This window comes from Vibrio sp. 3-2(1), assembly GCF_963887575.1.
GTDB lineage: Bacteria > Pseudomonadota > Gammaproteobacteria > Enterobacterales > Vibrionaceae > Vibrio > Vibrio anguillarum.
Map to the genome: position 1 here is coordinate 1 of NZ_CAWPGB010000004.1, position 57,671 is coordinate 57,671.

55 protein-coding genes (1 of these 55 running past the window's edge) are annotated in these 57,671 nt (G+C 47.2%); 24 read left to right on the plus strand and 31 right to left on the minus strand.

The annotated features are described in order from the left end of the window. Nucleotides 1-236 precede the first annotated feature (236 nt). The 6 genes from fre to trxA all read right to left on the minus strand — a co-directional run bounded on the left by fre (nucleotide 237) and on the right by trxA (nucleotide 6,048). Nucleotides 237-944: an NAD(P)H-flavin reductase gene (gene fre, locus AACQ79_RS01215; RefSeq protein WP_017049370.1), complete on the minus strand. Its 708-nt coding sequence runs from the start codon at nucleotides 942-944 to the stop codon at nucleotides 237-239. A gap of 14 nt (nucleotides 945-958) precedes the next feature. After that, complete coding sequence (locus tag AACQ79_RS01220) at nucleotides 959-1,228, minus strand: 2Fe-2S iron-sulfur cluster-binding protein (RefSeq protein WP_013855397.1); 270 nt, start codon at nucleotides 1,226-1,228, stop codon at nucleotides 959-961. Then, nucleotides 1,225-3,081, minus strand: a complete 1,857-nt coding sequence (gene ubiD / locus AACQ79_RS01225; protein ID WP_047687997.1) for a 4-hydroxy-3-polyprenylbenzoate decarboxylase — start codon at nucleotides 3,079-3,081, stop codon at nucleotides 1,225-1,227. The genes AACQ79_RS01220 and ubiD overlap by 4 nt, the downstream gene beginning before the upstream one ends. A gap of 77 nt (nucleotides 3,082-3,158) precedes the next feature. After that, nucleotides 3,159-4,154: a hypothetical protein gene (locus tag AACQ79_RS01230; protein WP_170899610.1), complete on the minus strand. Its 996-nt coding sequence runs from the start codon at nucleotides 4,152-4,154 to the stop codon at nucleotides 3,159-3,161. Nucleotides 4,155-4,262: 108 nt separating this feature from the next. Further along, nucleotides 4,263-5,522, minus strand: a complete 1,260-nt coding sequence (rho, locus tag AACQ79_RS01235) for a transcription termination factor Rho (RefSeq protein WP_010319292.1) — start codon at nucleotides 5,520-5,522, stop codon at nucleotides 4,263-4,265. A gap of 199 nt (nucleotides 5,523-5,721) precedes the next feature. Further along, the gene (gene trxA / locus AACQ79_RS01240; protein ID WP_010319293.1) at nucleotides 5,722-6,048 is read right to left on the minus strand and encodes a thioredoxin TrxA; all 327 of its coding nucleotides are present in this window, start codon (nucleotides 6,046-6,048) and stop codon (nucleotides 5,722-5,724) included. A gap of 111 nt (nucleotides 6,049-6,159) precedes the next feature. On the opposite strand from trxA, the gene rhlB reads away from it, so the two are divergent. Together rhlB and gppA are read left to right on the plus strand one after the other, a co-directional pair. Then, nucleotides 6,160-7,470, plus strand: coding sequence for an ATP-dependent RNA helicase RhlB (rhlB, locus tag AACQ79_RS01245; protein ID WP_026027733.1), 1,311 nt, complete (start codon nucleotides 6,160-6,162; stop codon nucleotides 7,468-7,470). 7 nt (nucleotides 7,471-7,477) lie between these two features. After that, nucleotides 7,478-8,971 (plus strand): guanosine-5'-triphosphate,3'-diphosphate diphosphatase, encoded by a 1,494-nt coding sequence (gene gppA, locus AACQ79_RS01250; protein ID WP_017045714.1) that lies wholly within the window; start codon nucleotides 7,478-7,480, stop codon nucleotides 8,969-8,971. A gap of 105 nt (nucleotides 8,972-9,076) precedes the next feature. On the opposite strand, the gene AACQ79_RS01255 is transcribed toward gppA, so the two are convergent. Next, on the minus strand, nucleotides 9,077-9,751 hold the full coding sequence (locus tag AACQ79_RS01255) for a 7-cyano-7-deazaguanine/7-aminomethyl-7-deazaguanine transporter (protein ID WP_170899611.1): 675 nt from the start codon (nucleotides 9,749-9,751) through the stop codon (nucleotides 9,077-9,079). A gap of 391 nt (nucleotides 9,752-10,142) precedes the next feature. Between AACQ79_RS01255 and gmk the strand changes: the two genes are divergently transcribed. From gmk to AACQ79_RS01280, 5 genes are all read left to right on the plus strand, one after another. Continuing rightward, nucleotides 10,143-10,766 (plus strand): guanylate kinase, encoded by a 624-nt coding sequence (gmk, locus tag AACQ79_RS01260; RefSeq protein WP_017044367.1) that lies wholly within the window; start codon nucleotides 10,143-10,145, stop codon nucleotides 10,764-10,766. A 103-nt stretch (nucleotides 10,767-10,869) separates the two neighbouring features. Then, nucleotides 10,870-11,142, plus strand: coding sequence for a DNA-directed RNA polymerase subunit omega (gene rpoZ / locus AACQ79_RS01265; protein WP_013855406.1), 273 nt, complete (start codon nucleotides 10,870-10,872; stop codon nucleotides 11,140-11,142). Nucleotides 11,143-11,181: 39 nt separating this feature from the next. Further along, on the plus strand, nucleotides 11,182-13,302 hold the full coding sequence (gene spoT, locus AACQ79_RS01270) for a bifunctional GTP diphosphokinase/guanosine-3',5'-bis pyrophosphate 3'-pyrophosphohydrolase (protein WP_017045712.1): 2,121 nt from the start codon (nucleotides 11,182-11,184) through the stop codon (nucleotides 13,300-13,302). 207 nt (nucleotides 13,303-13,509) lie between these two features. Then, nucleotides 13,510-15,588 (plus strand): ATP-dependent DNA helicase RecG, encoded by a 2,079-nt coding sequence (gene recG / locus AACQ79_RS01275; protein ID WP_170899612.1) that lies wholly within the window; start codon nucleotides 13,510-13,512, stop codon nucleotides 15,586-15,588. A gap of 219 nt (nucleotides 15,589-15,807) precedes the next feature. Further along, a complete protein-coding gene (locus tag AACQ79_RS01280; RefSeq protein ID WP_047688004.1) occupies nucleotides 15,808-17,202 on the plus strand; it encodes a uracil-xanthine permease family protein in 1,395 nt (464 codons plus the stop codon). 103 nt (nucleotides 17,203-17,305) lie between these two features. On the opposite strand, the gene envZ is transcribed toward AACQ79_RS01280, so the two are convergent. The 3 genes from envZ to AACQ79_RS01295 all read right to left on the minus strand — a co-directional run bounded on the left by envZ (nucleotide 17,306) and on the right by AACQ79_RS01295 (nucleotide 20,548). Next, entirely contained in the window at nucleotides 17,306-18,610 is a 1,305-nt protein-coding gene (gene envZ / locus AACQ79_RS01285) for a two-component system sensor histidine kinase EnvZ (protein WP_013855410.1), read from the minus strand. A gap of 80 nt (nucleotides 18,611-18,690) precedes the next feature. After that, on the minus strand, nucleotides 18,691-19,410 hold the full coding sequence (gene ompR / locus AACQ79_RS01290; protein WP_170899613.1) for an osmolarity response regulator transcription factor OmpR: 720 nt from the start codon (nucleotides 19,408-19,410) through the stop codon (nucleotides 18,691-18,693). 151 nt (nucleotides 19,411-19,561) lie between these two features. Beyond that, nucleotides 19,562-20,548 (minus strand): DUF3187 family protein, encoded by a 987-nt coding sequence (locus AACQ79_RS01295; RefSeq protein ID WP_170899614.1) that lies wholly within the window; start codon nucleotides 20,546-20,548, stop codon nucleotides 19,562-19,564. Nucleotides 20,549-20,830: 282 nt separating this feature from the next. Between AACQ79_RS01295 and AACQ79_RS01300 the strand changes: the two genes are divergently transcribed. Then, complete coding sequence (locus AACQ79_RS01300; protein WP_017049380.1) at nucleotides 20,831-21,484, plus strand: oxygen-insensitive NAD(P)H-dependent nitroreductase NfsB; 654 nt, start codon at nucleotides 20,831-20,833, stop codon at nucleotides 21,482-21,484. A gap of 3 nt (nucleotides 21,485-21,487) precedes the next feature. Beyond that, nucleotides 21,488-21,778 carry a putative quinol monooxygenase gene (locus AACQ79_RS01305; protein ID WP_013855414.1) on the plus strand — a complete coding sequence of 97 codons (291 nt, stop codon included), beginning with the start codon at nucleotides 21,488-21,490 and terminating at the stop codon, nucleotides 21,776-21,778. Nucleotides 21,779-21,785: 7 nt separating this feature from the next. On the opposite strand, the gene AACQ79_RS01310 is transcribed toward AACQ79_RS01305, so the two are convergent. Next, nucleotides 21,786-22,718, minus strand: coding sequence for a LysR family transcriptional regulator (locus AACQ79_RS01310; protein WP_013855415.1), 933 nt, complete (start codon nucleotides 22,716-22,718; stop codon nucleotides 21,786-21,788). Further along, entirely contained in the window at nucleotides 22,702-23,466 is a 765-nt protein-coding gene (locus AACQ79_RS01315) for a tRNA (adenine(22)-N(1))-methyltransferase (RefSeq protein WP_249339222.1), read from the minus strand. The genes AACQ79_RS01310 and AACQ79_RS01315 overlap by 17 nt, the downstream gene beginning before the upstream one ends. A gap of 181 nt (nucleotides 23,467-23,647) precedes the next feature. Between AACQ79_RS01315 and AACQ79_RS01320 the strand changes: the two genes are divergently transcribed. The 3 genes from AACQ79_RS01320 to AACQ79_RS01325 are packed head-to-tail and all read left to right on the plus strand — an operon-like array spanning nucleotide 23,648 to nucleotide 25,155. Continuing rightward, nucleotides 23,648-23,998 (plus strand): GlpM family protein, encoded by a 351-nt coding sequence (locus tag AACQ79_RS01320; protein ID WP_017048724.1) that lies wholly within the window; start codon nucleotides 23,648-23,650, stop codon nucleotides 23,996-23,998. A gap of 6 nt (nucleotides 23,999-24,004) precedes the next feature. Beyond that, complete coding sequence (locus AACQ79_RS18345; RefSeq protein WP_256375990.1) at nucleotides 24,005-24,103, plus strand: NUDIX domain-containing protein; 99 nt, start codon at nucleotides 24,005-24,007, stop codon at nucleotides 24,101-24,103. An 11-nt stretch (nucleotides 24,104-24,114) separates the two neighbouring features. Continuing rightward, a complete protein-coding gene (locus tag AACQ79_RS01325; RefSeq protein ID WP_170899615.1) occupies nucleotides 24,115-25,155 on the plus strand; it encodes an AbrB family transcriptional regulator in 1,041 nt (346 codons plus the stop codon). Between the two features lie 48 nt (nucleotides 25,156-25,203). Here the strand turns inward: AACQ79_RS01325 and greB are convergent, their stop codons facing one another. Beyond that, on the minus strand, nucleotides 25,204-25,686 hold the full coding sequence (gene greB, locus AACQ79_RS01330) for a transcription elongation factor GreB (RefSeq protein WP_010319306.1): 483 nt from the start codon (nucleotides 25,684-25,686) through the stop codon (nucleotides 25,204-25,206). A 346-nt stretch (nucleotides 25,687-26,032) separates the two neighbouring features. Between greB and AACQ79_RS01335 the strand changes: the two genes are divergently transcribed. Next, nucleotides 26,033-28,363 (plus strand): Tex family protein, encoded by a 2,331-nt coding sequence (locus AACQ79_RS01335; protein WP_170899616.1) that lies wholly within the window; start codon nucleotides 26,033-26,035, stop codon nucleotides 28,361-28,363. 149 nt (nucleotides 28,364-28,512) lie between these two features. Here AACQ79_RS01335 and AACQ79_RS01340 read toward each other — a convergent pair whose 3' ends face one another. Both AACQ79_RS01340 and bioH read right to left on the minus strand, forming a co-directional pair. Continuing rightward, entirely contained in the window at nucleotides 28,513-28,983 is a 471-nt protein-coding gene (locus AACQ79_RS01340) for a hypothetical protein (RefSeq protein WP_026027513.1), read from the minus strand. A 265-nt stretch (nucleotides 28,984-29,248) separates the two neighbouring features. Next, nucleotides 29,249-30,013: a pimeloyl-ACP methyl ester esterase BioH gene (bioH, locus tag AACQ79_RS01345; RefSeq protein ID WP_038148688.1), complete on the minus strand. Its 765-nt coding sequence runs from the start codon at nucleotides 30,011-30,013 to the stop codon at nucleotides 29,249-29,251. Nucleotides 30,014-30,159: 146 nt separating this feature from the next. On the opposite strand from bioH, the gene AACQ79_RS01350 reads away from it, so the two are divergent. The 4 genes from AACQ79_RS01350 (at nucleotide 30,160) to cysQ (ending at nucleotide 33,101) form a co-directional block, all read left to right on the plus strand. Beyond that, on the plus strand, nucleotides 30,160-30,861 hold the full coding sequence (locus tag AACQ79_RS01350; protein WP_170899617.1) for a phosphoribosyltransferase family protein: 702 nt from the start codon (nucleotides 30,160-30,162) through the stop codon (nucleotides 30,859-30,861). A gap of 99 nt (nucleotides 30,862-30,960) precedes the next feature. Continuing rightward, nucleotides 30,961-31,548, plus strand: a complete 588-nt coding sequence (gene nfuA, locus AACQ79_RS01355) for a Fe-S biogenesis protein NfuA (protein ID WP_013855425.1) — start codon at nucleotides 30,961-30,963, stop codon at nucleotides 31,546-31,548. Between the two features lie 155 nt (nucleotides 31,549-31,703). Continuing rightward, nucleotides 31,704-32,249, plus strand: coding sequence for an ADP compounds hydrolase NudE (nudE, locus tag AACQ79_RS01360; protein ID WP_010319312.1), 546 nt, complete (start codon nucleotides 31,704-31,706; stop codon nucleotides 32,247-32,249). Nucleotides 32,250-32,273: 24 nt separating this feature from the next. Then, complete coding sequence (gene cysQ / locus AACQ79_RS01365) at nucleotides 32,274-33,101, plus strand: 3'(2'),5'-bisphosphate nucleotidase CysQ (RefSeq protein ID WP_010319313.1); 828 nt, start codon at nucleotides 32,274-32,276, stop codon at nucleotides 33,099-33,101. Between the two features lie 82 nt (nucleotides 33,102-33,183). On the opposite strand, the gene AACQ79_RS01370 is transcribed toward cysQ, so the two are convergent. From AACQ79_RS01370 to gspC, 12 genes are read right to left on the minus strand one after another with little or no spacing between them, the layout of a single operon-like run. Further along, nucleotides 33,184-33,942: a type II secretion system protein N gene (locus tag AACQ79_RS01370; RefSeq protein ID WP_170895681.1), complete on the minus strand. Its 759-nt coding sequence runs from the start codon at nucleotides 33,940-33,942 to the stop codon at nucleotides 33,184-33,186. Then, entirely contained in the window at nucleotides 33,939-34,436 is a 498-nt protein-coding gene (locus tag AACQ79_RS01375) for a type II secretion system protein M (RefSeq protein ID WP_170895680.1), read from the minus strand. The genes AACQ79_RS01370 and AACQ79_RS01375 overlap by 4 nt, the downstream gene beginning before the upstream one ends. 10 nt (nucleotides 34,437-34,446) lie before the next feature. After that, a complete protein-coding gene (gene gspL / locus AACQ79_RS01380; RefSeq protein ID WP_170899618.1) occupies nucleotides 34,447-35,658 on the minus strand; it encodes a type II secretion system protein GspL in 1,212 nt (403 codons plus the stop codon). After that, nucleotides 35,627-36,646, minus strand: coding sequence for a type II secretion system minor pseudopilin GspK (gene gspK, locus AACQ79_RS01385; RefSeq protein WP_170899619.1), 1,020 nt, complete (start codon nucleotides 36,644-36,646; stop codon nucleotides 35,627-35,629). Before gspK ends, gspL begins: the two co-directional genes overlap by 32 nt. Further along, nucleotides 36,633-37,286 (minus strand): type II secretion system minor pseudopilin GspJ, encoded by a 654-nt coding sequence (gspJ, locus tag AACQ79_RS01390; RefSeq protein WP_019282845.1) that lies wholly within the window; start codon nucleotides 37,284-37,286, stop codon nucleotides 36,633-36,635. Before gspJ ends, gspK begins: the two co-directional genes overlap by 14 nt. Beyond that, nucleotides 37,273-37,635: a type II secretion system minor pseudopilin GspI gene (gene gspI, locus AACQ79_RS01395; protein WP_017045697.1), complete on the minus strand. Its 363-nt coding sequence runs from the start codon at nucleotides 37,633-37,635 to the stop codon at nucleotides 37,273-37,275. The genes gspJ and gspI overlap by 14 nt, the downstream gene beginning before the upstream one ends. Further along, nucleotides 37,619-38,197, minus strand: a complete 579-nt coding sequence (gene gspH / locus AACQ79_RS01400) for a type II secretion system minor pseudopilin GspH (RefSeq protein WP_088728560.1) — start codon at nucleotides 38,195-38,197, stop codon at nucleotides 37,619-37,621. Before gspH ends, gspI begins: the two co-directional genes overlap by 17 nt. A gap of 34 nt (nucleotides 38,198-38,231) precedes the next feature. Then, nucleotides 38,232-38,675: a type II secretion system major pseudopilin GspG gene (gene gspG / locus AACQ79_RS01405; protein ID WP_010319321.1), complete on the minus strand. Its 444-nt coding sequence runs from the start codon at nucleotides 38,673-38,675 to the stop codon at nucleotides 38,232-38,234. A gap of 50 nt (nucleotides 38,676-38,725) precedes the next feature. After that, nucleotides 38,726-39,946: a type II secretion system inner membrane protein GspF gene (gene gspF, locus AACQ79_RS01410; RefSeq protein WP_170899620.1), complete on the minus strand. Its 1,221-nt coding sequence runs from the start codon at nucleotides 39,944-39,946 to the stop codon at nucleotides 38,726-38,728. Beyond that, nucleotides 39,946-41,445, minus strand: coding sequence for a type II secretion system ATPase GspE (gene gspE, locus AACQ79_RS01415; protein ID WP_019282846.1), 1,500 nt, complete (start codon nucleotides 41,443-41,445; stop codon nucleotides 39,946-39,948). The genes gspF and gspE overlap by 1 nt, the downstream gene beginning before the upstream one ends. Then, a complete protein-coding gene (gene gspD / locus AACQ79_RS01420) occupies nucleotides 41,442-43,472 on the minus strand; it encodes a type II secretion system secretin GspD (RefSeq protein WP_088731476.1) in 2,031 nt (676 codons plus the stop codon). The genes gspE and gspD overlap by 4 nt, the downstream gene beginning before the upstream one ends. A gap of 38 nt (nucleotides 43,473-43,510) precedes the next feature. Beyond that, the gene (gene gspC / locus AACQ79_RS01425) at nucleotides 43,511-44,407 is read right to left on the minus strand and encodes a type II secretion system protein GspC (RefSeq protein WP_231140402.1); all 897 of its coding nucleotides are present in this window, start codon (nucleotides 44,405-44,407) and stop codon (nucleotides 43,511-43,513) included. 347 nt (nucleotides 44,408-44,754) lie between these two features. Here gspC and hslR point away from each other — a divergent pair, with 347 nt between their 5' ends. From hslR to AACQ79_RS01445, 4 genes are all read left to right on the plus strand, one after another. After that, nucleotides 44,755-45,141 carry a ribosome-associated heat shock protein Hsp15 gene (hslR, locus tag AACQ79_RS01430; protein ID WP_170899621.1) on the plus strand — a complete coding sequence of 129 codons (387 nt, stop codon included), beginning with the start codon at nucleotides 44,755-44,757 and terminating at the stop codon, nucleotides 45,139-45,141. A gap of 31 nt (nucleotides 45,142-45,172) precedes the next feature. Beyond that, a complete protein-coding gene (gene hslO, locus AACQ79_RS01435; protein WP_013855441.1) occupies nucleotides 45,173-46,048 on the plus strand; it encodes an Hsp33 family molecular chaperone HslO in 876 nt (291 codons plus the stop codon). Between the two features lie 337 nt (nucleotides 46,049-46,385). Continuing rightward, on the plus strand, nucleotides 46,386-48,014 hold the full coding sequence (gene pckA, locus AACQ79_RS01440; protein WP_013855443.1) for a phosphoenolpyruvate carboxykinase (ATP): 1,629 nt from the start codon (nucleotides 46,386-46,388) through the stop codon (nucleotides 48,012-48,014). Between the two features lie 107 nt (nucleotides 48,015-48,121). Beyond that, complete coding sequence (locus tag AACQ79_RS01445; protein WP_170899622.1) at nucleotides 48,122-50,056, plus strand: AsmA family protein; 1,935 nt, start codon at nucleotides 48,122-48,124, stop codon at nucleotides 50,054-50,056. On the opposite strand, the gene AACQ79_RS01450 is transcribed toward AACQ79_RS01445, so the two are convergent. The 4 genes from AACQ79_RS01450 to typA all read right to left on the minus strand — a co-directional run bounded on the left by AACQ79_RS01450 (nucleotide 50,017) and on the right by typA (nucleotide 54,299). Further along, a complete protein-coding gene (locus AACQ79_RS01450; RefSeq protein ID WP_017043511.1) occupies nucleotides 50,017-50,949 on the minus strand; it encodes a bifunctional GNAT family N-acetyltransferase/hotdog fold thioesterase in 933 nt (310 codons plus the stop codon). The two genes, AACQ79_RS01445 and AACQ79_RS01450, sit on opposite strands and share 40 nt — an antisense overlap. A 72-nt stretch (nucleotides 50,950-51,021) precedes the next feature. Further along, the gene (gene dtd, locus AACQ79_RS01455; protein ID WP_013855445.1) at nucleotides 51,022-51,456 is read right to left on the minus strand and encodes a D-aminoacyl-tRNA deacylase; all 435 of its coding nucleotides are present in this window, start codon (nucleotides 51,454-51,456) and stop codon (nucleotides 51,022-51,024) included. Next, nucleotides 51,428-52,342 (minus strand): virulence factor BrkB family protein, encoded by a 915-nt coding sequence (locus AACQ79_RS01460; protein WP_129532155.1) that lies wholly within the window; start codon nucleotides 52,340-52,342, stop codon nucleotides 51,428-51,430. Before AACQ79_RS01460 ends, dtd begins: the two co-directional genes overlap by 29 nt. 133 nt (nucleotides 52,343-52,475) lie before the next feature. Then, entirely contained in the window at nucleotides 52,476-54,299 is a 1,824-nt protein-coding gene (gene typA, locus AACQ79_RS01465; RefSeq protein WP_010319743.1) for a translational GTPase TypA, read from the minus strand. 500 nt (nucleotides 54,300-54,799) lie between these two features. On the opposite strand from typA, the gene glnA reads away from it, so the two are divergent. The 3 genes from glnA to glnL all read left to right on the plus strand — a co-directional run. Further along, nucleotides 54,800-56,209: a glutamate--ammonia ligase gene (gene glnA / locus AACQ79_RS01470; RefSeq protein ID WP_017043509.1), complete on the plus strand. Its 1,410-nt coding sequence runs from the start codon at nucleotides 54,800-54,802 to the stop codon at nucleotides 56,207-56,209. 148 nt (nucleotides 56,210-56,357) lie between these two features. Further along, complete coding sequence (locus AACQ79_RS01475; protein ID WP_094149168.1) at nucleotides 56,358-56,939, plus strand: DUF4124 domain-containing protein; 582 nt, start codon at nucleotides 56,358-56,360, stop codon at nucleotides 56,937-56,939. Between the two features lie 134 nt (nucleotides 56,940-57,073). Further along, nucleotides 57,074-57,671, plus strand: partial view of a nitrogen regulation protein NR(II) gene (gene glnL, locus AACQ79_RS01480; RefSeq protein ID WP_026027507.1) — the 5' portion only. Its footprint extends 449 nt past the window's final position; 598 of the gene's 1,047 nt are visible here — the first part of the coding sequence; it begins with the start codon at nucleotides 57,074-57,076; its stop codon lies off the right edge, out of view.

Here is a 57,671-nt window from a genome sequence, read left to right on the forward strand (position 1 = left end):
CACTTTATTAAATTATTTCGTCTTACCGATTTGACCTACTGATTGGCTGCTGGTTGGGCTTAAACCCTTACTGGCTGTGCCGTGTCAGTGAGGCGGCATTATAGGGAGAACGAAGATGAGTGCAAGCGGTTTTTAATAAAAAATAAGAAAAACATCTATTTTGTTTAAATAGCAGCCACAAAGCGTCAAAAGAGAGCATTTCGCTCTCTTTTGATAGGCTTTAATCTCTCTCGATCTTAAATAAAAGCGTAGGCATCAGCAAACATGTGATCGCTTTTTGCATTTTTGTATTGGGTAAACTGTTCTCTTGCTGCTCCAGCCATATCAAAACGACCTGCAATATAAATGTCGTACGCTTCTAACGACTCGAAATCATCATTGATCGCTTGGAGTACATTGCCAACCTTGCCATTCCAACCTTCATCAGCCGTTTCAACAACAGGTACAAAGTGGATGTTCTCAAATTGCTGAGCAATCTCACTCAGTTCTGTTTTTGCATAGAGTTGGTAAACGTCTTTTGCTCCCCAGTACAAATAGATAGCGTTACTTTTCTTTTGGCTAATACAGTGATCTAAAATCGAGCGTACATAGCTAAAACCTGTTCCTCCAGCAATGAGTAGTAGAGGGCGCTCATTTTCTTTTACCCACGCATCACCATGAGGTGCATCTATATTGACTAAACCCTTGTTGCTTAATGCCGTTCTCATTTTCTCAACCACTTCCTGTGCATAAGCATTGTGCTCGGCGGCACCAATGTGCAACTCTAGTTCACCAGAACGGCAAGGACTGCTTGCGATAGAAAATGGACGTTTATCTTTCTCACCCATTTCTACCATGAGATATTGCCCAGCTTTAAATGCAAGAACACTTTCAGGTTGGAGGATGATTTTATAAGTATTAGAGGCTAATGGCTCAATTAACTTTACTTTACATTGGGTGGTCATGTTTTTCCTCTGACTTACTCTGCAAAAGTAAGTACTAAGTTACTTGTTGCAAAGGCTTGGCAAGGGAATATCCAACCTTGTCGCTGCTCTTCGTCAGTCAACATAGGTTCTAAGTTATATTCCACTACACCTTCTAATTTTCTGCACATACACATAGCGCATGCACCTATTTGACAACGGTGTGGAAAAGAGATGTTCTTGTTGAGCGCAGCTTCCAACACCGTTGTACCGTCTTGCACTTCAAAAGTATCGCCTTTCGGCAGCAAGATCACCGTATAAGTCATAAAATACCTAGCTCATCCCAGAGCGAGTCTATTTTGGTGACGACCTCGTGATCTTTTTGGATTGGCGTCCCCCACTCTCGCTGAACTTCACCAGAGAGTTTGTTGGTTGCATCCAGCAGGAGCTTGGAACATTGCCCTTCATTAGCTTCTATACGATCAGTATCCCGAGACGGATCCATGCGCGTGGTTATCGCCCAAATCACATCATTCCAATCTCGGATATTCACATCATCATCACAGAGCACAACAAACTTCAGGTTTGAAAATGTCTCTAAAAATGCCCATATCTTTTTTAACAGCTCTTGAGATTGACCAGCAAACGCTTTGTTCATGGATACCATCAAGAAACCATCATTAGAAAATGGCACTAAATAGATATCAACAATCTCAGAATGCTGAGCTCTAAGCTGATCCAAATGCTCAGTTTTGATCTGAGGAGTCGTTGATGGTGATGACTGTTGTCTTGTACCGTCACTCTCAACATCCCATTTAATGGTAGCATCTAAGCCCATTTTGGAGCCTAGCCCCACCACTGGAGAGGCAAAATCAAGTGAATCAATCGGTGTATGTTCGATGAATAAAGTGTCTCGGACTGGGTCCATATGTGTTGTCATTGCATTGATAACTGAATTCCAATCACGAGCATCGACTGATTCATCGCACACCACCACATATTTAGTGTACATAAACTGGCGAAGGAACGACCAAACTCCCATCATGACTCGCTTTGCATGACCAGGGTATTGCTTTTTCATCGTCACCACCGCCATTCGATAAGAACAACCTTCCGGCGGTAAATAGAAATCGACGATTTCAGGGAACTGTTTTTGGAGTATAGGTACAAACACTTCATTTAACGCAACACCAAGCACAGCTGGTTCATCAGGTGGGCGTCCGGTATAAGTGCTATGGTAGATAGGATTGCTGCGCATTGTGATATGCGTAACCGTAAAGACACGATGCTTTTCAACTTCATTATAGTAACCCGTGTGATCACCATAAGGCCCTTCGTCAGCATATTCGTTTGGATCTATGTAGCCTTCCAGCACAATTTCCGCACTAGCAGGCACATCTAGATCATTACTGAGCGATTTAACCACTTCTGTTTTACTGCCTCGTAGCAATCCCGCAAAAGCATATTCAGAAAGCGTATCTGGCACTGGTGTCACCGCGCCTAAAATGGTTGCAGGATCAGCACCAAAAGCCACTGAAACTGGGAAATTCTCTCCGGGGTGAGTGTCCATCCAATCTCTTAAATCTAGAGCACCACCACGATGCGCCAACCAACGCATAATGACTTTGTTTTTACTGAGTTTCTGTTGGCGATAAATCCCGAGATTTTGTCGCTTCTTGTTTGGCCCTTTAGTGATGGTCAGCCCCCAAGTCAGAAGAGGAGCAACATCATCGGCCCAACAACTCATCACTGGGATTTTGTCTAAGTCAACATCGTTGCCCTGCCAAACAATCTCCTGGCAAGGAGCCTTGCGTAGTCGTTTGGTTGGCATGTTGAGCACTTGCTTAAATAAAGGCAATTTATCGATAGCATCTTTGAAGCCCTGTGGTGGCTCGGGCTCTTTGAGATAAGCCAGTAATTTGCCGACTTCCCTTAACTCTTGGACCTCTTTACGCCCCATGCCGATCGCGACGCGTTTTGCGGTGCCAAACAAGTTAGTGAGCACGGGAACCGTATAACCGATCGGGTTTTCAAATAGCAAGGCAGGACCTGCGGCACGCAAAGTGCGGTCGCTAATTTCCGTCATTTCATAATGAGGGTCAATCGGGCAAGTAATGCGTTTTAGTTGGCCTGTTTTTTCCAGATGGTCAACAAATTCACGTAAATCCTTAAAGCTCATAGGCCTACTACATCGCTGATTAAACTGCAGGCAGTATAACAAAAACAACCCATTAACGATCCCCAAATTTCATAGGGTTATTGAGAGAGGGCTTGCAAAATACCACGACTTTTCACCTGAGAATTACTCACCAGTAAATCCTTTAGCCAGCGGCTGTGTCCCTGCTCGACCAAAGCACTGGCCACTAAATTGACCTCTTCATTGATTGACATTTTGGCTATCAGAAAGTCGCGGATATCAGAACGCATGGGGCTGATGCGAACTAATGCCTTAATCGCTTGTACTTTTAAACTTGGATTTTCACTGGCGGCCATGATCTGTTTTATCGCAAATTCATCGCTTACGCTGGCTAATCGTGTGAGTTCCTGCTGAATGGAGAAATCGACCCGCATCAGCCACAGGAGTTTATAGATTTTAGGATCTTCACTAACTTGAGCTAATCGAACCATCACTTGTGTGGAAGGCAACCACCCGGTCACTGGCTCTGATGTCAGTTGCTCAGTGAGCGCAGCCAAAGCACTTGGGGATAGTGTATCTAACTCGCGGATCAGTAACGTTTCGCGAATTTTTACTTGATATTGAGTCCCTGACAACCATGTTTGCAGTACTAGCTCTTGGCGCTCCGCCTTCACCAAGAAGTCGAGAATGGTTTGTTCCTGCCGCCAACGCTTTAATAAACGGCTGGCTATCACAGAAGAGTCAAAAGCTGGAGTTGAGAATTCATAGCCTTGTTCTTTTTCAACAACTTGGTAAGTGGGTGCAAGCGCTTGCTGCTCTTCAATGAATATCACCATATTCGGCGTTAGGGCGAGATCCAACTGCTCGATTTTTTGCAGCAACAGAAAACGTGCGGCTTCTTGCGGTAATAGCGCTAAACGTTGTAATGAAAAACGCAAAGAATCAAATTCATCATGTACCGCGTACTGCAATAGCTCTGCACTTTTATGGCGAATTTGTTCTTCCTGAAGCCATTTTTGAGCTGTATCAGACGTTATTTCTATAGAGGCAGCACTTGGCCACGCACAAAATAAAAATAGCGAGAGGAGAAGCGACGACAACATTCCTTGTTGCATTTTAACCTCCTTGTAACATTTGGCCTATTGTGGAAGGTTAATGGGTCAAATGCAAACAAAAACGCCACCGATAAACGGTGGCGTTGGTCATACTAAACTTAGCGTCTATTATTGACGGCGCATCGCATCAAAAAACTCATCATTGGTTTTCGTCATCGCGAGCTTATCAATTAAGAATTCCATTGCGTCACTTTCACTCATTGGGTGAACGATCTTACGCAGAATCCACATTTTTTGTAACTCATCAGGCTTAGTAAGCAACTCTTCACGACGAGTACCACTGCGGTTGAAGTCGATAGCAGGGAAGACACGTTTTTCCGCAATTTTACGGTTAAGGTGCAATTCCATGTTACCTGTACCTTTAAACTCTTCGTAGATAACTTCATCCATTTTAGAGCCGGTATCAACCAATGCCGTCGCAATAATCGTTAAACTACCGCCTTCTTCTACATTACGAGCCGCACCGAAAAAGCGCTTAGGGCGTTGCAATGCGTTGGCATCCACACCACCAGTCAACACTTTGCCAGATGACGGGATCACTGTGTTGTAGGCGCGAGCTAAACGTGTGATGGAATCAAGCAGGATAACGACATCTTTCTTATGCTCAACCAAACGTTTTGCTTTTTCGATCACCATTTCTGCCACTTGTACGTGACGCGAAGCTGGCTCATCGAACGTAGAAGCAACCACTTCACCTTTCACAAGGCGTTGCATTTCCGTTACTTCTTCAGGACGTTCGTCAATCAGTAGCACCATCAACACACAATCAGGATGGTTGTTAGCAATACTTTGCGCGATATTTTGTAGCAACATGGTTTTGCCCGCTTTTGGCGGAGCAACAATCAAACCACGCTGGCCTTTACCAATCGGAGAGGCAAGGTCTAGAACTCGTGCCGTAATGTCTTCTGTCGAGCCATTACCACGCTCCATGATCATACGTTCATTGGCATGCAGTGGAGTTAAGTTCTCAAATAAAATCTTGTTACGTGCATTATCCGGTTTGTCGTGGTTAACGGTGTTAACTTTTAACAATGCGAAATAACGTTCGCCTTCTTTTGGTGGGCGAATTTTGCCAGATACTGAGTCACCGGTGCGTAAGTTGAAACGGCGAATTTGGCTTGGTGATACGTAGATATCATCAGGGCCAGCTAAATATGAACAGTCGGCGCTACGTAAGAAACCAAAACCGTCTTGAAGAATTTCCAAGACCCCATCACCAAATATATCTTCACCACTTTTTGCGTGCGCTTTTAGGATGGAGAAGATGATGTCTTGTTTTCTTAGACGCGCTAGGTTTTCGAGGCCTAGGCTCTCACCAAGTTTCACAAGATCAGACACAGGTCTGTTCTTCAATTCTGTTAGATTCATTGTGGTGGATACTTGTTTAGTCAAAATAGGATCTATTTTCTAGTTAAGATGGATTTTGGTCTCAGGATCGACCAAGAAGTGAACACTTGTCTAATTAACGTGCGATAAACTAGCACTAAATAATAGCCTAGTCTAGAGTTTGTTTCTTTTCAAAAAAACAAAGCCGTGCATCAGAAAATGTACGGCTTTGCGATACCTGTTATAGGTTTGCGTCCAAAAACTCTTTCAATTGAGTTTTTGATAACGCACCAACTTTCGTTGCAGCGACGTTGCCATTTTTGAACAGCAGCAAGGTTGGGATGCCACGAATACCAAACTTAGGTGGAGTACCTGCGTTGTGGTCGATATTTAATTTACCGATAGTCAGTTTGCCTTCGTACTCGCTAGCGATTTCATCCAAAATTGGCGCAATCATCTTACAAGGACCACACCATTCTGCCCAAAAATCAACAAGAACAGGGCCTGCAGCTTTGATTACATCGTTCTCAAAACCATCATCTGTAAGCTGCAAAATCTTATCGCTCATCTTCCACTCCAATATGTTTTTCTGCACTGATTATAAGCTAACCAGTAAATAGATGCTCTATTGGAATGTATTTACTTTCGTATTGCAAGCTTAAGCTGATATTCTATGGCGATGAAAAAGACACATATCACAGAGCAAAAGTTCGCCGATTTGGGATTACATCCTCAAGTTGTTGAAGGATTGGAAAAAAAAGGGTTCGATTACTGTACCCCGATCCAAGCCTTGGCGTTGCCGGTACTGCTCACCGGCCAAGACATTGCAGGCCAGGCCCAAACAGGGACTGGTAAAACGCTTGCGTTTCTCGCTGCTACTTTTAACCACTTACTAACAACCCCTGAACATGAAGGGCGAAAACCGACGCAGCCGCGTGCCATTATTATGGCTCCGACTCGTGAGTTAGCGATTCAAATTTATAACGACGCCGAACCTCTGATTGCCAGTACTGGCATCAAAGCCGCGCTGGCTTACGGTGGTGAAAGCTACGATAAGCAATTGTCTAAGCTGCAAGATGGTGTCGACATATTGATCGGTACAACAGGACGTATCATCGATTTCTACAAACAACACGTGTTTAACTTGAATAATATTCAAGCTGTAGTGCTGGATGAAGCCGATCGCATGTTTGACCTTGGTTTTATCAAGGACATTCGTTTTCTGTTTCGCCGTATGCCTGAACCTAAAGAGCGCCTGAACATGCTGTTTTCAGCCACGCTTTCTTATCGCGTTCAAGAGTTGGCGTTCGAGCACATGCATAACCCTGAGCATGTGGTTGTTGAACCAGAACAAAAAACTGGCCATCGCATCCAAGAAGAGCTGTTCTACCCGTCTAACGAACATAAGATGGCGCTATTACAGACACTGATAGAACAAGACTGGCCAGATCGCGCCATCATTTTTGCCAACACAAAACACCGCTGCGACTCTATTTGGGGTCATTTAGCTGCAGATGGGCACCGTGTCGGCCTGCTAACGGGTGATGTACCGCAGAAGAAACGTGAAAAGATCCTTGAGCAATTCACTACCGGTGATGTCGACATTCTTGTTGCAACCGACGTGGCAGCGCGAGGCTTACACATTCCTCAAGTCACACACGTATTCAACTACGACTTACCTGATGACTGTGAAGACTACGTGCACCGTATTGGTCGTACAGGTCGCGCAGGAGAGAGTGGTCACTCGATTAGCTTTGCCTGTGAAGAGTACGCCATTAACCTAACAGCGATTGAAGAGTACACCGGGCACGCGGTTCCTGTTTCTGATTACGATGCATCGGCGTTGATTGAAGACTTACCACCGCCAATTCGTCTGCGTTCTCGTAATCCTCAGCAGCGCCGTACTAATAACAATGGCCCTCGTACTGGCAACCGTAAGCCACAAAGTCGTCGCCCACGTCAACCGCATCAAAGTAATAAGGGTTCGTAATCCATTTATGAGTAAAGCCGTCTCCTCGCCGCTCTACGCTGCCATCGACCTTGGGTCGAACAGTTTTCATATGCTCATCGTGCGTCATATTGATGGCAGTGTACAAACGATGGCCAAAATAAAGCGCAAAGTACGCTTGGCCGCCGGGTTAGATGATAACAACGCTCTTAGCCAAGAAGCGATGCAGCGAGGATGGGACTGCCTCAGTTTATTTGCGGAACGACTACAAGATATACCCGCCAGCAATATCCGTATTGTTGGCACTGCCACACTGCGTACAGCCACCAACGTTGAGCTGTTTTTAACTCAAGCCAACCAAATACTCGGCCACCCCATTCAGGTTATTTCCGGTGAAGAAGAGGCGGCCACTATCTATAAAGGAGTGGCGCACACTTCAGGTGGCTTAGGACGACGCTTGGTTGTCGATATTGGTGGGGCCAGTACTGAACTCATCATTGGTGAAGGGTTCGATGCCAAAGCGTTAACCAGTTTAAAAATGGGCTGCGTCACTTGGCTTGAGCGCCATTTTAAAGACAGACAGCTTAACGCGGCTAACTTTAATCGAGCGATCGATGCGGCAAAACAGACGTTAGCGCCTATCCTTGAGCAGTACACACAGTTAGGTTGGGATGTGTGCGTGGGTGCCAGTGGCACAGTACAAGCGTTGCAAGAAATTATGTTAGCGCAAGGGATGGATGAGGTGATCACTCATACCAAACTAAAACGCTTGCAAAAACAAGCGATGCTCGCCGATCACTTGGAAGAGCTTGATATTGAAGGCTTAACTTTAGAGCGAGCGTTAGTTTTCCCAAGTGGCCTCTCGATTTTAATTGCCATCTTTGAACTGCTCGAGATTGAATCGATGACTTTAGCTGGCGGCGCATTGCGTGAAGGCTTAGTGTATGAAATGGTCGAAGAGCTGCGCCAAGATGACATTCGAACGCGTACCATCAATAGCGTTCAGGTGCGATATCAAATTGATGTTGACTACGCCAAGCAAGTGGCTCAACTTGCCCAATCGCTGCTCAAACAGTGTGGGGGGGAAGATTGGATTGCGGAACCGCAAGCTGAAATGCTACTCACTACCGCTGCACAATTGCATGAAATAGGGTTAGCGATTGATTTAAAAAAAGGCGGTGAACACAGCGCCTACCTGTTACAAAACCTCGACTTACCCGGCTATACCCGTGCACAGAAACACTTTCTAGGCGAAATTGCTCGTCGTTATCGCGAGCAGCTCTCTTCATTGCCAGAGCAGTACGCTCTGTCGGGCAACAGCGCCAAGCGGGTGTTACGTTTACTGCGCCTTGCCGTATTGCTCAGCCATCGTCGTAACGAGGCACTACAGCCTAAATTTACACTGCAAGCTCAAGGTGACCAACTGACTCTTCGGTTATCCGCCAAATGGTTAGCGGCCAACCCTCTCACCACCGCCGAGCTGGATATTGAAGCAAACCGTCAAAGCGACATTGGTTGGCCACTCATTATCGACCCATCATAGTTATAAGATGCAGACACATGAAAAAGCCCGAGCAGCACTTGCTCGGGCTTTGATTTTCTATCTTCCTAGTATAATGGCTTGCTACTCCACTACTGAACATTTCAACTACTGAGCATTGATCCCAACGGTTCGAAAATCAGGGTTGACCGCTGTCAGCTTGCGGATCAAGTAATTGAGCAGCACACCGTACATCGGCACAAACAGGCCTAAACTGATCACCAGTTTAAAACCATAATCAACCAAGGCAATTTCGGTCCAATGTTCAGCCATGAACGGATCGAGGCTTTGATAGAAAGCAATCGCAAAAAAAGCGACCGTGTCTAATGCATTACCAAATAACGTAGAACATGTTGGCGCAACCCACCACTGCTTCATCTGGCGCAGACGATTAAACACATGCACATCCATAATTTGCCCGAGCAAATACGCCATAAAACTGGCAATCGCAATACGCGCAACAAACAGATTAAACTCATGAAGCTGAGCAAGCCCTTGGAATTGACCTTCAAAAAATAGTACCGAGAGTGCATAAGAAACAATCAAAGCCGGTAACATCACTAAGAAAATGATTTTACGAGCCAACGCTGCACCAAAAATGCGTACAGTGAGATCCGTTGCCAGAAAAATGAATGGGAAAGTAAATGCGCCCCAAGTGGTATGTAAACCAAAGACAGTAAAGGGCAACTGAACCAGATAATTGCTTGATGCGATAATGATCAAATGAAATAGCACTAAAAGTGCCAAAGCTTTGCGCTGCTGCGCAAGGGTAAAGTAACTCATTGTGTACCTTTTTAGTTTGTTTTGGGGGCGAGGGAACCCAAATCGAAGAATTAGTCTTACATTAATTTATAGGCTTACCTCGCGATCATATTCAAATCACGAGCTCAGCGGCGGGCGATTATACAGCAATAAACCCCCTCGACAAGCCTTGAAATAAGAGCAAACGTTTACCCATTGAAGAAAATATCACCGTTTTAAAATTCCCCTTTCACAGCTAAAGGCCGACCTTTTTGTTGTAGACATCCATGGGAACGTGCTACTCTTCGCCTCCATTTTTTCTGGCCTTATTTTCATTTTCTAGGATGAAACTCTCTGGGTCAGTGCTATCTTTTAACATGCTGATAGACGCAAATATCAGCATTCAATCCTAACCTAACGTGGAACAGAACAGATGGGCAAAGGTACTCTTTATATCGTCTCTGCACCCAGTGGTGCAGGCAAATCAAGCTTGATCTCTGCGATGTTGGAAACCAACCCAACCTATGCGATGAAAGTCTCTGTTTCACATACCACACGCGGCATGCGCCCGGGCGAACAAGATGGTGTTCACTACCATTTTGTGCAAAAAGAGCTGTTTGAAGAGTTGATTACTAAAGGTGAATTTCTCGAACATGCTGAAGTATTTGGCAACTACTACGGCACCTCTAAGGTATGGATTGAAAATAACCTCAACAAAGGCATTGACGTTTTTCTTGATATTGACTGGCAAGGCGCGCGTCAAATACGCGACAAAATGCCCGATGCAAAAAGTGTGTTTATCCTTCCTCCTTCAAAAGAAGAATTGGAGCGCCGCTTGAATGCTCGTGGTCAAGACAGTGAAGCCGTCATTGCTAAACGTATGAATGAAGCTCAAGCTGAAATCTCGCATTACACCGAATACGACTATGTCATCATAAATGATGATTTCGATGTGGCATTAATGGATTTCAGAGCTATTTTACGTGCTGAACGATTGAAGCAAGACAAGCAAGCTGCTAAATATAACAGCATGCTCAACGCGCTACTGGCGGAATAATCACCCGCTCAAACAAGGCAAAGTCTATCGCTAGTATAAACAAAGATTAGACTGTATACTTTCTCGTCATTTAAAAATTTTTAGTTAACTATTTGGAGTTCTCATGGCACGCGTAACTGTTCAAGACGCTGTTGAAAAAGTGGGCAATCGTTTCGACCTAGTTCTGATTGCGGCTCGCCGCGCTCGTCAAATGCAAACTGGCGGTAAAGATTCATTGGTGCCAGAAGAGAACGATAAGCCAACCGTTATCGCTCTGCGCGAAATCGAAGAAGGTCTTATCACGAAAGATGTGCTTGATGCTCGTGAGCGCCAAGAGCAGAAAGAGCAAGAAGCCGCAGAATTGGCCGCCGTAAGCAGCATCGCTCACAACCGTTAATTCTGCCATTCAAATTCAACAACCTTCCGGGCCTATAATTTGTATCTATTTGATAGCCTTAAAGACGTTGTCCAAGAATACCTAACAGAGCCTCAAATTGAGGCTCTGCGTCAATCTTATGTGGTCGCACGTGAAGCCCATGAAGGGCAAACCCGTTCTAGCGGCGAGCCTTACATCATTCACCCTGTTGCGGTTTCTCGAATTTTGGCTGATATGCGCCTTGATTTGGAAACGCTACAAGCAGCGTTATTACATGATGTCATCGAAGATTGCGATGTCACTAAAGACGATCTTGAAGCGCAATTTGGTCACGCCGTGGCGGAATTGGTAGACGGGGTTTCTAAACTCGACAAGTTGAAATTTCGTGATCGTAAAGAAGCCCAAGCCGAGAACTTTCGTAAGATGGTGCTGGCAATGGTGCAAGACATTCGCGTTATTCTCATCAAACTTGCTGACCGCACACACAATATGCGTACCCTTGGCGCATTGCGCCCGGATAAAAAGCGTCGTATTGCCCGTGAAACGTTAGAGATTTACGCGCCTCTCGCTCACCGCTTAGGGATTCATAACATCAAGACTGAGCTAGAAGAGCTTGGCTTTGAAGCATTGTACCCAAATCGTTATCGCGTATTGAAAGAAGTGGTAAGATCCGCTCGCGGTAACCGCAAAGAGATGATCCAACGCATCCACAGTGAAATTGAAGGCCGCTTGCAAGATTTCGGTTTGAAAGCACGCGTGGTCGGCCGTGAAAAGAACCTGTTCTCCATCTATAACAAGATGAAAACCAAAGAGCAGCGCTTTCACACCATTATGGACATCTACGCTTTTCGAGTCGTGGTCGACACTGCAGACACTTGTTATCGTGCATTAGGCCAAGTTCATAGCTTGTACAAACCTCGCCCGGGGCGCATGAAAGATTACATCGCCGTGCCCAAAGCGAACGGCTACCAATCTTTGCATACCTCGATGGTCGGCCCACACGGCGTCCCAGTTGAAGTGCAGATCCGCACTGAAGACATGGAACAGATGGCCGACAAAGGTGTTGCTGCTCATTGGTCTTACAAAGGTAATGGCGAACGCACTGGCACCACCGCGCAAATTAAAGCACAGCGCTGGATGCAAAGCCTACTTGAGCTACAACAAAGCGCTGGCAACTCGTTTGAGTTTATTGAGAACGTTAAGTCGGATCTTTTCCCTGATGAAATCTACGTCTTCACCCCCAAAGGCCGCATCGTTGAGCTGCCTGTCGGGGCAACTGCGGTTGATTTTGCCTACGCGGTACACACCGATGTCGGTAATACCTGTGTTGGAGCTCGTGTTGATCGAAACCCTTACCCGTTAAGTAAATCACTGAAAAACGGCCAAACGATTGAAATCATCAGCGCACCTGGGGCTCGCCCTAATGCCGCTTGGCTCAACTATGTGGTCACGTCTCGCGCTCGTACTAAGATACGTCAAGTGCTTAAAACCATGCGCCGTGAGGAATCGATCACACTTGGTAGACGTTTGCTCAATCACGCGCTGGGTGATCTTTCACTCAGTGACATCAGTGACGAGAACATTAAGCATGTGATTGGTGAGCTTAAAATGGCCACGGTCGATGATCTGCTGGCCGCGATTGGTTTAGGCGAACTGATGAGTATTGTCATTGCGCGCCGTCTGCTTGGCGATGCTGATGAGCTGACCGAAGTGGAAAGCAATGATGGCAAACCGAAAAAGAAACTGCCGATCCGCGGCGCTGAAGGTATTTTGCTCACGTTTGCTAACTGCTGCCACCCCATCCCAGACGATCACATCATTGCGCATGTCTCTCCGGGTCGTGGTTTAGTGGTGCATCGTGAAACCTGCCCTAATGTTCGTGGCTACCAAAAAGAGCCGGATCGTTACATGGCGGTTGAGTGGTCTAAAGATTACGACCAAGAGTTCATCACCGAACTGAAAGTGGACATGCAAAACCACCAAGGTGCGTTAGCGGAACTGACGAATGTAATCTCGAAAACAGGTTCCAACATTCATGGCCTCTCCACCGAGGAGCGTGATGGACGTTTGTATACTGTCACTGTGCTGCTGACCACCAAAGATCGCATTCACTTAGCAAACATCATGAAAAAAATTCGTGTGATGCCTCATGCACTGAAAGTGCGACGCCGGAAAAATTAAACTATCCAAATAAATAAAACCCCTTGCGGCTAACCACTCATGGGGTTTTTTATTTTCCGATACCCTACCCCCATCTTGCATTTTAGGCGTCACTATTCAAATTAGCCGATGGCCTGCCGCTTATCGACCATTACATGATTTTATGCTGTACAAAAAAACAGTTCGATGGTTGAATAATACATAACGATACTGTTAATGAGCCCTGTTATGTCACAGCTACTGTCCGCGATTCCTCTCACCTCACTCTCTGGCGTGGGCGCTAAAGTGGCTGAAAAACTGGAAAAGGTTGGCTTAATCAGTGTGCAAGATCTGCTGTTCCATCTCCCTTTACGTTATGAGGACCGCACACGGATCTACCCTATCGCTAAATTGCATCCCGGGCTTTGGGCCGCCGTGCAAGGTAAAGTCATGGCGGTGGATACGGTTTTTGGCAAACGCAAAATGCTCACAGTAAAAATAAGCGATGGTAACGGCACCATTACGCTGCGTTTTTTTAACTTTACTGCTGGGATGAAAAACAATTTTACTGAAGGTAAGTTAGTGCACGCTTACGGTGAAATTAAGCGTGGTGGATTCGGCCTTGAAATTGTTCATCCTGATTATAAATTTTATGCTCCTCAGCAACAGCCAGATGTCGAAGCTAACTTAACACCCGTTTACCCAACGACCGATGGTCTGCGCCAACTCACGCTACGCACACTCACTGATCAAGCATTAAGTTTACTCGACAAAGCTGCCGTACAAGAATTGCTACCTGCCGGGTTGTATGATCACCAAATTACGCTCTCTGAAGCGCTGCACATCATTCACCGGCCGCCACCGGGCATTAACCTGCAACTGTTTGATGAGGGGAAACATCCGGCGCAGGTTCGCTTAATTATGGAAGAGCTGTTGGCGCAAAACCTCTCCATGCTGGCTGTACGCCATCAAGGCCAGCAAGATATCGCATTGCCACTGGCTGGGTCTGGCACACTCAAACAACAACTGCTTGCACAACTGCCTTTCTCTCCCACTAAAGCACAAACACGTGTTGTGACAGAGATCGAAGCCGATCTGGCACAAGCTCACCCCATGATGCGTTTAGTACAAGGTGATGTGGGCTCAGGGAAAACCTTGGTCGCTGCATTAGCCGCCGCACGTGCTATCGAACATGGCTATCAAGTAGCATTAATGGCACCGACGGAATTGCTGGCCGAGCAGCACGCAATTAACTTTGCCAACTGGTTTGAAGCAATGGGCATCCAAGTCGGCTGGCTGGCGGGTAAATTAAAAGGCAAAGCGAAAGAAACAGAACTAACTCGCATTGCCAGCGGTGAGGCAAAAATGATAGTGGGTACTCACGCTCTTTTTCAAGAACAAGTTGAATTTCATCACCTTGCGCTCGTCATCATTGATGAACAACACCGCTTTGGCGTCCACCAGCGTTTAGAACTGCGTGAGAAAGGAGCGAAGCAAGGCGCGTATCCGCACCAGTTGATCATGACCGCAACGCCGATCCCACGAACTTTAGCGATGACTGCTTACGCTGATTTAGAAACCTCCGTTATTGATGAACTGCCACCGGGACGAACGCCCATTCAAACTGTCGCAATCCCAGATACAAAGCGTGATGATATCGTCGAGCGCGTACGTCATGCCTGTTTGAGTGAAGGAAAACAGGCTTATTGGGTCTGTACTTTGATTGATGAGTCTGAGGTGCTAGAAGCGCAAGCCGCCGCCGACACAGCGCAAGAACTACAACGCACTCTGCCCGATGTCAAAATCGGTTTGGTGCATGGCCGAATGAAGCCAAGCGAAAAACAAGCGGTGATGCAAGCCTTTAAAAACAATGAACTGCACTTGCTGGTTGCTACAACGGTGATTGAGGTTGGCGTTGACGTGCCGAATGCGAGCTTGATGATCATCGAAAACCCTGAGCGTTTGGGCTTAGCACAGTTGCACCAATTACGCGGCCGCGTAGGGCGAGGCTCTGTCGCCAGCCACTGCGTATTGCTCTACCATGCACCACTATCGAAAACCGCGCAAAAGCGCTTGGGCGTACTACGTGAGAGCAATGACGGTTTCGTAATTGCTCAGCGAGACTTAGAAATTCGCGGTCCGGGTGAGCTGCTTGGTACCAAACAGACCGGCCTCGCGGATTTCAAAATTGCGGATTTAGTCCGTGACCAACGTTTAATTCCTGAAGTACAGCGCATTGCTCGCTACTTACACGACCATTATCCAAGCCACGCGACCGCCATTATCGATCGCTGGTTAGGAGAGAAGGACATCTACGCCAAAGCATAAGATTGTTCGTTCTGTATTCCCCTCTCCCTTACACAGCAAAGCAAACGTTTGCTTTCTTGCGTAAACCATCTATAATTTCGCCAATTTTTTTTAGTGAACTACTCACTTATCCAGTCCGAGCAGATTCTGATTAACAGCAATCACAGATGACGTGTCTGCTCCACTTAGTGCTCCCACTCAGCGAACGCTAAGACAACAACGCACCATTAGGAAAACAGTATGACTATCCACAACGCTTCGCGTAAGTCTGATTTGGTTTATCAACTCAACGATAGGCCACCGCTACCCCAAACCATTTTCGCCGCTTTACAACATTTGCTAGCCATGTTTGTTGCGGTCATCACCCCTTCGCTCATTATTTGCCAAACACTTGGTGTTTCTGCCGAACAGACCAACACCATCATCAGCATGTCGCTGTTTGCATCTGGCTTATCCTCCTTTATCCAGATCCGCACCATTGGCCCGATTGGCTCCGGTTTACTTTCTATCCAAGGCACTAGTTTTAACTTTCTTGGGCCAATTATTGGCGCAGGCTTGTCATTAAAAGCGGGTGGTGCAGATATCAGCACTATGATGGCGGCGATCTTTGGCACCATTTTAGTCGCTTCTTTTGCTGAAATCCTATTATCACGAGTGCTGCAATACGCGCGCCGCGTGATCACGCCGCTAGTGTCAGGCATTGTGGTCACCCTGATAGGCTTAACACTGGTACAAGTTGGTTTAGTTTCTATGGGTGGCGGCTATGCTGCGCTCAGCGATGGCACTTTTGGCAGCTTAGACAAACTGGCGCTGGCGGGAACCGTGCTTGGACTTATCGTGCTGCTCAACCGCTCAAGTAACCCATACATTCGCGTAGCATCGATTGTGATTGCGATGTTCGTCGGTTATATCATGGCCTACTTGATGGGGATGGTGAACACTGATTCACTGAGTGAGACTGCCCTGATTGCCCTACCAATACCTATGCAGTTTGGTTTAGGTTTTGATTGGTCACTCTTTATTCCTCTGGTACTGATTTTCTTGATCACCGCATTGGAAGCGATTGGTGATATCACCGCCACTTCTGAAGTGTCGGGCGAGCCTGTCAAAGGGCCGATTTACATGAAGCGTATTAAAGGTGGTGTGCTAGCTGATGGTTTGAACTCCGCGCTGGCGGCGGTCTTTAACAGTTTTCCCAACTCGACCTTTAGCCAAAACAATGGCGTAATTATGCTCACCGGGGTTGCCAGCCGTTATGTGGGTTACTTTATTTCCGCCATGCTGGTGTTGCTCGGCCTGTTCCCGGGCGTGGCAAGCTTTGTACAATTGATTCCTGAACCGGTACTTGGCGGTGCAACCATCGTCATGTTCGGCACCATTGCAGCCGCGGGTGTGCGTATTATTTCCCGTGTGGATCTCGACCGCCGCGCGATTTTAATCATGGCGCTGTCGTTTTCGATGGGGTTAGGCATTGCGCAAAAGCCAGAGATTCTGCAATTTATGCCCGAGTTCATTAAGAGCATTTTTTCATCCGGCGTAGCGGCTGGCGGTATCACCGCCATTTTGCTCAACTTGCTACTGCCAGAAAAATTGCCACGCGAAGAAGAAGAACTCGAAGAGCTCAAAACCAACTGATTGCATGGATGGGCCCAAAAACTTCGGTCAGCAGCCGAAAAGACATAAACCGCAAACACAATGGGCTCAACTGAGCCCATTGTGTTATTTAGTGAATAAGCCCCTATTTGGTCGGGAAGCTCAGTTGCGCTTTGAGTCCACCTTCACTGCGGTTACTCACCACAACGCTGCCATGATGCTGGCTAACAATCCGTTTCACTATCGCCAAACCAAGTCCTGTGCCTTCACTGCCTCGCGCGGTATCACCACGCGTAAAAGGTTCAAACACTTTACTCACTTGGCTAGGATCAATACCCGGGCCATTATCCTCCACACAAACCCAAGCCATTTTGTTATCTGCGGTACTGCCCGTACTCACCTTAACCCAACCATTACCATAACGAATGGCGTTCACCACTAAGTTGCTCACCGCGCGTTTAATGGCGATCGCATTGCCAAAGGCTGGCTGCATTGGTAAATGCAGCGCGACATCGATTTTGATTTCGTAGCCCCCTTCGGCAGTGGCGACATCATTGGCGATCTCATTGAGATCAACGGCGGTAAAGGTCTGTTTATTGACGGGTTTAAGGTAGTCCATAAACTGACTGATGATCTCGTTACACTCTTCCGTATCACTGATGATTCCTTCGGCGAGATAACTCTCTTCTGGAGACATCATTTCCGTGGCTAAGCGAATACGAGTCAGCGGCGTACGTAAGTCGTGGCTGATCCCCGCCATCAATAATGAGCGATCCTCTTCAAGTGCTTGGATCCCTTTCGACATTTGATTAAACGCCAACGTCACCGCGCGAATTTCAGAAGCGCCTTTGAGCGGCAATGGCGGCGGGTTCTCACCTCGGCCAACGGCTTTGGCGGCTTTTTCTAAGGCAATTAAAGGACGATTTTGCAGACGAATAAACAGCCATCCCCCTAATACGATCAGTAACGCCATCACCAAACTATTGTGAAATAGTGGCGCAAAATCCTCTTTTTGCAACTCAGAGAGAGGGATGCGTATTAATGACCCCGGAAAAGAGTCCACTTTCATCCATAAAATATAACTCTCTTTACCCAAAATCATCCGCACATCGGTCGGCGAGCCGAGCTCATTGCTCATCTCCTCGCTCATCAAATCAATGCTGATGGCATCGTGATACTCTTGGGCCATCTCACTCTCTTCACTATGAATGGTGACGCCCAATTGTTCTAACACTCGGCGGCGCTGTAAGGCGTCCATTCCCAGCTTCGATGTATTGTTCGCCGCATCGTCCAGCATTAGGTTGATCTCATGGCCCAAAATCTTATTGAACTGCTGCAAACTGGGCATCAAAGCATAGTTAAATACGGCGTAATAAGAATACACTTGGCTGGCGATCAGCAATGAAAAGAAGAGCAAAATCGATTGAGTAAAGGAACTGCGAATGCGCATAGGAAAACCCGCTATGAACGTACTATCAAAAAGGCGACAAAAAAGCTCCTGTGGGTTAACCGACAGGAGCTGATTGAAATTTAAGACTCTTTACCATCTGGAACGAAGACGTAACCTAAGCCCCACACCGTTTGTATGTAGCGTGGTTTGCTTGGATCCACTTCAAGCATGCGACGTAAACGCGAGATTTGCACATCAATCGAGCGCTCCATTGCGGAGTATTCACGCCCTCTTGCCATATTCATCAACTTATCGCGCGACATTGGCTCACGCGCATTGGTGACTAAGGTCTTCAATACGGCAAATTCACCGGAAGTGAGCGGCATCGGCTCATCGCCACGGAACATTTCTCGGGTACCTAAATTCAGGCGAAACTCCCCAAACTCAACCACCGATTCTTCAGCACTTGGCGCGCCGGGGGCTTCAATCACTTGGCGGCGTAGCACGGCTTTGATTCGCGCCAGCAGTTCACGCGGGTTAAACGGTTTGGGCAGGTAATCATCCGCACCCACCTCCAAGCCAACAATACGATCCACTTCGTCGCCTTTAGCGGTCAGCATTAAAATCGGCAACATGTTATTGGCGTTACGCAAGCGGCGGCAAATAGACAAACCATCTTCACCCGGTAACATCAAATCAAGCACCATTAAGTGGAAGTTTTCACGAGTGAGCAGGCGATCCATCTGTTCGCTATTGGCGACACTACGCACCAGAAAATCTTGCTCTGACAAGTAACGCTCAAGCAATGCACGTAAACGCGCATCATCATCCACCACTAAAATTTTATAGTTTTCTTGCATCTGAGATCCCACCTAATTCTGAGCTTCAGCCAATATCAAACCGAGCGAGTAAAATGTAACACCGTTGCGGCTAAAATCATGCAAAGAATTGTTAACGTTTATGTCTTTTGTCGCGCTTCGTTGTTAGACACTAAGCGGATGACATCGTTTGTCAGTTCAGCTCTTTATCAAAGCGGCCAAAGCGATAGCGATAGCCTAAACCAAAGGCAATATCGGTGCTGTTATTGGCATTAAACATATTCTCGACCACAGTAACTTCAATCGCTGAATGGCTCATTTGATAACGATACCCCAAAATAAACTCGGTCGATGGTTTAGAAAAGTCATCCTCCCCCGTTGAAAGGCCTTGATAGAATGAGACCTGCCCAATCAGATAATGGCGTTCTAACCACTGATATCGATAACTGGTACCCATCGACCAAGTACTCGAATGATACTGTGTTTGGCCTGGTACATTGGTCGGGTTGCGAAAGGTGATAGCCAACAGCGTATCAAGTGCATGCTTACCTCTTCGGTAGCCATAATTAAGCTGCACCGCTTGTTCAAACTCAGACAGGTTGAATATTCCATGGTGTGGATCGTTGTAATAGAGTGAAACTCCCAATGACAAACCGTGATGAGGCTTATCCACCAGCTGGTACTGTAAATAACTGGTCAACGCACGGCTCAATGTCTCGCCTCGGAACGCTTCCTGATCAATGCCGTACTCTGGCATTTGAATGATGAAGCGATCGTTATCGACATCCTCACGCCCGTTTTGATCAATGCCAAACCAGTCATGAAAAGCAATGGTTAATCCATCTAAATGATTATTGGCAGCAAAGTTCCAACGATAATTAAGCTCAACCTGCCACTTCGAAGTGAGCTGCCATTTACCGCCCATTGCAAGCTGATTCTGGTAATAATCCAAACTATAGTGGGGAGTGATCGCCCAAATGCTGGCGATAGTCGCGCTGGTGTAGAGCTCCACTTCTTCCTCTTGCATCGAAAAGCCGGAGCGAAGTTGTGCAGAAAGGCTATTGGTATGCAGTGGCGATTGCACATAGCTTTGCGCAGGCCCGTAGTCAATGTCCGCCCACGCCGAGGGGATGGGAAGAGAAAAGAGAATAAACCAACAAATGCACTTACACTCCGTCATGCATACTCTCCGGCCAAAGCAACCTTTTGAATATATTAGACAATCATTAACGCTTAGTGAGTGACCATATCCCTTAATGATGATCTACCGTACACATTAAGTGTATGCGCTAATTCAGAAATATCATGAGATAGTGCTAACTTTTTCCGCAAGCTAGGGCGTTTTCAAATTCGGATTATCAAATTTTTTTTGAAAATGAATTAAGCAAGAGGCGGTTTCTTGTTTGGACTCAGTCCGTTATCTTAGCGCCATCTCGAATGTTATCTTCCCTAGGAGGGAAAAATGAATATTGTTCAAGCATCGCAAGCGCGCTATTCCACCAAAGCGTTTGACACCAACCGTAAACTGACTGAACAGCAAGTCGCTGATATTAAAGAACTGGTACGCATGAGCGCCTCTAGCGTCAATTCGCAGCCTTGGCATTTTATTTTGGCGGCTAGCGAGGAAGGCAAAACGCGTATCGCCAAAGCGGCGCAAGGTCAATTTTCCTTTAACGAACGCAAAATTTTGGATGCGTCTCACGTGATGGTGTTTTGCGCCAAAACCGATATTGATGATCACTACTTATTGACGCTGCTGGAAAACGAAGAGAAAGATGGCCGCTTTGCCAATGAAGAAGCCAAAACAGGCATGCACGGTGGACGCAGCTATTTTGTTAACTTGCATCGAGAAACGCTCAATGACGCCGAACACTGGATGCAAAAACAAGTTTATTTAAATGTTGGAACACTGCTGCTCGGAGCGGCTGCGATGGGCATTGATGCTGTCCCCATTGAAGGATTTGATGCCGAGGTGCTCAACCAAGAGTTTGGCCTGACTGAAAAAGGGTTCACCAGCTTAGTGATTGTACCGCTCGGTTACCACAGCGAAGAAGATTTTAACGCCAAGCTGCCGAAATCTCGCTGGCCAGAGCAAACCGTCTTTACTGAGTTATAAGCCATGATCCACTTATTAGCCGAAATCAAAGCCCTTCCCGACTCAATAGAGCGAGTGCAAGCCATGCTTGAAGCGCTGCTTGAACCGAGCCGCAACGAAACAGGCTGCTGCCAATATGAGCTCTATCGTGATAACTCGATTGACGGCTTATTCTTGATGCAGGAGATTTGGTGCTCAGAGGAGAGCTTGCAACAACACCAGCAGAGTGCGCATTTTCAGCACTTTCAACAACAGCTTAGCGAGCAAGAGGCATTGGAATACCTACAAATCCGCCCGCTAACGTTTGTTGGCTAATGCGGGATTAACTCTCACGCTGTTTGATGGCTGTCAGTACCGCTTGTCGTTGCTGGCAGCCTTTTCCACGAATAAATTCCTGAAAAGCGCGAATGGTTGGGGTGATCAAACGTCGATCTGCGCACACGATATAAATTGGCACTGGCCCACTTTCCCATTGCGGTAAAATGCGTACTAAGCGCCCATCAATAATATCCTGACTGATATCCATTAATGACTTATTGGCAATGCCTTTGCCTTTAACAGCCAATCGATGTACCACGTCACCATCGTTGCATGCGGGGTTTCCTTGCACTACCACACTCTGCGTTTCGCCCTCTCGGCTCAAAACCCACTTGTTATGCAGCGTGTCGGCCAGCATATAACAAAGACAATTGTGATGTTGCAGATCGTCAGGATGGAGGATAGGTGGATGCGTTGCCAAATATTCTGGCGAGGCGCACAACACGCGCTCGTTTGATTCACACAGCGGCATCGCAACCAAATTGGAATCAGCAGGATGGCCATAACGAATCGCAATATCCATCGGGTGAGCATACATATCCGCTAAGCGATCGGAGAGATCCAGTTTAACGATGACGTTCGGGTGCAAGGCAATAAATTCATCGATCCAATCCAGCAGTAAATTGCGCCCCAAATCCGAAGGGGCACTGAGGTGCAGCTTCCCCGCCAGTTGACCGCGCGCGCATGCTATCTGATCGAGCCCTTCTTGCAACGTGGCAAGGGCTGTCTGAGTTTTGGCGAGGAAAATCTCCCCCTCTTGGGTTAAGCGCATATGACGTGTCGAGCGGACAAAGAGCGGAAACTGCACCTGCTCTTCTAAACGGCGAATGGCGGCACTGACCGCGGCCGTGGTCAGCGATACGCTGTTGGCCGCCTTAGAAAAACTGCCTTGGCGTGCGGTTTCGACAAACAAGTTCAGATCATTGAGTGCTTTCATATTCTCCGCCTATTGGGCTATTTCCATCGCGAAAATTTCCATGACAAGTGATATTAATCGGCTGATAGGCTTGCCAACACTTTTGCGCGCTAACATCGCCGCCTTGCGCTTTACGCTGATAATGCTGTTGCAATTGCGTCAGATAACGCTGGGCAATCATTTTTTGCTCATCATTGGCCACTTGCCAGATCGATTCGCCGGCCAAACTAAGGAGGGGTAATTTTGGTTCTTTGCCTCGTACTGCAGGCGGATTAATCTGCACGTTCAGCAGCTCGTAGATACGCCGATTCTCTTCCACCAGTTGTTCCTGTTGTAATCTCGCGCCCAGTGTCATCAACTGTTCACGTAAGGTGTAGCCGTGATGCACAGGACAAAGCAGAAAATCGAACGAGCGATGCGGATAACGCTCAACCAGCGCGGCAATGAATTCACTCATTAAATCACCGCCAACCCCAGCGATGATCAGTAGATGCGAGCCAGAATGGCTATCAAGCGGCAAATCGCGCACATCTAGGCAATGTGTACGCCAGCGCGGTAACGCCGCCGTTGCAGGGAAATAGCGCGTTAAATCGAGCGTCACCTTTTCAATCAACGCTGGCACAATATCAACAAAATGCACCACACTATTTGGACAGCGCTTCAGTAATGCCGCGCCAAGCAAACCGTGATCGCAGCAGCAATCCCAAATATGATCGTAGTGACGGTTGATCTGCTGTACTAGTTGCGTGAGCCGTTTTCCTAATTTCATCTTTGCCCAACCAAGCCGCATGATACAACACGCCGCCGAATAAAAAGAGTGGTGGCCATTTTACTTGGATTTGAAGAAATGTTGCATAGAAAATAACAAACCCATCAATGAACATTTCTAGTTAACCTGTCAGTGATTTATAGTGAGCAACACTTAATCTATTCTGACAAAAGGAAATGTCATGGCAGCTCTGTTTTTCAAGTGCCTGCTTGGTGCGCTTGCCGTGTTGATCATCGCCCTGCTCTCCAAAAGCAAAAGCTTTTTTATTGCTGGTCTTGTACCGCTGTTTCCTACCTTCGCTCTGATTGCGCATTACATTGTCGGCACCGAACGCACGATGGAAGACCTGCGCACCACCGCGTTGTTTGGCCTTTACTCGCTTATCCCGTATGCGGCATATCTGTTGGCAGTATACTACTTCAGTTATTGGCTACCTCTCACCAGTACACTGGTATGTGCCACTTTGGTGTGGTTGGCATTCGCTGCATTATTGTTAGTAAGCTGGACACGTTTAAACCCTGCGATGGCCTAAGTCATCATCCCCGACGGTCATATCGATACGGGAGAAAGCCAAACGCAAGCACTACAACGTGAAGTGCTAGAGGAGCGGTGGCATTTACGCTGCACAATTTATTAAGGAAAGACATAATGTTCGAAAGAGCTTCTTTTACTCTGTTTATTCACATTGTGGTGATCGCAGCTGTTGCGGCAAGTGTGGGAAGCCTGCTCGCCATTCCGCTTTCTGAAATGTTTATTGCCGCAGCTTTAGTCATTGTGCTGCATAAAAAACGCCTCTTATCCATCCACGTTCCTAACGGGTTATTGTTGACGGTGCAAATTGTGCTCGGCATCAGCGTTGGGGCGACCATCAGTTTAAGTCAATTGGGCGAAACCTTAACCCTACCGGTGATTATCGGTTTGGTTTGCTGCTTAAGCTTGCAGATCGCCAGCAGCTTTCTTTGGCTCCGCAAAAGAGAAGGTTGGTCACCGTTTGAATCTCTACTCGGTGCGGTACCGGGCGCGATGGCAGCGATTTTGGTGATCAGCGAATCAAGCCTGACTCCTTCAACCAAAGTGGTTTATTCGCACTCGGTGCGCTTGATGATCCTCACGTTACTGGCCCTTTTTATCTCCAATAGCACACCCGACGCTGCCCCCGTTGAGAGCAGTTTGACGATTTACGCATGGTTGATTTTCTTTGCGCTTGCGCTGCTTAGTCTACTGCTGGGCAAAGGCTCGACCTTGCTCGGCATTCCCGCGCCCTATATGTTGGCGGCACTGCTGGTCACGGCCAGTTTCAATAGTTTTTCGACAGGCATTGCGCTACAACTTCCAACATGGATGGTGGTATTCGCCACCGCACTGCTGGGTATTTTGATTGGCGCACGCCTTGCCGATACCACATTGCGCGAAGCCATGGCTTATTCGCGCGCAGGTGTGATGGTTACACTGATTGGTCTGCTGGTCGCCGTCGCCATGTCTGGCTTGTTTGCGTTACTGCTGGATAAATCTTGGGTGGTATTACTTTTAGCTTGGGTCCCCGGCAGCGTAGAAGCGATGACCGCCGTCGCCCTACTGCTGGGCATGGAACCCGCGTTTGTGATGATCAACCACGCCCTACGGCTACTGCTGCTCTACTCGCTACCCGCCGTGTTGAAAAAGCCGTTAGAGGCGTTGCGAAGCAAGTGAGATGAGAAAAATGAGCGACCGAGGAATATTTTGAACCGAATACTCCGTTCACTGCCCTTTTTCATACTCAATCGAGTTAATAAACCACTCTTTGATACCGGTGGGCGTGGGCACTTGCACCTCGTCATCAACCTCTTTTTTCAGCAGAGCACGCGCCATCGGTGAATCGATGGAGATGTAATCTTTCGCGTCACCGTAAATCTCTTCTGGGCCCACAATGCGAAAGCGCTTTACATCACCCGCTTCATTTTCAATTTCCACCCAAGCACCGAAAAACACTTTCCCCTCTTGTTGAGGCGAATAATCAACTATCGTCACTTCCGGTAAAAATTTTCTCAAAAAACGAATTCGGCGATCAATTTGGCGCAGTAAACGCTTATTAAAGGTGTAGTCTGCGTTTTCAGAGCGATCCCCTAGGCCAGCAGCCCAAGTGACTATTTTGGTAATTTCTGGCCGTTTTTCATGCCAAAGATGGTCATGCTCTGCCTTTAATTTATTGTAGCCCTCACGGGTAATCAGTTTGGTCTTCAAGATCTTTTCCCATTACACACCGCCGCACATTCAAGGTAGCCGCAGGTTATACATTCATCACGATGGCTTGTTGCTACTATACTGTCATTTTCGCTCGGCACCAACTGACTGAGCTTATCTTTAGCCACCAAACTCATCTTCGGTTTTAGCGCTGCCAACGCTGAAAAATGACATCAAAATCACACGCGTTACGTGACCTCTTTGGCACAATCGGGTAGAAGGTTATCTCACTAATCTCATAACAGCGCGCCGTTAGACTAGAAATAAGTCTAACGTGCCCCAATAGTTACCCTATTCAAACCACCCTGAGTGGTGGTGCTACTGAACTACAAAAGAGAAACCACGGATGAGCCAAGCTATCTGCAAATTGATCGCACAAGAGCTAAATGTGCGTCTTGAGCAAGTGACAGCGACTGTCACACTTATTGATGACGGAAACACCGTTCCTTTTATCGCCCGTTACCGTAAAGAGGTCACGGGTGGGCTAGACGACACCCAACTGCGTACCTTAGACAGCCGTTTATCCTATCTGCGCGAGCTCGATGATCGCCGCCAAACCATTCTAAAATCGATTCAAGAACAAGGCAAACTCACCGCCGAGCTGGCACAAGAGATCAACCAAGCAGACAGTAAAACTCGCCTTGAAGATCTCTATTTACCCTACAAACCTAAGCGTCGCACTAAAGGACAAATTGCGATTGAAGCAGGGCTTGAACCCCTGGCAGACAAGCTGTGGAATGAAGCGCAAACCGACCCTGAAACCGAGGCCGCACACTATGTGAACACCGAGAAAGGGATCAGTGATATTAAAGCAGCACTGGATGGTGCACGCGCCATTATCATGGAACGCATTGCTGAAGATGCCAACCTGCTGGACAAAGTGCGCCGCCATTTGACGCGCAGTGCCGAATTGGTCTCTCGCGTGGCCGAAGGCAAAGAGCAAGCAGGGGAGAAATTTAAAGATTACTTCGCGCATAACGAAACACTCAGTAAAGTGCCTTCACACCGAGCATTGGCCATGCTTCGCGGCCGCAATGAAGGCTTTTTAAGTTTGAGCATGAATGCCGACCCAGAGCAAGAAGAGGGAGTGCGCCAATCGTATTGCGAAACGCTGATTGCACAACACTATGGCATTCACTTAAGCAGCGCCCCTGCCGATGGGTGGCGCAAACAAGTGATCAGTTGGGCGTGGCGCATTAAAGTGTCAATGCACATGGAAACCGAACTGATGGGCGCAATGAAAGAGCGTGCCGAAATCGAAGCGATTGAAGTGTTTGCCACCAACTTAAAAGATTTGTTGATGGCCGCACCGGCTGGTCCACGCGCCACTCTCGGCTTGGATCCTGGTTTGCGAACGGGTTCGAAAATTGCGGTAGTGGACGCCACGGGTAAAGTACTGGCGACCGAGACGATTTATCCGCATCAACCGCATAACCAACATGACAAATCAGCGAAAATTGTTGAGCAGTTGGTACGCCAATTTAACGTCGATTTGATTGCGATTGGCAACGGTACCGCATCGCGCGAAACCGATACTTTTGTCGCCGATGTCATTAAGCGCGGCAACCTGAAAGTGCAGAAAATCATTGTCAGCGAAGCAGGGGCCTCGGTCTACTCAGCCTCTGAACTGGCGGCCAAAGAGTTCCCCAATATGGATGTGTCGCTACGCGGCGCGGTGTCGATTGCTCGCCGCCTGCAAGACCCACTTGCCGAGCTGGTGAAAATCGATCCAAAATCGATCGGTGTGGGCCAATACCAACACGATGTCAGCCAGTCGATGCTCGCCAAACGCTTAGATGCGATTGTTGAAGACTGCGTCAACGCGGTAGGCGTGGATGTGAATACTGCTTCTGCCGCGCTGTTAACACGCGTGGCTGGCTTGTCTAACGCACTGGCGCAAAACATCGTTGATTATCGTGATGAAAATGGACGCTTCGCCTCACGCGCTACACTGAAAAAAGTCGCGCGCTTAGGGCCAAAAGCATTTGAGCAATGTGCGGGCTTCTTACGCATTATGGATGGAAAAAATCCACTCGATGCCTCTTCGGTTCACCCAGAAGCGTATCCAGTGGTGAAAGCCATCGCCGAAAAAAACAGCAAAGAGATCAAAGCACTGATCGGCAATAGTGAATTTTTGCGCAATTTACACGCCGTCGATTACACCGACGAGCATTTTGGCCTACCGACTGTCACTGACATCATCAAAGAGCTCGATAAACCGGGCCGCGATCCACGCCCTGAGTTTAAGACCGCGACCTTTGCTGATGGCGTGACTGAAATGAAAGATCTGGAAATTGGGATGATTTTGGAAGGCGTGGTATCAAATGTGGCCAACTTTGGTGCTTTTGTTGATATTGGCGTTCACCAAGATGGCTTAGTGCATATCTCTGCGCTGACTGATCGTTTCATTGCCGACCCGCGTGAAGTGGTGAAAGCGGGCGACATAGTCAAAGTCAAAGTGATGGAAGTCGATGTGCAGCGAAAACGCATTGCACTCTCGATGCGCTTAAACGATGAGCCGGGTCAAGATAACCGCAGCCAACGCTCTGGCGCAACAAGTGGCAACACGCGTTCGCATCAAAATAGTAGCCAACCGCAACGCCGTCGTGAAGAGCCACAACAAAACGCTGCGATGGGTGGAGCTTTCGCCGCCGCCTTTGCTAAAGCGAAAAAATAGCGGCGATGCGTAACTTACTGGATAAACGAATCACAGTGAAAAGCACCTAACCACGTCGCTCATATCAGAGCCGCAAAAAACACAAATCCCCACTGCGGCCAATGCCTAAGTGGGGATTTTATTTATCGCGATAAGTCGCATTCATCGACCTACAACACCGCAATCACTTCAGAAGGCGTATTGGGTGCAACCGCGTGACCATAATAGTACTTAATTACAGTTCGCCGGCGCGCCATTTTGCCTTCGGTTATCGCAGCATCAATAATGTGTTTAGGTAACCTAAACCGCATCGTATAGCTTTTACCTTGATCCTTGCTGTAGGTGGCGAGAGCGAGCAAGTCAAACAGCCTTTCGAGCTCGCTTTTCTGCTCCTCTTGATAAGAAGTCGATGTTTCGTATTCGGTGCCAACCTCATAGCTTGGGTGCTCTGAAGGGTCCCATGACGACTGTTTTCGTCTTTTATCATCCGCCTTTACCTTACGCTCAGCGTTGGTTTTAGCCAGTTCGACGGTTGGCATCACAGGGGCGCGGATCCGATTGTCACGCGCGGCCTGTTCCGTTTGCACATTAACCGATGGGGCGATAAGTGGCACACTTACGTTCGTTGGTGACACCATCATAGCCGAAACCTCCTCAGTATCGCCCGCCCCGATAGACCTGCTTTCGCTCAGCACTACTGGGTTAGACTTTATATCGACCAGATTGCTCAAACTTTTAGCAAATTTATTTTTAATTTAACATTTGTACCCAACGGCTTGACGTTTCAGGACGCTACAGATAAAGACAGCAAACGGGTGAATCCCCATGAGAGAGCAACGATGTGATTGAGGTGAGCCAACACAGCTGTAGCTTTAAGTAGAAAGACATTGCATGGGTATCAATGCCTTAACGTGCAAAGGCGATGAGCTGCTGGCAAAAATCGTCCAGTTCAGTGATGAACGGTGCGTGGGAGGAATTGCCAAAAATGTACTGCTCGCTATTGGGCAAGGTTTTTTGCAACTCTTGCGCCACCTTAACCGGCACCAAACCATCAAGCCGACCATATAGACGAAGCATGGGAATCGAGAGTGCTGTCAACGGCTGGCGCAAATCCACCTCCGCCAACATGACCAAACCCGCTAACAATGATTGTGGGTTCGGCGCGGGCCGTGATAACACCGCTTGTTTTAGGTATTTGACATCTTGCTTTGCCTGAGGGCTGCCCATCGCTTGCAGCGCCATAAAGCGCTCAACAGTAGCCTGAAAATCGTCCATTAACTGTTCAGTAAAGGCACTGAGCACTTGAGGGAGAATGCCACGCCACGGTTTCTGTGCCGCAAATTTGGGAGAGCTCGCCACAGTGACCAATTTGCTCACATAACTTGGGTGATGCAGTGCCATATGAGTCGCCACTAACCCACCCAAAGACCAACCGACCCAAATGGCTTGTTTAGGCGCTTGCATGATTAGCGCTTGCGCGATCTCTTCTAGATCAGCGGCGTGGCTAGCAGCGCTGTGCCCATAACCAGGCAAATCAACCACATGTACACGAAAATGTCCTTTAAGCACATCGACCGCCTGCTGCCATACTGCACCATTCATCCCCCAACCGTGCACCAAGACAAGATCATCGCCCTCGCCTGAGGCTTGCCAATATAACGCTGTGGCCATGCTCACAAATTCCCCCACTAAATTCACACTTCTTCGCTGAAAAAATACCGATCATACACTCACTGACTTGAAATCACGGTCAACACAAAGACTGATTCAAGTTGCAAGAGTATAACCATACTTCGTTTCACAGCTTTGGTTGAGTTATGTTATCGCATTGGGTTCAAAAAACCATCACTCGCTTGGTAAGCCGTCAGTGTCTACTGTGTCGTTTACCGATTGAAACTCACCAAACTGGGGCTTGGTGTAAGACCTGCCTAACCTATTTTGCACCGCAACCTCGCTGCCAACAGTGCGGCCTGCCAACGCTTATTACCGTGCCTCAATGTGGGCAATGTTTAGCGAATCCTCCGCCTTGGCAACGCCTATACTGTGTCGGCGACTATATTTTTCCGCTCAGTCACACCATTCATCAACTCAAATATGAAGGTCAATTTTGGCAATCTCGCCATTTGAGTGCCTTACTGACGCCACGTATCGACACTCCCGCCCCGCTCATCACTAGCGTTCCGTTACACTGGCAACGGCGCTTAAAACGCGGCTTCAATCAAAGTGCACTACTTGCCTCTCAATTAAGTCAACAACTGGGGGCTAGCTGCGATAACCAGTTGATCAAACGCAATCGCGCAACGCCCCAGCAGCAAGGGCTTTCTAAATTACAGCGCAAACAAAATCTCAAACATGTATTCACACTACGGCACCTCCCCACGCACAAGCACATTGCACTTGTTGACGATGTAGTGACCACGGGCAGCACCGTGCAGCAAATCTGTCAATTACTGCTTGAAGTCGGTGTCGAAAGGATTGATATTTACTGCATATGCCGCACTCCTGAACCTAAAGATTAACCAACACGGTTTTATTTAGCGCGTAAAAAGGACTGGATCCGCCGTGTTTCAGGAGTAGAATGGCAAGTAATAACCTATAAATTTACTCAGGTATTCGTCGTGTCAAATTCTATTATTATTACCGAAACAGCCCAAACCCATTTCGGCAAGTTGCTTGGGCAACAGCCTGATGGTACTAACATCCGAGTTTTTGTAGTCAATCCAGGCACTCAAAATGCAGAGTGTGGCGTCTCTTATTGTCCACCCGAGGCAGTAGAAGCGACTGATACTGAAATTGCCTTTGAAGGTTTTTCTGCGTATGTCGATGAACTGAGCTTGCCGTTTTTAGAAGACGCAGAGATCGATTTCGTCACTGATAAAATGGGTTCACAACTGACACTTAAAGCTCCGAATGCGAAGATGCGTAAAGTGTCTGATGACGCAAGCCTGATTGAACGTGTGGAATATGCGATTCAAACTCAAGTCAACCCGCAGTTAGCTGGCCATGGTGGCCATGTCAGCTTGGTTGAAATCACCGAAGATGGTATTGCGATTGTCGCCTTTGGCGGCGGCTGTAACGGTTGTTCAATGGTCGATGTCACCCTCAAAGAAGGCATTGAAAAAGAACTGCTTCAACAATTTGAAGGCGAATTAACCGCGGTGCGCGATGCTACTGAACACGATCGTGGTGAGCACTCTTACTACTAGTGACTCACTAGATTCGTGGATTCCAGAAAAACGAAGCCGAGATGAGATTCTCGGCTTTTTTATACTTAAAATCATTTGCCGCGCTCAAGTCCTTTTCAATTAAGGTCATTTTCTCATATAGTTAGAAAAGTCATTTGCCTTACGGGAATTAGTGTATGCCAACCAAAAAACTGCCCGAAATTTTAGCCCAAAGAACGGCAGCCCAATCGACCCTGTTTACCATCGAATCATTAGATTTACGCTTTTCTAACGGCGAACAGCGCACCTATGAACGAATGAAACCGAGCGGCCGGCATGCAGTCATGATGGTGCCAGTAACGGCACAAGGAGATTTACTGCTGGTTCGAGAGTATGCCGCTGGTACTGAACGCTATGAGCTCGGATTCCCTAAGGGTTTGATTGACCAAGGAGAAAGCCCGCAACAAGCAGCAAATCGTGAACTCAAAGAAGAAATTGGTTTTGGCGCAAGCACCTTAACCCCCTTAAAAGAGGTGGTACTTGCCCCCTCTTACTTTTCGAGCAAAATGACACTCTTCTTAGCACAAGATCTATACTCAGAAGTAATGGAAGGCGATGAACCCGAACCTTTAGAGGTCATTCGCTGGCCTCTGGCCCAAGCAGAAGAGCTACTGACTCACCTCGATTTCTGTGAAGCCCGAAGCATTACCGCACTACTGCTTGCTCTGCGCAGCCTAAAATAACAAAGTAGAGCTATAGGATTGATGATGCCAACAGCCAATAATTTATCTTACTTACTGCCTGACGTAATTGAAATCGCTCGCTCTGCCGGGCAATTGATTCTCGATATCTACGAAAAGAAAAACTACGAAGCGTTCACCAAAAGTGACCACACCCCTGTCACCAGTGCCGATCTTGCTGCGCATAAACTGATCTGCGAACGACTGAGTGAACTCACGCCAGATATTCCTGTTTTGTCGGAAGAGGCGGCGGACATTAGCCTAGAAAAACGCAGCCAATGGCAGCGGTACTGGTTGGTTGACCCGCTTGATGGTACGCAAGAGTTTATTGCGCGCAGTGGTGACTTTGCCACCATTATCGCACTGATCGAAGAAAACCAACCAGTGATGGGCGTCGTCTATGGGCCCGTTTCTGGCGTGACCTACTACGCCTACGCAGGCAAAGGCGCATGGAAGATCCCCGACATGTCTGAAAGCTTGCGTATTGAAACACACAAGCACGAAACCGTTGGGCAATCCATCGCGATTGCGATCAGTCGCCGCCAAGATATTAACCGTATTACAAGTTGCATGAGCAGCGCATGGAATTATGAGCTAGTGCCGCTGGGCTCGGCAGCGCTGAAAGCGTGTTTAGTCGCAGAAGGTGCTGTCGACTGCTATTTGCGTCTCGGCCCAACCGGTGAATGGGATACCGCCGCCACGCAATGCATCGTAGAAGAGGCGGGCGGACGCATCCTCAACACGCAACTGCAACCGCTGTCCTACAATGAGCGTGAAACGTTAGAAAACCCCAACTTTATTGTGTTAGGGGATGCTGATTTGCCTTGGAATACCATTTTACAAGTCAAACCATAACGGCCATTACCAATAAAAATGCTGATCAATAGACTCAGCACTTTTATTGGGGGTATGAAATGATTACGGTTAAAAAAACCAATCAAAGCTGGCCTTGATAATTAAACTGATATTTACCTTGGTTGTCTGGCGCTCCAATCCACTGTAATTGATCCGCCATTTCGGGTGGGAATTGCGCTTCAGGTTTAAACCATGCTTTCGCACTGTAACTCATGTCTGGTTGCAGCTGCAGGGCAAACTCACTGCTCATTTGCTCACTGTTTTGCTGACCGTTCAATGTCATCTGATTGCTTTGACATTGCAGATCTGCCACTACCGGACCAAGCGAGAGCTCTCCTAAAGGTGAGTCAACTCGGCCATGAGTCCACGCAAGTGAGCCTTCGGCAGATTCACACCACGGGCTATCATAGCGGTAATGGTTCAGGGACAACTCGACTTGCCCCTGAAAAGTCACTGGTACAGGCAGCGGAAACAGCGCCGCTAATTTATTAGCCGCGACAGAAACCACAACCTTGTCTGCATAAGGGCCAGAAAACCCCAGACCAAGATTGCCTTTGCCACGAACTCCCATATCACTACCGCGTCCAAAGCGTACCGCCACTTCAAACTTGGCCATCAGCAGTTGTGATACTTGGATGTCCCAGTTGAGATCGCCGACATTTTGCCCTTGCCAAAAGAGTTGCTGAGCACTACCAGACCACACCGTACCGTCAACACCAGTGACACGCATGACTTCGGAAGAGGAGAGTTGATTCATCACCAAGGAAGCCGGAATATGCGCGACCACACTGATGAGAAAAACCATTACAAGGAACCCGCTATAGAGCAATTTCTTTTTCACTCACCACCTCGCTTCAGTTGTAAGCGTTTTACTTCGACAACGCCACTTTGCTGAGCACGGTTGATGTCCATAAACTCGACATCGACACCTTGCTGCTCTTTTAGAAAGGCAAGCCAATCCACCAATTTAGAGAAAGGAAGTGGTTGTATCCAAACCTGCATCATTTCATCACGCGGTTGAATACGAATAAGCTCAATTTGAAAACGCTGCACACTTGATGAGATGACTTGATTGAGCGGTTGCGTCGTTGCCACCCCACCACCTTGTGCGCGCAATTGAGTAATGGCATCGGCCTTATCCGTCACCCAATTAAGCAATTGTCTTTCACTGATAATCCGGGCTTGCGCAAGCTCGGTTTTCTGATTAAGTGGCGCTAAAATGCCCCAGTAAATGATCGCAACCACACACAGCGACACACCACCTAACAGTAATTTCTGTTCACGAGGGGAAAAGGTCGCCCATCGTTGTTGAAGTGCACTCAGGCTATTTTTCATGTCACTAACCTCACTGGCTTTTCAGTATGAAGGTACCATTAACTACAGAACCCGAGCGGTTTAACTGCCCTTGCTCAACCACAAACTGCTTTTCCAATTTAAGGCGCGCTTGTTCAAAGCTTTCAAAATCATTACTTTGAACTTCAAGGCGAATTTCACCCCGATTGCCATCATATTTAACACTTTGCAACTGCATGTTCGGTACGCTGCCGATACTGCTGGGCAACTTCGACAACCACTCCAACATCGAACCATTGGCTTCACCGCCAGAGAGTCGAGCCGCTTCATCATTCATCAGTCTTTTCAGGTAACTGATGGTGGGTATTTTCTGTTTATCAGGGAAAACCGCGCGAAAAACACGTTCACTCTCCGCTCGATAAGCATCGGCTTGCGCTTCGTAGTGCCCTGCTTGCAAAAGATGGTGGCTGGTTGAAATTACAATCAACACCGCGGCCGCTAATGCGCATTTTTGCCATACTTGCCAATGCTTCAAAAACGAGGACTTGGTTTTAAAACTTCCCGTCAGTAAAGTCACTTTGCTCGCTATTGCTTGCTGAGTCAGCAACGCCATGACTAAATGAGGCTCGGCCTGTTGCCAATGTTGCCCTTCAGCCAATGTCAGCTCAGGGAGCGGGGTATACGCCTCTAGAGGTAAATAGTGCCCCTCTTGCTTGACCCATTCTGAAGCACTAAACAGCGTTAACCACTGCGGTTCAATGCTCACCCCTAAATACTCACCTTTACGGATTAACCATTCTTGGCCGATCTGCAGTGCCGACAACCCCTCTAATGCAGGTATAGCCAACACATCCGGTAATACCTTTTTCACGTCAAAACCCGCGGCTTTGAGCTCATCTAAGCGGGTACGCAACCAAGCACGATCCATCCCGACAACGTAAGCGGTGGAAGCGGTTTTATGCAAAATTGAAAAATGCAGCTCATCCACATCTTGTGCGATCTCATCTTCGATTAGATAAGGCAACATTGACTCTAAGCGACGAGCCGCCCCTGATGGAATCGCGACCTCAGTCAGAACTAAATCACTGGCAGCGAGCAGCACAATCGTGGCGCGTTCAGCCGCATAGCTAGAGAGCTGAGATAGCTGCTCCCATCCGGATATTTCACCGCTGGCAATCACTTCTTGCTGCTGTGTTGACCACACCAGCCAAGGTATTTCAGCGTCTTGTTGACTACTCAGCCGAACGGTCAGAAACTCGCTCACTGATCCCTCCAAAGCGACGGCGTATGACCGTTGCGGTTTCTCTATTATCACTAAACAATAAACTGCGAATACGAACTCGCGAGTCATCAACCAAGATTTGAGCATCCAGTTCAAAATAAGCACTATCGACAGCTAGGTACTGTTTCGCTTCTTCTTTCACTTTGCTCTCCACAGCAGCCAATGCGGCCTCTGCGAGAAAATTGTCTACCGAAGCCCAGCCATCAAATGGTCGGCTCTCGAGTAAGTTTTTTGCATCCCCTTCACTTAAGTGCGGGCTGAACATCGCCACCAATAACTTGGCATGATCGGGTTCCAAGGTATTGATATTCAAACGCCAATCATCAGTGGGGAGAGTACAGATATAAGGCGCTATTTTATTCATTACATCACCGCTCACCTGCTGAACCGCGCGCAACTCACTGTTATCCGCAAGTAAACTATTCGCCGCCAGATAAGCAGGAGACATTGATTCATACTGGCTGTCTTCTACGCCATAAGAGGACTGCACATCTGAATCGCCATCAATATACTCCCAAGCCGAATCGGCAATCACTTCGGCTTGATAGCTTTCAACCTCAAGCTCTTCCAATAACCGTTGCAACACTTGCACTAAATAGGGTTTTTCGACACTCCCTGCCGCAGGTCTGGCTCTCGAGAGTACATTCAGGTTAAAACAAGCCTGTTTATCAAGGATGCGCCCTTTCAGAGTGCCGTAATCCAATGGATACGTTTGCTCTTTCATCGCCCAAGGTTGACTTAAGTTAATCGTTTCGTTGTCTTTGTAGCTCTGCTCGATAGCAACTTTGGCTAAAGCTTCACTACCCACACTATACCAATAGGCTTGCTGGTAACTAATTTGATTATTCGCTCTTTGAAACTGTGTGAATAAACGCTCGGACATGGTTGCGGCAATCGACACCATAATCGCCAACAACAGCAAGATAACGATTAACGCCACACCGCGTTGGGCTCGATTAGGGTGCGCCATTATTATCAGCCTCTTTATTGGTCGAATTGATGCCACCACCAGCAGTAAGGTAGATACGCTCAATCTCGCCATAATCTTTCAGCGCCAATTTCACGGCCACCGCCCGTGGGATTTTCAAGGCATCACTCCACTCTTCACTCCATTTATCTTGGTTATAAAAGCGCAGCGATAGTGACTCAACATCATGTAACAATGGCGTGATGATCCCTTCTTGCCCTGCAGGAGTATCAGGATAACGCCACCATATACGCTCTAACACGCCCTCTTTAATTCGGTAGCCGACCTTAGTGACTTCCCCGCGTGGAAATTGCTGCTGTGGGTTATGCCAACCTAATCGTGCAAACAGCACTCCTTTTTGATCGGAGTCGAGCAAGTACTCTTTCCAAATCAGCATCTGTTGACTTGGCTCTTCACCATTGGTGCGAAATTGACGCGTTGCCATCTGCCGAAAATCGCCATCCATTAACACCATGGCGCGCTGCAATTCGTTCAAACGTTGGCTACGTTGGGCTGAAATCTCATTACTGCGCTGGACTTGGTTCAATACTTGGTAAGCACCAACGCTCAAACTAGCGAAAATCGCAATCGCCACCAGCACTTCAATCAGGGTAAAGCCTTTGTTTTGTTTATTTGGCGACATAACTTCTCACTGTCACCAAAGGTGATCCTTCTTTTTCACTAGCCACGCTGACATCAAAAGCTTTCAATAAATTATCCGCAGTGGGTACTAAAGTGACTTTCCAATACCAGGTTCGGCCCGCCAATACCTCACTGCCATTTTTCGCTTGTACGTTTTGAGGAGTAAGCATCACTTGCGCCATCTGGTTATCGACCACCATGGCGGCAAACGCTTTTTCTTCCAAATAACTCACGGTATTGATGTGTTGGCTGACCGAACGGATCACACTGATGGAAGCGGTGGCAAAAATAGCCAGCGCCACCAAGACTTCTAACAGCGTCATCGCTTTTTGTTTACCCATCGATCGCATCTCCCGGAGCGAACAGCGTGATTTCCCCGTTTTCTTTCACTACCACTCGCCAGCCTTGCTCTGCATCTTGCTGATTAAGATGGATGCTCAGGACAAAAGGGGTCAGCTCACCACTCGATAAAATAAACACTTGTGGTGGTAGCTGCTTTTTCTGTTCGTTTTCATCAGCAAACTTATCGTCATCAAACAGACTGCCCGGTTTGAAGAGTCGATCGTCGTTTTTCCATGCACTTCCTCCCAGCTCAAACTGGAGAGATAACCCCTCAGGCAGTTGGAGCTGTGAAGCCATTTTCTTGCTCTCTAGCGGCTTCCATCCCTTGTCCTCCATCGATAGGAAAACCAGATGCGATTTTTTTTCATCGACCCGCAAACCAAAATCTTTGCCACTGAGAATGGCTTCTTCATTACTCAGTTGTAGACGCTGATAAAGGCTCATCGCGTACTGTTTCGCATCATCGTTGTTCGTGCTAGGTAGCGTCGATATAACGGCCACAGCACTGAGCGAGAGCAGCACGAGCACCAGCAGTATTTCGAGTAGGGTAAAACCGCGTTGAGATAGCATCAGATAAATGGGGCGGCTAAGGCCGCCCTCTCTCTTATTGGAAATCTTGCATGTTCCAGTTGCCTATGTCGGCACTGGCGCCTTCGCCGCCTTCTTGACCATCAGCACCCAGCGTGAAGATATCAATCGTACCGTTATCACCAGGGCTTAAGTATTGATAAGGGTTGCCCCAAGGGTCATTTGGCAAACGGCGAATATAACCGTTATCGCGGTAGTTGCGTGGCTCAGGATTCGACGGCTTGGTCACTAGCGCTTCTAAGCCTTGATCTGTCGTTGGGTACACGCTGTTGTCTAATTTATACATATCCAACGCATTTTCGAGTGCGACAATATCGGTAATCGCTTTTTGTTGGTCAGCTTTTTCTTTATTACCGAGCAAATTAGGCACCACAAAACTCGCCAAAATACCCAAAATAACCACAACCACCATCACTTCAAGCAAAGTAAAGCCCGACTGTTTATTTGTTTTTGTTCTCATTCCAACCTCCAACATAGTTTGGTCGTTATCATTGCAGAATTCAGTCATGATCAACGACTCATTAAATTATTCATTTCTAAAATCGGCATCAAGGTCGCCATCACGATAAACAGTACCAACCCAGCCATCAATGCAATCAGTGCCGGGGTAAAAATACCTAATGCGATGTTGACCGTCGATTCAAAACTCGCGTCTTGGTTATCGGCCGAGCGCGTCAGCATACTTTCGAGCTCACCACTTTGTTCACCACTGGCGATCATATGCAGCATCATCGGTGGAAATAACTTGGTTTGCTCAAGCGCTTTACGCAAGCTCGACCCTTCGCGAACATTGTCAGCCGCCAACAACACTTGTTGCTTAACGTATTTATTGGACATCACATCCACCGCCACACGCATCCCATCCAAAATAGGAATCGCACTGGAGGTACAAATCGACAAAGTTCGCGCAAAACGCGCAGTATTGAGACCGCGAGTGATTTTGCCAATCAACGGCATGCCGATGATTTTTTTATCCCACTTCAACCGCAAGTTCGGCTTGCTTAGCAACCATCGGACGAGATAAATCAAGATCACCAATAGCACCAGCAATTGGACACCCCAATGCTGGATAAAATCACTTGAGGAGAGTAAAAATTGAGTCGACTTCGGTAATTCTTGCCCCATTTGGACAAATTGTCCGACGATTTTAGGCACCACAGCCGCCAGCAAAAAAGCCACAATACACACCGCGAACACCACCAACACCACTGGATAAATCATCGCTTGTTGTAACTTGGAACGCATTTTTTGGCGATTCTCAGCATAGTCCGCTAAACGCTCAAGCACCGAATCCAAATGACCTGATTTTTCGCCCGCTTCAACCATCGAACGAAACAGGTCATCAAAGATATGTGGGTAATCACCTAAGCTGTCTGACAAGGTATACCCCTCAGTCACTTTGGAACGAACAGCGGCCAACATGGTGCGAATACGCGGCTTTTCCGATTGTTCAGATACCGCTTTCAAACACTCTTCTAATGGCATGCCTGACTGCACTAAAGTGGATAACTGGCGAGTAATGAGCGCTAAATCCGGTGTACTGATACCGCGCTTAAAACTCAAAGGCGATTGCTCACGCTGAGCCGCTTTCGCTTGCGTCTCAATGAGTTCAATCGGTATAAGCCCTTGCTCTTTTAAGCGCTGGCGAACCTGCCGAGCATGGTCCCCCTCAATAATACCCTTTTTTTGTTTGCCTTTGGCGTCGAGCGCTTTATATTCAAATGCCGCCATTATGCTTCCTTCGTCACTCGCATCACTTCTTCAAGTGAGGTAATGCCTTTCAGCACTTTATCAAGCCCGTCATCACGAATGCTCGGTGTTTTCGCCCGCACCGCTTTTTCAATCGCTTGCTCTCCGGCTTCGCTATGAATTAAGGCTTGTACCTCATCATCAATCAGCAACAATTCATGTATACCCGTTCGGCCTCGATACCCTTTGTGATTGCATTTGTCACAGCCCTTCGGACGATACAGTGTCAGCGACTCTTTTTTCTTACAATTGAACAGTTTTTTCTGCTCATTGTCTGCTTGGTAGGCCTCTTTGCAATCGGGACATAAGGTACGCACTAAGCGTTGTGCCAATACGCCAAGCAGCGATGATGAGATCAAAAAGGGTTCAATTCCCATATCGCGCAAACGTGTTATCGCACCGATGGCGGTATTGGTGTGCAAAGTCGACATCACCAAGTGCCCAGTTAAAGACGCTTGTACCGCAATCTGCGCGGTTTCTAAATCACGAATTTCCCCAACCATGACCACATCCGGGTCTTGACGCAAAATAGCACGTAATCCTCGCGCAAAAGTCATGTCCACTTTAGGATTGACTTGAGTTTGGCCGATACCATCAATATCGAACTCAATCGGGTCTTCAACGGTTAAAATATTACGCTCGTTGCTGTTGAGTTCTTGCAGGCCAGCGTACAAGGTGGTGGATTTTCCTGAACCGGTTGGACCCGTCACCAAAATAATGCCATGTGGTCGTTTGATTAATTGACGGAAGCTTTCGTGGTTGGCGGCCGTCATTCCTAGACTGTGCAGATCTAAGCGCGTGGCGTTTTTATCTAGCAAACGCATCACCACACGCTCACCGTGAGACGAAGGCATGGTGGACACGCGAACATCAACCGCTCGGCCGCCAATGCGTAATGAAATGCGTCCATCTTGTGGTACACGTTTTTCAGCGATATCAAGCTTAGCCATTACTTTGACGCGTGAAACCAGCAACGGCGCTAATTTACGACTCGGCGCTAACACTTCACGCAGTACTCCATCGACACGAAAACGAATCGACAAGATTTTCTCAAAGGTTTCAATGTGAATATCCGACGCGCCCTCTTTGATCGCTTCGCCAAGCATAGCGTTGATCAATTTGATGATGGGCGCATCGTTTTCTGACTCTAACAAATCTTCATTTTGCGGCAGCTCTTCGGCTAATGAGAAGAAATCATCACTGTCAGCACCAATATCTTCCATTAATTGTCGCGCTTCTGACGAGTCTCGTTGGTAAGCTTGGGTCAACTTACTTTCAAATTCGGCCAGTGAAATTTCAACCAAGTTGAGCGGCTGTTTCACGACTCGTTTCACTTCGACTAATGATTCGATAGCCAGCGGTGCGACATAAAATAACGTCGGCAGCTCGTTGTCTTCTACCAGCTCTAATACCAATTTAAAACGATTGGCAAAGCTAAACGGTAAGCGACGGTAGTGAGGTTGCGACAAAACTTCGGTCATTGCTGTTTTTCCATTTGTTCGATGAAGGCTTGTACTTCCGCAGAATGGGTGCGCTCATCACCAAACTTGGGCAGCACAGGGATATTATCGTTCGCCATCAACTTCAAACCGCGATCAGCGTTATAGAGCTGCTCAGCACGAATGTAGTTGTACTTACGCTGAGTGATGCCATCGGCCGTCATCCCATCACGAATGATGGTCGGCTTAATAAATACCATCAGGTTTTTCTTCTCAACTTGGGTACTGGTCGATTTGAACAAATAGCCTAAAACCGGTATATCGCCTAATAGTGGGACTTTGGATTCACTTTCGACCGCGCGCTCATCAATCAACCCCCCCAGCACTAACATTTGCCCGTCTTGAATGATGACCGATGTGTTTAATTGGCGCTTTGCAAAACGGACATCGACGGCACCATTCGCTCCTAATACGTTGGATACCTCCTGCTCAATTTTCAATTGAACTGAGTCGCCTTCGTTGATTTGTGGTACCACTTTCAGCTTGATACCGACCTCTTTGCGTTCTACGGTTTGGAAAGGATTATCGTTATTTGCGCCCGCGCTCGAACCTGTCAAAACAGGCACCTCTTCGCCCACGATGAAGGAGGCTTCTTCATTATCCATCACCGTAATACTCGGTGATGACAAGATGTTCGAGTTGGAGTCACTCGACACGGCGCTGATCAGCGCGGTCCAGTCGCCCATCACTAAGCTCATGGCTGCACCATTGACCGCACCGAGCGCTGACGCCAAAGTAGAGTAATCCCCTTTGGTGGTGGTGTTTTCATTACGCAAGAAAGTACCATCAGAATTATAAACAGCTTTACTGGTGGTGGTATCTTTGGCTTCTTCTAAACCAATCATTACCTTACCGATTGGCGCGCCCGCGTTGCCATACTGAATCACAGAACCGTTGTCGAGTGAGCCCCATTGCACGCCTAAGTTGATGCCATCCCCTTCAGCCATTTCAACAATCAGCGCTTCAATCAATACCTGAGCGCGACGAATATCCAACTGCGCAACCACATCTTCTAGCTCTTTCATGATGTCTTGTGGGGCGGTAACAATTAACGAATTGGTCGGCGCATGTGCTGAAATCATCACTTCGGTGCGTTGTGAACTTTGCCCCGTTTTTTGCCCAGACTGTTTTTCAGCCTGCAAGTTGTCAGACACCCCTTTCAACACATCAACCAAATCTTCCGCTTTCGCATTCTTAAGATAAATGACGCGGTTGTTGCCTCTGGTCGCCATCTCGACATCAAGCTGAGTGATCAATCGCTTTAGGCGTGCACGAACTTTAGGATCACCTGAGATCAAAATCGAATTGGTACGATCATCGGCCACCAGCTTAGGTTGCAAAAACTCTGGGGTATTTTTGGCATCCGTGGTTTTGTTTAATGCCTCCACAATACGCACCATTTCAGCGGCAGATGCATTACTCAGCTCCACCACTTCGATGTCTTTGTCACCGGCTTGGTCAACTCGTTTGATGATATCGGCTAAACGGTTGACGACCGCAGCACGACCTGTAATCAAAATGATGTTCGCCGGATCATAATGCACTACGTTGCCCGCTCCTGCGTTATCGATCAACTGGCGCAGCAAAGGTGAAAGCTCTCGTACCGAAACATTCCGCACCGCAACAACGCGCGTGATCACGCTATCACCGTTCTCTTTTCCTTCATCGCCAACGACAGGAATCGCAGACGTTTTGGCATCTTTCGACTTGATCACTTTGAGCACGCCGTTGTCCATTTCCACCACGGCAAAACCATACACTTCCAATACATTCAAAAAGAAGCTGTAGTATTGCTCTTCATTAAGTGTGTCATAGCTGCGGACATCAACCTTCCCCCGAACGGAAGGATCAACAATGATTGTTTTTTCAAGATTACGGCCCACGATATTGATGAATTCTTGAATATCGGTGCCTTTAAAGCTGGCACTAAAATCGTTTGCCATGGCTAACGGCGATGACAACAAGCCACCCATCAATAACCACGTCGTTTTGTTTAACCAATGCTTCACGTCTTACTCCCTAAACTCATGCTCATGCATCAGTCTGTCTAAAATTGGATATAAATGTCATGGGATTGCCCGTCTCTTTCGACTGTTAAGTTCATTTCGGTTAACTCAGAGACTGACTGAAAAATCTTATTCATGGCGTCCGGGTCCGTTAAATCCTGACCGTTTAACGCGATTGCGACATCGCCATCTTGTAGCCCTACCGACTCAAACAACTCAGGAGATTGCCCAGGGCTCACTCTGTATCCAAGCACTTTGTCATCACGTTTCACTTGCGACAAGCGTACATATTTAAAGATTTCTTGCGGATTGCTGGCAATAGCGGCGCGAATGTCATCCAACTTCTCTTCTGCAGACGCTGGGTTATTACCACGCACATTCGATGCAACAACGCGCTCAGGCGTTGCCACACTCGGTTTATGATAGTCAATTCCATCCAACATCAAGGTTTCATCGCGCCCTGAGTTGTCAATAATGACGCGATCATTGAACACCGCTTTCAATTTGACACGGGTTCCTTCAATGACTTCGTTAACACCATAGGTCGCTTGGCTACCACGATTTGCGATTACCGCTAGACTCTTACTCGGTTCATTGCTCGCCACCACCCCAACCAATAATAAGCTAAGGCTGGTTTTAGGTGCATCTTTGACCACAGGCTGTGCGGCTTCGACCTTCTGCTCGCTATAGCGACCAAATAAACTTCCTTGTTGTAAAGAAGAGAGATCAAGCGAACGCGCCGCATTCGGCGTTGATGCGATTGCTCTTGGAGACCAAGGCGTTATATCAACCGCGTTTTGCTGAATCAGCCACACCATTTTTCCTAGAATCCAAGCCGACGTGACCAGCAATACTAAGGTAAGAAATTGGCTGATTTGTTTCTGCCATTGCGGTATTTTTTGTAGCAAACCTGCTTGCCATAAGCGAGATGAGGTCATACTGCTAAAATCGATTCGCCTCAAAAGATGTCCTTACTGATATTTTCTTACTTCAACCATGATGTTTCACATTCATGAGCCGTTAGCCAGACGAAAACCGGCGTATTGGCCTCAAACTATACTTCCATTTCATTTAAACTATGCTTCCATTTAATTCCATTTAAATGGAACAGATACATAAGACCGCGAAGATCGCGCTACAAAAACACATTAATATATCATAGGAGACATTCTCGTCATTTTTACTGACATTATTTTGTCGGGTAGCTTGAAAATCTGGAACCAAAACACCATTGTAAAGGCCATAAAACGTACAAGACTAACTCCCTTTGAGGCACATTTGTAGTATGAGTTCTGCGACAGAGCAAATAAGATTGGATAAATGGCTATGGGCAGCACGATTTTATAAAACGCGGTCGATCGCACGCAGTATGGTCGATGGTGGTAAAGTCCATTATAATGGCCAACGCACCAAGCCAAGTAAAATTGTCGAGCTTGGGGCAACGATTACCTTGCGCCAAGGCCAAGAAGAGAAAATCGTCACTGTGATCAATCTGTTAGGGCAAAGGCGCAGCGCGCCAGAAGCAAAAACCCTGTATTCGGAAACCGCAGCAAGCATCGCCAAACGTGCCCATCATGCCGAGCAACGTAAGCTCAACGCACACAACCCAAGCCCCGAACGCAGACCAGACAAAAAAGAGCGTCGTGACATCATTAAATTTAAACATCAATAAAAGCTGGACCATGTTCCGAGGAAATAGCTAAATGGCAAATAACATTTTAAATCGCTACTTATTTGAAGATCTATCCGTACGTGGCGAGTTGGTACAATTAGACGACGCGTATCAACACATCCTTTCGAGCCAGGAATATCCAGCCCCAGTACAAAAACTTTTGGGCGAACTGCTCGTCGCAACGACCTTGCTAACCGCAACGCTGAAGTTTGAAGGCTCAATTACCATGCAATTGCAAGGCAATGGCCCAGTTTCCTTAGTCGTTATCAATGGTGATAATGAACAGAAAGTGCGTGGTGTCGCACGCTGGAAAGGCGATATTGCCGATGATGCCGACCTACACACTTTGATGGGTAAAGGTCATTTAGTTATCACTATCGAGCCCAAGAAAGGCGAGCGCTACCAAGGTGTGGTCGGTTTAGAGGGTGATAACTTAGTGGAAGTGCTGGAAGGTTACTTCATCCGCTCTGAACAGTTGAAAACACGCCTTTGGATACGCATTGGTACGCAAGATGGAAAAGCCTGTGCCGCTGGCATGTTACTGCAAACTATTCCAGATGGAACGGGTACGCCCGATGATTTTGAGCACTTAGAGCAGTTAACTAACACCGTAAAAAACGAAGAGCTGTTCACCTTAGAAGCCACTGATCTGTTGTATCGCCTGTATAACCAAGAGAAAGTTCAGTTGTTCACCCCACAACCCGTGGAATTTCATTGTGGTTGTTCACGTGAACGCAGTGGGGCGGCCATCATCACAATAGGCAAAGAGGAAATTTACGACATTTTATCGTCTGAAGGATCCGTTTCTTTACATTGTGATTACTGTGGCACCAACTACTCATTTGAAGAGGCTGAGATCGCAACACTCTACGCACAAGCCTCCTCAGGAAGCGACACAATTCATTAATTTGCATGAATTAACAAGCACGAAGAAAACGTATCAGAGCCAGCTTTATGCTGGCTTTTTTTGTGATCAAAACCCAGTAAAATCAAGCCTTAAACAAACAGAATGGCGTACTTATTTTTTTAAAAGTATTAATCTTATTGATCTAGCGCAAAGGTTTGCGTACGCGATAAAATAGTTGCGCCAATATGTGACGGGACACCTAAAACCACAGGAGTGTCATGGGCAATTTTTGAACTGTGTCCCTGTTTTATCCCCCACCCGTTGCTAGCATGGTGAGCAGATAACAATTACAAACATTATTACAAAATCCCTACAAAATCTCTTACAAGGAGCACCTATGACCGTTATGGAACATACAAAGGCTGCACAACTAGACCTGACCAAATACGGAATAACCAACGTAGTCGAAGTGGTTCGCAACCCAAGCTATGAACTGTTATTTGCCGAGGAAACTCGCCCAGACCTTGAAGGCTACGAAAAAGGCGTCGTCACTGAACTTGGCGCTGTTGCCGTTGATACTGGCATTTTTACAGGCCGCTCACCAAAAGATAAATTCATTGTCAAAGATGACACCACACGCGATACCCTATGGTGGACATCTGAACAAGCGAAAAACGATAACAAACCGATTAACCAAGAAGTATGGAATGATCTAAAAGCACTAGTGGGTCGTCAACTATCCGCTAAACGTCTATTCGTTCTTGACGGTTACTGTGGTGCCAACGCAGATACGCGCCTTTGCGTGCGCTTCATTACTGAAGTGGCGTGGCAAGCGCACTTCGTCAAAAACATGTTCATTCGCCCAACAGAAGAAGAGCTAGCTAACTTCGAACCTGATTTTGTGGTCATGAATGGTGCCAAATGCACCAATGACAAATGGCAAGAGCAAGGCCTGAACTCAGAAAACTTCACTGTGTTTAACTTAACGGAAAAAATGCAGTTGATCGGCGGTACTTGGTACGGCGGTGAAATGAAGAAAGGGATGTTCGCAATGATGAACTACTTCCTTCCACTGCAAGGTATTGCTTCAATGCACTGCTCAGCCAACATGGCTAAAGATGGCGATGTGGCGATTTTCTTTGGCCTATCTGGCACAGGAAAAACCACACTCTCTACCGATCCAAAACGCGCGTTAATCGGCGATGACGAGCACGGCTGGGATGATGATGGTGTCTTTAACTTTGAAGGCGGTTGCTACGCGAAAACCATCAAGCTCTCCAAAGAAGCCGAGCCTGACATCTACAACGCGATCCGCCGTGATGCGCTACTGGAAAACGTCACAGTACGTAGCGATGGTTCGATTGACTTTGATGATGGTTCTAAAACCGAGAATACTCGTGTTTCTTATCCTATCTACCACATCGAAAACATCGTTAAGCCTGTATCGAAAGGTGGTCACGCCAATAAAGTGATCTTCCTATCTGCGGATGCATTTGGTGTGCTTCCACCAGTCTCTAAATTGACTCCAGAGCAAACCAAGTATCACTTCTTGTCTGGCTTTACGGCAAAACTAGCGGGTACTGAACGTGGCATCACCGAACCAACACCAACCTTCTCAGCCTGTTTTGGCGCAGCGTTTTTAACGCTCCACCCAACACAATATGCCGAAGTGTTGGTAAAACGTATGGAAGCAGCTGGTGCTGAAGCTTATCTAGTCAACACTGGTTGGAACGGTAGCGGTAAACGCATCTCGATTCAAGATACCCGCGCCATCATTGACGCTATCTTAGATGGTTCGATTGAGAAAGCAGCAACCAAGCATATTCCAATCTTCAATCTTGAAGTGCCAACCTCACTACCTGGTGTGAACCCAACCATTCTCGACCCACGCGATACTTATGTGGATCCTCTACAATGGACAAGCAAAGCTGAAGATCTCGCCTCGCGCTTTATCAATAACTTTGCCAAGTATACTGATAACGCAGAAGGTAAAGCATTAGTGGCCGCAGGCCCACAACTCGACTAAAACTGATAAGTCAGTAGCAAGCCCCTTTGATAAGGGGCTTTTTTTGTTGCTGCGTGAGGTAATTTGTTTCACTCTGTCGCAGGTAACGATTTACGAGTAAGGACACCATGAACAAGGCTTTGGCATTGCTGATTGCGATCATCGCGCTATTTCTCACTTTCATGCTGGGTATGTTTGCACTGCTACATACCTCTTATGCTACTCCCGTTGCTCAAACTCTCGTTGAACGGCTTTCGAAAGGAAACGTGACGTTTCAATCTCTTCAATACCAGTATCCTTTGCATTTTCAGTTCAACCAATTAACACTGCGGCAAAATAAGCAGCATATCCCGATAGAGCAAGCCGATATTTGGCTCAGCCCACAGCTCATTCGCGACCAAAAAATCGCCGTTGATAGCGTGCTACTTAGTGGTATCAGTCTACAAAATGGCCTTCCTACCGATTTGCGATCATGGCCCATTTCGGTGAGCCAAATCGCGCTCAATCACGCCGACATCGCCCAACAAGGTTGGCTAGCGCGCGGTGTTAACCTACAGATTAAAAATCCACATTGGTCGGATGATCCAACAGCTCTGCCTTTCGGCGAGATACAACTCTCAGCTGAACAATTTTATTGGCAAGGAGAAGCGCTGAATAACCTACTGCTCGATATGGATTACAAACCTGCCAACAGCACCGTCTATGGGCTCTCGTTGTCATGGCGCGGCGCGGCTATTTCAGGTCAAGCCGAGCAGTATCCTCAAGGTTGGTCGCTGATCAATGTGACACTGGAAAAACTCAATCTTAGCCGAGATATGAGTCATTCCTTACGCCAATCGGGTTGGTTTCAGCTCTTTGACAAAATAGACCATATCAATAGCTTAGATATTTTAAACAGTCAGATCGAGCTTGCGGATATCAGCTTGCGTAACGTCGATATTTCGCTGGAGAACATTTATCCACACAGCAATATTTGGCAGCAGCAACAAGGTAAATTATCGCTGCGAGCCGACGATGCAACTTGGCTAGGTCAGCAGTGGGTGGAGCCGACCTTTAGCCTGCGCACCGAGCCGGGTAAACTGATTATTGAGGATTTTAGTAGTGAATTTAAGCAAGGTGATATTCAATGGGCGGGTGTTATCACCCCAACCTCAGCATCGCTGCAACAGCTCACTATTCGCGGTGTAAAATGGGTGAGCGAAAGCAAAGATGATTTTACGTCGCTGAGCCAGCATTGGCCGTGGGTTGATAACCTCACCATCGAGCAACTCACCATCGCCAATAGCCAACTCATTCAATTGTTTGCGCCACCTTATTGGCAATTGTCTGGTGTCCATGCCAAAGGGAAGCAACTAACTCTCGTAAAAGAGAAACGCTTGGGATTGTGGCAAGGCACGCTCAATATCAGCGCAAACAGCGCCAGCTACGATTCACTATTGAGCACGCAAAGCGTCGTTGAGATGCGCAGCGAACAAGGCCAATGGTACCTAGATCGTTTATTCATGCCGTTAGAAAACGGCTATATCGATGCCACTGCACGTTGGAATTTCCAAACGTTGAGTCAGCCTTGGCAAGCCAACATTCATGCCGATGGGCTACCGCTAGCGGTGCTCAATAAAGTCACCCAGCTTCCCTTTACCATAGAGGGTATCAGTGAATTGGAAGCGCAGGTCAACGGCCTCGCCGGAGACTACGCCACCTTCGCCCACTCCCTCACAGGTGAAGCAACGCTCAATATTCGACAAGGCATATTAACGCTAAGCGATCCTGAGCAAAACCTCAGCCATGAGCCGTTTACGCTCGAAGGTTTAGTCATTCACTCAGACAGAGGGCGGATGATGATTAATACAACGCCGCTGGTTGGAAAGACGCTCAAGGCAAACCTTGATGGTCACGTGGATTTGGTCAAGTTGGAGAAAGGACAACTTAACCTTAACCTCCAGCAGATGTGCCGTGAGATGCACTTCGAACTGCTCCACAACACACAGCACACCATCTATTCGTGTGATCCAGAAACCGATACTTACTCAGCCGATGATGCGGCGGCTAACAATGCCTTGTAATTGGGGATCAACATATAGGTTCCCGTAAATTCAACGGCGGGTTTACCGCCACTGGTGATAGTGACATTGACGACGATACGCGCTTTACGTCCACTGGCTAAACGATCTAAATCGCCACTGATGCCATCCAATGAAGTGAAGGCTAAAGGGTTATGCACCACAGGGTGACGATAGCGGATGCGGCTATCAACCAAAACAATATCGCCATTCAGGCTTCGCTCACGCATCAGCAACCATGCCATTCCCCATCCGGTCAAGGTGGCAAGGGTAAATGCCGAGCCTGCAAATAAGGTGTTGTGTGGGTTCAAATTCGGATTGAGCTGAGCGCTGCACTCAAATTGGTAGCCCGTATATTGAGTCACCTTAATGCCCATTTTTTCGCTGATAGGAATGTGCGTGGCCCAGCGTTCTTGCAGTTCAGTACACCATTCAGGTTTGCGAATCACATTGGCCATGGGATCGAGCGGTTTGACCATTTGTTGATGTCGAACCGGACCGCGTTCATCATTGAGCGAGCCCCGGCGTTCAAAGCCGTTCTTTTCATAAAATGCAATCGCATCTTCACGGGCGCTACAGACTAGGCGCTTTGCACCTTCTTGACGAGCCAGCGACTCTAGCGCCACCAGCACCAAAGAGCCCATACCTTTATTGCGACGGCTACTTTTAACCGCCATATAGCGAATTTGCCCTTCGCAATCTGGCGTAATGTACAAGCGACCAATGGCAATCGGTCGGTTACGACCATCGACAATCATCCTGTGATGGCTCATGCCATCATACTCATCGCGCTCCGAGCCGATCGGTAGATGCCATGGCTCACGCAGCATTTGCCAGCGAAAATGGTAGTATTTATTCAGTTGGTTGTCGGTACTTGGCGTAATCAGTTTAAACATTTGGTTATCCCTAAATCACAGCCTCTCATACTCCGCATGATCCCAACGAAGGAGGCTCTATCCATTTCTTTATTAAACCTGAAGCCAGAATGTCACTGGGCCATCATTAATCAGCGAGACTTTCATATCTTGTGCAAAGCGGCCACGCTGAGTTGGCAAAATGTGCTCACACAAATCCGAAAAGTAATCATACAGACGCTCAGCATCAGCAGGGTGTGCACCTTTTGAAAATCCGGCACGCGTCCCCTTTTTGGTATCGGCTGGCAATGTAAATTGAGACACCACTAAAACCTGACCGTTCACTTGTTGCACGTTCAAGTTCATTTTTCCCTCTTCATCTTCAAACACGCGGTACTGAGTCACGCGTTCGACTAGACGTTTGGCCTTTGCCTCATCGTCATCTCTTTCGACCCCAAGTAGCACCAGTAAGCCTTGATTGATTTCGCCAACCACTTCCCCATCAACACGTACCGCCGCTTCACTCACTCTCTGGATCAACGCTATCACTCTGATTTCCCTTTATCATTTGCTCGGAGATAGGCAATGAGTTTAGCATTTCTTGCTCATTGCTCCAGTGCTCTTTTTCACCCAAAGTCGCCGTCACCTCCGCCCCAACGAGCACAATCATCCAGCATAAGTAGACCCACACAAACAGAATAGGGATCGCCGCCAGTGCGCCGTAAATCAGTTGATAGGAGGGAAACTGAGTAATATAAGCAGCAAACCCTTTTTTACTGAACTCAAATAAAATAGCCGCCACCATTGCCCCGACCAAGGCGTGTGAAAGATGCACTTTTTTATTCGGCACCAGCAGGTACAAACCGACAAAAGCAGAGAATGACAAAATAAAAGGTAGCCAGCGCAGCAACAAATTATAAGCACCAGAGAGTGCTTCGCTGTCAATAACCTTGAGTGAGGTAATATACGAGGTTGCCGCAATACTTGCGCCGACTAAAATTGGCCCGAGCGTAAGAACCATCCAATACATTGAAAAAGAGAGCACCATGCGCCGTTTGTTTTTAACTCGCCAAATGTAGTTCAAATTCTTGTCAATATTGGAAATCAGCATTAAAGCTGCAACGAATAAAAATGCCCCGCCCACGGCCGTCATCTTACCTGTATTCGCGATAAATTCGAGCAACGCCTCTCGCACTACATCGCCTGCGGCAGGCACAAAATGGGTGATCACAAAATCTTGAATAACCATACCGACATTGGCAAAAATAGAAAATGAGGAGAGAATTGATAACAGCACGGTAAGCATAGGTACGATCGACAACAACGTGATATAAGCCAAATAGCCCGCATTAACATTGACGCGGTCATGATCCATCCGGCTGAGTAAATAACGCGCAAACAGTAAACATTGTTTGCCAAGCTTTTTAATTTTCAAATGCCTTCTCCCTGCTTATTTTTATCATCAATCACCATTCTATACCTAAAACTGACTATATTGCAGATAAGCAAAGGGCGAGAAGTACACTCCTCGCCCTTAGATTAACTCGTTAACTTATACCATGACGGTATTAGCCACGGCTTGCACGTTTACGATCATTTTCAGTCAAATGACGTTTACGGATACGAATGCTCTGTGGGGTCACTTCCACTAGTTCATCGTCGTCAATAAACTCAAGTGCTTGCTCAAGTGTAAACTTGATTGCAGGTGACAATACTTGCGCTTCATCAGTACCAGAAGCACGAACGTTTGTCAGCTGCTTGCCTTTCAAGCAGTTCACTGTTAGGTCGTTAGAACGGTTGTGGATACCGATAACTTGGCCTTCGTACACTTCATCTGCGTGCTCAGTAAATAGGCGACCGCGCTCTTGTAGGTTGAACAGAGCGTAAGTCAACGCTTTACCTGTCGCGTTAGAGATCAACACGCCGTTGTTACGTTGACCAATGTTACCGCCTTTGTGCAAGCCGTAATGATCAAACGTATGGTAAAGCAAACCTGAACCTGAAGTTAAGGTCATGAATTCTGTTTGGAAACCAATCAAACCGCGAGAAGGCATCATGAAATCAAGACGCACACGGCCTTTGCCGTCTGGAGTCATGTTCGTCAGCTCACCTTTACGTAGGCCAATTTTCTCCATCACGCCGCCTTGGCTCTCTTCCATCACATCGATCGTTACGGTTTCGAACGGTTCCATTTTCTGGCCGTCTTCTTCCTTCAAAATAACTTCAGGACGAGAAACTGCAAGCTCAAAGCCTTCACGACGCATGTTCTCAATCAGGATTGATAGGTGAAGTTCACCACGACCTGAAACGCGGAAGCGATCTGGGTTGTCGGTTTCTTCAACACGCAATGCTACGTTATGAACAAGCTCTTTTTGCAGACGCTCAAGGATATTACGTGAAGTCACGTATTTACCTTCTTTACCTGCAAACGGTGAGGTATTGACTTGGAAAGTCATGGTCACTGTCGGTTCATCAACGGATAGCGGCACCATGGCTTCAACACAGTTTTGGTCACAAATGGTGTCTGAAATTTTCAGTTCACCTAAACCTGTTACCGCAATGATGTCGCCAGCGTTAGCTTGTTCAACTTCGTTACGCTCAAGGCCAAGATAGCCCAGAACTGTACCAACTTTACCGTTACGTTTCTTACCATCAGCACCGACGACTGTTACTTGTTGGTTCGCTTTTACGCTACCACGAGTCACACGACAAACACCGATAACACCAACGTAAGAGCTGTAATCAAGTTGAGAAACTTGCATTTGTAGTGGGCCATCAAGGTCAACTTGTGGTGACTCTACATTGTCAACGATCGCTTGGAACAAAGGTTCCATATTTTCGCCAACTTCACCTTCGTTAAGTGTCGCCCAACCGTTCAGTGCAGAGGCATAAACCACTTTAAAGTCGAGCTGCTCATCCGTTGCACCAAGGTTGTCGAACAGGTCGAACACTTGATCCATAACCCAATCAGGGCGAGCACCAGGACGGTCAATTTTGTTAATAACAACGATTGGTTTCAAACCGTGAGCAAAGGCTTTTTGTGTTACGAAGCGAGTTTGTGGCATTGGGCCATCAACCGCATCAACAATCAGCAAAACAGAGTCAACCATTGACATGATACGTTCAACTTCACCACCGAAGTCGGCGTGTCCTGGAGTATCTACGATGTTGATACGGAAATCATTCCAGTTAATGGCTGTATTTTTTGCAAGGATAGTGATACCGCGCTCTTTCTCGATATCGTTCGAGTCCATGACCCGCTCTTCCGTATTACCGCGAGACTCTAACGTACCTGACTGTTGCAGCAGTTTATCAACCAACGTTGTTTTACCGTGGTCAACGTGTGCGATGATCGCGATATTTCTTAATTTATCAATCTGTGGAGTAGCCATGGATTTTGCTTCACTTATTAAGGGAGTAACTCGCTTCGGCATGAGGCCGCAACGAGCATAGAACTTGATTAAAAAAACGGTCAATAATGTACCAGATTTTGGCGAAAAACCTAGAAATATGTGATCTATCGCGCTGATTTTCGCTCACCACAAGCTTAGTCCGCTACTTGCTTTAAAACAAATTGCATCAAAATGGACTAAATCAGCATTGACAAGCCTAGTAAACCTAGGCTGAATAGTGTGCGCTTTGGTAGTTAATGGTGCAACATAAAACTCAAGGCACCAAAATAGTGCAAATAAGGATCTTTTTGGTGCAGAGAAGCATTTAAATTCGACAAAGAACAACCAAAGCACTTGAAATTAAAGGATTAATTTAATTGGCACGAATTTAGCTTTATTAGAAACAGCATCGATTAATAAGTTTAGAATGAAATTAATCAATGCTAGTTTCAATTCGATTCGGGCCATTACCGCTTTAATAACACTGGAGGTTATCCAAGATGTCAGTAGAAAACGTTCTATCGCTGATCCAAGAAAACGAAGTTAAGTTTGTTGACCTGCGCTTTACCGACACGAAAGGCAAAGAGCAACATATCTCTATTCCTGCTCATCAAGTCGACGCAGACTTCTTCGAAGAAGGTAAGATGTTCGATGGTTCATCCGTTGCTGGCTGGAAAGGAATCAATGAGTCTGACATGGTGATGATGCCTGATGCATCAAGTGCAGTTCTTGACCCGTTCACAGAAGACGCAACACTTAACATTCGTTGTGACATTCTAGAGCCTGCAACCATGCAAGGCTACGATCGTGACCCACGTTCTATCGCAAAACGCGCAGAAGATTACATGCGTTCAACAGGGATCGCAGACACCGTTCTTGTCGGTCCAGAGCCAGAGTTCTTCCTTTTTGATGACGTGAAATACACCAACAATATGTCTGGTGCCTCATTCAAAATTGATGATATCGAAGCGGCTTGGAACACTGGCGCTGAAATTGAAGGTGGTAACAAAGGTCACCGCCCTGGTGTGAAAGGTGGTTATTTCCCTGTTGCACCGGTTGACTCATCACAAGACATCCGTTCAGCCATGTGTTTGATCATGGAAGAGATGGGCCTCGTCGTTGAAGCTCACCACCATGAAGTAGCGACCGCAGGTCAAAACGAAATCGCCACTCGCTTTAATACGCTAACCACGAAAGCCGATGAGATCCAAATCTACAAATACGTGGTGCACAACGTTGCGCACGCCTTTGGTAAAACAGCGACCTTCATGCCTAAGCCTCTTGTTGGCGACAACGGTTCAGGTATGCACGTTCACCAATCTCTTGCAAAAGATGGTGTAAACCTATTTGCTGGTGACAAGTACGGCGGTCTATCTGACTTAGCGCTTTACTACATTGGCGGTATCATCAAGCACGCGCGTGCCATCAACGCATTTGCTAACCCATCAACAAACTCGTACAAGCGCCTTGTCCCTGGGTTTGAAGCACCGGTAATGCTAGCTTACTCGGCTCGTAACCGTTCTGCGTCTATCCGTATTCCAGTAGTACCAAGCCCGAAAGCACGTCGTATCGAAGCTCGTTTCCCAGATCCAGCAGCGAACCCATACCTAGCGTTTGCCGCTCTTCTAATGGCTGGTCTTGATGGTATCAAGAACAAGATCCATCCAGGAGAAGCGATGGATAAAGATTTGTACGACCTACCAGCAGAAGAAGCCGCTGAGATTCCAAAAGTAGCCGAGTCACTTGAAGTGGCACTAAAAGCACTGGATGAAGATCGTGAATTCCTGACCGCTGGCGGCGTATTCTCTGATGATTTCATCAACTCATACATCACGCTAAAAGCAAAAGATGTAGAACGCGTCAACATGGCCGTTCACCCACTAGAATTTGAATTGTACTACTCGGTATAATTCTTAGCTTTAGTACAAAATGTAACTTAGGTTATGGATTTATTAGGCTCGCCTCGCAGGTGAGCCTTTTTCATATTTGGGGTTAATTCCGGACGTCGTAACATTAGCGTTACAACAATAACGGCACTCAAAAGCCGATACCCTTAACGTGAAAACATCTCTATATAGGGGGATGACTGTGAATCTGATCCGAACTTTACTCCTAACACTCATCATGCTTTATTCCGCGACTTCAATTGCACAAAACGTCTATACGTGGGTGGATGCGAACGGCGTGTTGCATCTTAGCGATGTCCCACAAGATAAGGGAGCAAAGCAAATTTCGATTCCTGATTTTCAGGCCGATGCGCCTGAGCCAACCTTTGAAACCTCTCACCCCGTCACTGAGCTCACCAAAAATCTGCCACAGGAAAAATCCGCAACCCATGTCAACAAAATAGAACCGCTGACCATTGCAATTCGCTCTCCGGCTGACGATGAAACCTTACGCAGCAATGCGGGCGTTATTTCAATCAACGCCGAACTCAATCGCAACTTAACCGTCAATGAACAGTTGCAATTGGTCATGAATGACAAGGCCTATGGCGCCCCCGCCACTCAACCTACTTGGACGCTGAAAAATCTAGATAGAGGAACGCATCGCTTTTTAATTCAAGTAGTTGTAAACGGCAAGATTATTGCATCGTCTAACCCTGTGACGGTGCATTTACATCGAGCCAGCATCAAGTGATGAACTCTTCGCCAATAAGCTCGATATAACAACAGGTTTCACTTTTTCTTCTGACACCGATGCGCCATACTTAGCCATGCAATGCACCAAAGTTGTGCATTGCATCATTTGGGAACACGGACAAGGATGAAAACGTGAATTGTGAGCTAAGCCAAACGATTTTAAATAATATCGTTACCGCCACCTTGATGCTCGATGAGTCTCTTTGTATCCGTTATGCCAATCCAGCGGCTGAACAACTCTTCTCCCAAAGTGCTAAGCGAATTATCAACCAACCACTGTCAAAACTCATCCAGCACGCTTCTCTTGATTTAGCGCTGCTTTCTCAGCCGTTGCAAAGTGGCCAAAGTATTACTGATAGCGATGTTACGTTTGTGGTCGATGGTAAGCCACTGATGCTGGAAGTGACCGTGAGCCCTATATCTTGGCAACGCGAGCTGATGCTTTTGGTCGAAATGCGCAAAATTGGTCAACAACGACGGTTAACACAAGAGCTCAATCAGCACGCCCAACAGCAAGCGGCAAAACTCTTAGTTCGCGGGCTGGCGCATGAAATTAAAAACCCATTAGGTGGGCTACGTGGCGCGGCGCAACTGCTAGAAAAGATGTTGCCGGACCACAGTCTCACTGAGTACACCCAAATTATTATTGAACAAGCCGATCGACTGCGCGCGCTCGTTGATCGTTTGCTCGGCCCACAAAAACCGGGCAAGAAGTGCTCTGAAAATCTCC

Bases quoted from the DNA above. Each gene is read 5' to 3' on its own strand.
- gppA (WP_017045714.1), top strand. From the start codon at position 7,478: ATGAGTAAAGCCGTCTCCTCGCCGCTCTACGCTGCCATCGACCTTGGG.
- hslO (WP_013855441.1), top strand. From the start codon at position 45,173: ATGGCAAATAACATTTTAAATCGCTACTTATTTGAAGATCTATCCGTA.
- recG (WP_170899612.1), top strand. From the start codon at position 13,510: ATGTCACAGCTACTGTCCGCGATTCCTCTCACCTCACTCTCTGGCGTG.
- AACQ79_RS01280 (WP_047688004.1), top strand. From the start codon at position 15,808: ATGACTATCCACAACGCTTCGCGTAAGTCTGATTTGGTTTATCAACTC.
- fre (WP_017049370.1), bottom strand. From the start codon at position 944: ATGACCACCCAATGTAAAGTAAAGTTAATTGAGCCATTAGCCTCTAAT.
- AACQ79_RS01450 (WP_017043511.1), bottom strand. From the start codon at position 50,949: ATGTTTAAACTGATTACGCCAAGTACCGACAACCAACTGAATAAATAC.
- AACQ79_RS01335 (WP_170899616.1), top strand. From the start codon at position 26,033: ATGAGCCAAGCTATCTGCAAATTGATCGCACAAGAGCTAAATGTGCGT.
- AACQ79_RS01325 (WP_170899615.1), top strand. From the start codon at position 24,115: ATGTTCGAAAGAGCTTCTTTTACTCTGTTTATTCACATTGTGGTGATC.
- AACQ79_RS01300 (WP_017049380.1), top strand. From the start codon at position 20,831: ATGAATATTGTTCAAGCATCGCAAGCGCGCTATTCCACCAAAGCGTTT.
- gspF (WP_170899620.1), bottom strand. From the start codon at position 39,946: ATGGCGGCATTTGAATATAAAGCGCTCGACGCCAAAGGCAAACAAAAA.
- nudE (WP_010319312.1), top strand. From the start codon at position 31,704: ATGCCAACCAAAAAACTGCCCGAAATTTTAGCCCAAAGAACGGCAGCC.
- typA (WP_010319743.1), bottom strand. From the start codon at position 54,299: ATGGCTACTCCACAGATTGATAAATTAAGAAATATCGCGATCATCGCA.
- AACQ79_RS01350 (WP_170899617.1), top strand. From the start codon at position 30,160: ATGTTATCGCATTGGGTTCAAAAAACCATCACTCGCTTGGTAAGCCGT.
- trxA (WP_010319293.1), bottom strand. From the start codon at position 6,048: ATGAGCGATAAGATTTTGCAGCTTACAGATGATGGTTTTGAGAACGAT.
- bioH (WP_038148688.1), bottom strand. From the start codon at position 30,013: ATGGCCACAGCGTTATATTGGCAAGCCTCAGGCGAGGGCGATGATCTT.
- gspK (WP_170899619.1), bottom strand. From the start codon at position 36,646: ATGGCGCACCCTAATCGAGCCCAACGCGGTGTGGCGTTAATCGTTATC.
- AACQ79_RS01445 (WP_170899622.1), top strand. From the start codon at position 48,122: ATGAACAAGGCTTTGGCATTGCTGATTGCGATCATCGCGCTATTTCTC.
- envZ (WP_013855410.1), bottom strand. From the start codon at position 18,610: ATGCGCATTCGCAGTTCCTTTACTCAATCGATTTTGCTCTTCTTTTCA.
- ompR (WP_170899613.1), bottom strand. From the start codon at position 19,410: ATGCAAGAAAACTATAAAATTTTAGTGGTGGATGATGATGCGCGTTTA.
- gspJ (WP_019282845.1), bottom strand. From the start codon at position 37,286: ATGTCGCCAAATAAACAAAACAAAGGCTTTACCCTGATTGAAGTGCTG.
- AACQ79_RS01340 (WP_026027513.1), bottom strand. From the start codon at position 28,983: ATGATGGTGTCACCAACGAACGTAAGTGTGCCACTTATCGCCCCATCG.
- AACQ79_RS01375 (WP_170895680.1), bottom strand. From the start codon at position 34,436: ATGAAAAATAGCCTGAGTGCACTTCAACAACGATGGGCGACCTTTTCC.
- AACQ79_RS01230 (WP_170899610.1), bottom strand. From the start codon at position 4,154: ATGCAACAAGGAATGTTGTCGTCGCTTCTCCTCTCGCTATTTTTATTT.
- AACQ79_RS01255 (WP_170899611.1), bottom strand. From the start codon at position 9,751: ATGAGTTACTTTACCCTTGCGCAGCAGCGCAAAGCTTTGGCACTTTTA.
- gspI (WP_017045697.1), bottom strand. From the start codon at position 37,635: ATGCGATCGATGGGTAAACAAAAAGCGATGACGCTGTTAGAAGTCTTG.
- gmk (WP_017044367.1), top strand. From the start codon at position 10,143: ATGGGCAAAGGTACTCTTTATATCGTCTCTGCACCCAGTGGTGCAGGC.
- AACQ79_RS01220 (WP_013855397.1), bottom strand. From the start codon at position 1,228: ATGACTTATACGGTGATCTTGCTGCCGAAAGGCGATACTTTTGAAGTG.
- rpoZ (WP_013855406.1), top strand. From the start codon at position 10,870: ATGGCACGCGTAACTGTTCAAGACGCTGTTGAAAAAGTGGGCAATCGT.
- gspE (WP_019282846.1), bottom strand. From the start codon at position 41,445: ATGACCGAAGTTTTGTCGCAACCTCACTACCGTCGCTTACCGTTTAGC.
- gspG (WP_010319321.1), bottom strand. From the start codon at position 38,675: ATGAGAACAAAAACAAATAAACAGTCGGGCTTTACTTTGCTTGAAGTG.
- AACQ79_RS01295 (WP_170899614.1), bottom strand. From the start codon at position 20,548: ATGACGGAGTGTAAGTGCATTTGTTGGTTTATTCTCTTTTCTCTTCCC.
- AACQ79_RS01310 (WP_013855415.1), bottom strand. From the start codon at position 22,718: ATGAAAGCACTCAATGATCTGAACTTGTTTGTCGAAACCGCACGCCAA.
- AACQ79_RS01320 (WP_017048724.1), top strand. From the start codon at position 23,648: ATGGCAGCTCTGTTTTTCAAGTGCCTGCTTGGTGCGCTTGCCGTGTTG.
- cysQ (WP_010319313.1), top strand. From the start codon at position 32,274: ATGCCAACAGCCAATAATTTATCTTACTTACTGCCTGACGTAATTGAA.
- pckA (WP_013855443.1), top strand. From the start codon at position 46,386: ATGACCGTTATGGAACATACAAAGGCTGCACAACTAGACCTGACCAAA.
- AACQ79_RS01315 (WP_249339222.1), bottom strand. From the start codon at position 23,466: ATGAAATTAGGAAAACGGCTCACGCAACTAGTACAGCAGATCAACCGT.
- gspC (WP_231140402.1), bottom strand. From the start codon at position 44,407: ATGACCTCATCTCGCTTATGGCAAGCAGGTTTGCTACAAAAAATACCG.
- glnA (WP_017043509.1), top strand. From the start codon at position 54,800: ATGTCAGTAGAAAACGTTCTATCGCTGATCCAAGAAAACGAAGTTAAG.
- hslR (WP_170899621.1), top strand. From the start codon at position 44,755: ATGAGTTCTGCGACAGAGCAAATAAGATTGGATAAATGGCTATGGGCA.
- gspH (WP_088728560.1), bottom strand. From the start codon at position 38,197: ATGCTATCTCAACGCGGTTTTACCCTACTCGAAATACTGCTGGTGCTC.
- AACQ79_RS01305 (WP_013855414.1), top strand. From the start codon at position 21,488: ATGATCCACTTATTAGCCGAAATCAAAGCCCTTCCCGACTCAATAGAG.
- ubiD (WP_047687997.1), bottom strand. From the start codon at position 3,081: ATGAGCTTTAAGGATTTACGTGAATTTGTTGACCATCTGGAAAAAACA.
- rho (WP_010319292.1), bottom strand. From the start codon at position 5,522: ATGAATCTAACAGAATTGAAGAACAGACCTGTGTCTGATCTTGTGAAA.
- rhlB (WP_026027733.1), top strand. From the start codon at position 6,160: ATGAAAAAGACACATATCACAGAGCAAAAGTTCGCCGATTTGGGATTA.